This is a genomic window from Clostridium sp. (genome assembly GCF_050717545.1).
Taxonomy (GTDB): domain Bacteria; phylum Bacillota; class Clostridia; order Clostridiales; family Clostridiaceae; genus Clostridium_AD.
In genome coordinates this window covers 1-57,671 of record NZ_JBOITN010000033.1, presented here as the reverse complement: position 1 = coordinate 57,671, position 57,671 = coordinate 1, and the positions used below count along the sequence as shown (strand labels likewise).

The window sequence follows — 57,671 nt, the reverse complement described above, 5'->3', positions numbered from 1 at the left end:
TTGAATAATAAATTTTTATAGACTAAAATCTTAAGTATAATTTATGATAAACATTACATAGATAAACTTTAATTTTAAGTTTTATGATTTTTAAATTTAACTCTTTAATATAGAAAGGAAGGTAGTGACTTTATGAGCACTTTCATGTTTAAGAATGAAAATTATAAATATACTCCTGTGAGTAATATTTTTATAGATAAGTTTATGCCTAACGCTAGAGGAGAATTTGTGAAAGTTTATCTTCTTGGGCTAAAATATTGTGCATCTGGAGAAATAGGTGCTACCTCACAAATTATAGCAACAACTCTAGGACTTCTAGAAACCGATGTTGTTAACGCCTGGAATTATTGGAATGATGAGAGCATAATTAAAATGACTCCAATTGATAACATGGGTAACTATAACATTGAATTTTTGGATTTATTAGATGTTCCCACTGATAATCTTCAAAATATAAATTTACTCGAAGAATTAGCTAATTCTTCGATAAAAGGTATGCTTCAAGATATTGAGAAGCTACTTGCAAAACCTTTATCACCAAAAGAGATGACTATGTACCTAGGATGGCAAAAGGATTTTAATTTTTCCCCTGAGCTAATCCTACTTCTAATCCAATATTGTGTATCAAAAGGTAAAGTTGACTATAGATACATTGAGACCATTGCAATTGCGTGGCATGATTCTAATATTAAAAACATTGAGGATGCCCAATCATATATAAAGAAACATGAGGATAAATGGATAAATATTAGGAAAATATTAAATTACCTAGGAATAAAAGCACCAGAAATAATGAAGCCTCAAGAGCAGATATTAGATAAGTGGATAAATGTTTATAAATTTTCTTTAGAAGTTATATTTAAAGCTTGCGACATATGTTTTGACAGGCTTAACCGCGCAGATTTTAAATATATTGATGGAATACTAAATAGTTGGTTTAAAGATGGTATAAAATCTCTAGAGGATATAGAGAAAAAAGATAAAAAGCGATTACTTACTAATAAACCTAAGACCGCTGGTGGCAAACCTTCCAAGGGAAGTTTTACTGATTACGAACAAAGAGCTTATGACTTTGACGAGCTTGAGAAAAAATTACTAGGATGGGATAAAAATGATTAAAGGGTATCAAACCAAGATATTATCCGTTTATGCTGGAATAAGGCAAAAGGAAGAGGCAAACTTTAGAGATAGGAAGGCTCACATTGAGAGAACTCATCCTGAAATTATTGACCTAGATCATAAGATAGGTAAGTTATGCATTGAATTATCTATTAGTGCACTTAAAAGTATAAATAATAGAGATGAATATTTACGTGATTTAAAAGAAAAAATTATGGATCTAAGGGTGAAAAAATCAGAACTATTAGTTTCTAACGGTTTTGATATGGAGTACCTAAATTTACATTACAGATGTACAAAATGTCGCGACACAGGATTTATTGGAAATGTAAAATGCTCCTGCTTTAAACAAAAAGTCATAGATGTTTATTATACCGGATCCGAACTTAAAAGTAATCTAAAAACCCATAATTTTGATAATTTTAAAATGGATTTTTATCCTTCTAGAAAAAGTGAACTCCAATCAGAATCTCCAAAAAAGAATATAGAAAAGATTTTATCCAATTCCATGAGTTTTCTTAGAAATTTTGATACCTCTGATGAAAATCTATTATTTTATGGAAGTTCTGGCACAGGGAAAACATTTTTGTCCCATTGCATTACAAAAGAATTAATAGATAAAGGTTCTTTTGTAGTCTATAGGACCGCTGAAGAATTAATAAAGGCTTTAAAGGATATTAGATTTAATAATGATCATTCTTTAGAAGACTTACTTGTAAATTGTGATCTACTCATTATAGATGATTTGGGTACTGAGCAACTTTCAGATTTTACTAAAACAGAAATGTTTAATCTTATAAATACAAAGTTATTGAAACAAAAAAAAATGCTAGTATCTACTAATTTAACTCTTGAAAATTTACTTAAGACCTATTCTGAGAGATTAACTTCTAGATTACTTGGTAATTTCACTCTTTGTAAGTTCTTTGGAGACGACATACGAATAAAGAAAAATTTGAGTAGACCTAAATAAAATAACACTGTTGATAAATTTATTGATGCACAAAAATTTATCAACAGTGTTATTTTCATGTTAATTTTAATGTTATTTAATTTTCTTTTTTAGTTCTTTCTACAAATCTTCCAAGGAAAAAAAATAATTCCAACTCCAATACCTGTTTGTACACAAAAGAGTAAGCTCTCAACTTCGCCAGGTATTTCTCCACCAATTAAAGTTTCCATAACAGGTGTAGCCCAAGGTTTAAAATCGGTACCTGTGATCTCTGAAACTATTTCACTTCCTGTATCATCGGAGCCACACCACCGCTTGTAGACGGATATGCAAGTCCCTACCACATTTAAGTACGCCTTCGCCTTTTCCAAAAAAAAACAACTACAGGAATTCCATCTATAGCTTCACTAAGATACATTAGCCCCCCACATTCCGAGTAACAGCTCAGTCCATTTAAAAACTCAGTTTTAATACTTAAAAGCATAGATTTATTGAGACTGAGCTCTTTTATAAATACCTCAGGAAAACCTCCCCCAATATATAAAAAATTAATATCTTCTGGAAGTTTGCTATCATTTAAGGGACTAAAATAGATGATTTCTCCTAATTCCTCTAGTAACTCTAAATTTCCTTATAGCCTTTCACAGCATACCCTCTATTCATAAGAGCCTTCATAAATCCAAGGGTTATGGTGGTCTTTCCACCTCCGCTACTATTTGAAGATATAACTATTGTTTTCATTTATTCACCTCTATATTTTTTTAGTTAGCTTCATATTCTCCAAAGGAAGGTTACGACAATTAAAAATCTTCAAGGGATTTTATAAGTTTATAATCTTGTATATTTTTTTCATATCTATGTTATTTCTTACTATTAGAGCTAATTTATCAAGTTCCTTTTCTCTAAGACTTTCATAAGTTTTAGCTTCCTTTAAACACAATCCCTTTTCTTCACGAATTTTGTTTAGTATCATTTCCCTAAAAGGGATACCATCGAATATTCCGTGTATGTATGTTCCCATAATATTACCTTGTTTGTTTATAGCTCCATCAGGGTAGTCTACACTTTCTCCGTTTTTGGTGCACATAGTGAATAATGGCTCCGTATCTTTACCATAAGTTGAAACGCCCATATGTATTTCATAGCCATATATACTATTATTATTGAACTTAGCTTCAATTCTTGTGGTTACTTTTTCATCCTCGAACTGAGTAATAATATCTAATAGTTTCATACCTTCTATATACTTTAAGCTTGTCTCTACTTCATTAGGATCTAAAATAGCACTTCCAAGCATTTGATACCCACCACAAATACCTATTATGGTCTTTTTTTCACCAAAGCACTTTATCTCATCCAAAAGTCCACAATTCTTTAATGCAAGTAAATCTTCAATGGTATTTTTACTTCCAGGAATTATGAGTAAATCGGGGCATCCAAACTCCTCTTTACTAGTTATAAATCTTACAGAAACATCATCTTCAATTTTAAGAGCATCAAAATCTGTGAAATTAGATATATGAGGCAGTTTTATAACTGCAATATCAATATCCTTTGTAGCTTTTTTATTGAATTCTAATGCTCCATCTTCATCTTCTAGCTGTAGATTGAAGCTTGGAACCACTCCTAGACATGGCACATTTATCATATCTTCTATCATAGTAAGTCCAGGCTTTAGTATTTCTATGTCTCCCCTAAATTTATTTATAATTGTACCCTTAACCCTTTTCTTTTCGTTATCCTCTAATAAAAGCATTGTTCCTGCTAAGGCTGCAAAAACTCCTCCTTTATCTATATCACCTACCAAAATCACAGGTGCATCAATAAGTTCCGCAAGTCCCATATTTACAATATCTCTATCTCTTAAATTAATTTCCGCGGGACTGCCTGCTCCTTCTATTACAACAATTTCAAAATTCCTTTCAATTTTCTTGAAATCAAACTTTAACATCTCGCTAAACTCAAGCTTCATATTATGGTATTCCTGGGCTGAAGAATTACAATACACCTTACCCTTTACAATAACTTGGCACTTTTTATCTGAGCTTGGCTTTAATAAGATTGGATTCATGTAGGCCTCTGGTTCGAGTCCTGCTGCATATGCCTGAAGCACCTGCGCTCTTGCCATTTCTTTACCATCTAATGTAATATAAGAGTTTAGAGACATATTTTGAGATTTATAAGGGCATACTGTAAATCCATCTTGTTTAAATATTCTACATAATGCAGTAACTAATATACTCTTCCCAACAGAAGATGCAGTCCCTTGAACCATTATTTTAGCCATTTAAATCCCACCTTTTTTTGTTTTACCAAGTCCTTCGTATCTATTTTCTATAGCATCTCTAATATGGTCTAAATATATTTCTTGAAATTTAGATACTTCGCCTAAGCCATGCAAATATATGTTAACTTTGATTCCCTGATTCTGTATAACCAGCTTCCAGGAATCCTTTTCATCACTTGTCATGTCATTTTTAGCATGATCTCCTGCCACTAGCATTAAAGGAATTAAAGTAATTTCCTTTATCTTATCTTTGTTAAGTCTTCTAATAACGTTTTGCAGCGTTGGGTAGCCTTCCACTGTTCCTAAATGAACATTCCCATACCCATTGTCATTGAATACACTTTGAAGACATGAATAGCAAGCATTAGCATAATATATTGTTCCATGTCCCATGAGAACCACATCTTTATAGTATAAGGCTGGTCTACCTAGAGTTATACTCCTGTTTTGACTCAAAAAAAATAATACCCCTACCAAAAAAGATAGGGGTATAGTAATCCTTATTATCTATAACAAATGAAACCCTAACAAAAAAAAGGATACCGCCACTACCCTTCCCTCCGAAGGATTAGCCTAACTTATGGCAGGTCTCCTGACTTACGTGTCTCTCTCCTCCCACCTTCCCAGCTTTTTAGCCAGTGATTGGGATTTGTCTACGTATACAGTAGCGGGGGCTGTAGCATTATTGCTTTCCCTTTTAAACATTATAGCACCATAAATTCACTATTCAATTATAGATAGATTATAACTTAAATTAATTAAAAGTACAACCTGAGGTTGTTTACACATATCGTTGAAAAGTTAACCTTGTTTGTTGCTTAATAAATCCTATATCAGGCGTATACTTATATTTTTTTATTCACATAAAAATTTTAATAGAATATATTAACTATATAGAATATACATTAGCTATATTCTGTACAAGCTCATTAATTAACCTATTGTAAATTTATAAGAAGGGCATTTAAAAATACTGATCTGATTTAATGGAACATATTCTCAACGTATAACCCTTACGTTGAAAATATTTTTAATGGTATATGTAGTTATAAGAAATCTAAATAACCAAATCAGTATTAATAAGTATTGTCTAATTCTAAATTTAAAAAGAAATATAGGTGATAAAAATATGGACAAGTATTATAACAAAGGAGAAGTGCTATATAAATATATTATTGAGAAATTTTTAGGTGAAGGACGGTATGGTATTGCGTATTTAGGAGTAAATGATAAAGGTGAAAAATGTGTAATAAAACAATTGAAAGTAGAAGAACTTAAGAATACTAGAAAAAAATTGTTTTATGAGGAAAAAATATTGAGAAGTTTAGATAATTGCTCTGGTTTTCCTAAGTTTATTTCAAGATTTAAGGATGAGTATAGAGAAGGTTATATATTAGAGTATATGGAGGGAAATACTTTTCATCAAATATTATCTAAGACTCAATATGAATTTACCAAAGAGGACATTTACGAAATTGCAGATAAACTTTTAGATTTAATAGAAGAATTGCATAATAAAAATATTGTACACCGAGATATTAGAGCTTCTAATGTAATTGTCAATGAAAATAAAGAAATATTATTAATTGACTTTGGATTGGCAAGATTCATAAATAATAAAAGATATACAAAAGAAAAAGATTATTGGTTTTTCTCGGATTTTTTAATTCATTTATATTATTCATCTTATTTCGATGAATATTCAGAAGAAGAAAAGCCTTGGTATGAAGAACTTGATTTAATAGAGGAAGAAACACATTTTTTAAAGAGGCTTATGGGACTTGATGGTAAGTATAAAAATCTTGAAGAAATTAGAAAAGATCTAGCAGAATTAAAGAAGATTAATCAGATAAATAAATAAGGTTTTATTTATTGCATATAAAAAAGTTATTTCACTTCTAAATTAAGGAGGAATGTATAATGCCAAATTCGGTTGGCATATATAAAATGTATCCTAAAACCTTTAGGGCAAATGTCTACACTTTAGATCCTTTTAGGATGATAGGTTTAATAGATATAGATATAATGTTTAATGAAGACTTGGAAAGAGTAACCTTAGCCTTTTACAGGTCTTCTGGAACAAATAGCGGAAAAATAAAGGGGTTATGGTATCCAATAGCTGGTATAAAGACACACAAGGGAAGTTTTATAGAATTTACACCATATATAAATTCTGTTTTGACTAAAACTACAAGTGGCGGCAGAGCTGGTAAAGGATGGCTAGCTAAATCATTATTCTTTGGACATATAAATAATGACCCATCTAAAATAAGAGGATTTTCAAACGGAAAACACTATGAAAGCCTTTTATGGATAGGTGAGACTTTAAGGAATTTATATGGAGAAGATGAATATAAAAAAATGCCTACCCTAAGTTCTAGAAAGTATAACACTATACTAACCGCAACAGATATTTATGAGGGCAATAAATATTCACAAAGAGAAAACTTTGAGAAGTTTATAGAAGAAATATTTTTGGATCATCACTAATAATTATTAACAAAATAGGGAACTGAAGCATACTATATATTAAGTTAGATAGTTTAACTTAATATAAATTGAAGGGGGTGCCTTCATGGATTATTTAAAGAGTGAATCATGTAAAGGTCATAAAAACTATAGAATGAAAAATGAGTATAATAATGAATCTGATAGTAATTTGAGCAAATCATATAGCAATTTAAGTATATCAGATATAAGTCCAAGCAGTAGTTCTAGAAGTAGTTCTAGAAGTAAATCAAGAAGCAAGTCAAGAAGTGCTTCAAGAAGTAAATCAAGAAGTGCTTCAAGAAGTAGATCATACAGTAGATAATATATTTATCTCAATACCAAGGCCAACTATTAATAAGTTAATTAAATAAAAAACAGACAATAATGATCCACAAGAATATGAAGTACCCTTTGTAAATAATGGACAAGGGGTACTTTTTCGTATAGCTTATTATCTGGATTTATACATGTATCATATAACTATAGTTTTTTGATACACTCATTTTTATATAAACTTTGAGGCTAAATTTGTAGTTTAACTTAAATTAATTCTTGCTATAACTCTTAAAGTAGTAGAAAGAGATATTATAAATTTATAATACAATAATTTACAGTCATCATTGTAATAAAAAAAAAGTACTAAACAAATGTTTAGTACTTTTTTGGAGCTGGCAATAGGAATTGAACCTACAACCTGCTGATTACAAGTCAGCTGCTCTACCGTTGAGCCATGCCAGCGTAAATATGGCGACCCAGAAGGGACTCGGACCCTCGACCTCTGCCGTGACAGGGCAGCACTCTAACCAACTGAGCTACTGGGCCATATATGGTGGGAACAACAGGGCTCGAACCTGTGACCCTCTGCTTGTAAGGCAGATGCTCTCCCAGCTGAGCTATGCTCCCATATATGTTTTGGTGGTGACTCCTAGGGGAATTGAACCCCTGTTACCACCGTGAAAGGGTGGTGTCTTAACCGCTTGACCAAGGAGCCTTATTAAATTTTAAATTAATCTCACAATAATAAACTTTACAACTTACTAATTAAAGTACATTTGCTTTTTAAAATTATTGCAGCATAAAAATGGCGACCCAGAAGGGACTCGGACCCTCGACCTCTGCCGTGACAGGGCAGCACTCTAACCAACTGAGCTACTGGGCCATATATGGTGGGAACAACAGGGCTCGAACCTGTGACCCTCTGCTTGTAAGGCAGATGCTCTCCCAGCTGAGCTATGCTCCCATATATGTTTTGTGTGGTGACTCCTAGGGGAATTGAACCCCTGTTACCACCGTGAAAGGGTGGTGTCTTAACCGCTTGACCAAGGAGCCATAATCGTTGTCACTTTATTAATTATGTACTTGGGTCTCGCAACCCGACATAGACTATAATACCTAACTTTTGTTAAAGTGTCAACACGTTTTGTTGTTTTTTTTATTTTTATTTTTTAATGACTAACTCAACCCTAGCAAATTCAACGGTTTATCATACTAATAAAAATTATAGTTTATTAAAAAGATTTACCTACTTGCTAATAAATTTTAAATATTTTTTATAATTTTTTATAAAATAGAATAAAAAACCATGTTCATCCTAGGTATTTTAGGGTAAAATTATAATCAAAACAATTTATACTAGAAACATAATTTTTTTCTTGAAGGGAGAGATTTTTTTGAAACATTCTCTTATAATAATTGGCGGAGGTGCCTCCGGACTAATGGCTGCTCTTGTGGCAAAAAATTCTGGAATTGATGTAGCAATTATAGAAGGAAGCGACAGAGTAGGCAAAAAAATATTAACTACCGGTAATGGTAGGTGTAACATTAGCAATGCAAATATAAATAACGATAGATACCACAGTGATAATCTACATTTTTTTGATCTCGCGTTAGCTTCTTTTACCACAAAGGATACTATAGACTTTTTTGCGTCTTTAGGTTTACCTTTAGTGACAGTTGATGGAGATAAAATGTTTCCTATGTCCATGCAAGCATCATCAGTCCTTGATATTCTGAGATTTGCTATGGAAGAAAAAAATATTCCTATTTATACAAATACAAAAGCTAAGGATATTACTAAACTCAAAAATGGATTTAAGTTACGTTGCTCGGATGACAATATATATGAATGTGACCGGTTAATTATAGCAACCGGTGGCAAATGTGCCCCTAAAACAGGTTCTGACGGCTCCGGATATACATTAGCTATGCAATTAGGTCACAGTATAATACCTCAAGTTCCAGCCCTAGTACAGCTTAAATTAAACTATAGTAAACTAAAAGCTTTGTCTGGAGTGAAATTTGATGCTGCCTCCGAGATATTTATAAATGGTTTATGTCTTCAAACGGAATTCGGAGAAACACTTTTTACGGACTACGGTATTTCAGGACCTCCAATTCTTCAACTTAGTAGAACTGCAGCCTACGGTCTTTCTAAAAATAACAAAGTTTCTTTAAAAATCGATATGTTACCAACTATTACTAGCGAGGATCTAAAAGAATTTTTAAACAAACATTGGTCCTTATTTGGAAATCGCACCGTTTTTGATTCATTTATAGGAATAATTAATAAGAAAATGATTCCTATAATTTTAAAAGAAGCTAAAATAGAAAACATTCATAAACTTTGCCGCGATTTAGACTTAAAAGAGAAAAGCGATATATATGGTTTACTTAAACATTGGGAATTTCAAGTAACAGGCACTAATTCTTTTGCAAATGCTCAAGTAACTGCAGGCGGAATTAACACAAAAGAAGTTAATCCTAAAACTCTAGAATCAAATATCACGAAAAACTTGTATTTTGCTGGAGAAGTATTAGATGTAGACGGTGATTGTGGTGGTTTTAACCTACAATGGGCATGGAGTTCTGGTGCTGTTGCAGCCCTTAATGCTTCCAAATAGATAATATTGTATACGTGATTAGAATTTTTTCTTTGATTATGCTAACAAAAGTATAAATTTTAGAATTACTTGGTGAAGTGAATGCATATCAATCAATATATACTTTTCGTTATAGCATAATCTATGAAAAAAACATTCTAAACTACTATATCCATGTGCTTTCTAAGAGAGTAAGCTCAATCCCCTCCTCATTTACGATTTTATGTCTACATATTATCTTGTTTTCTTTTCTTATAACCTGAGTGCTAACTGTTATAGTTTCTCCGTATGTTGTTTCCTTGATGTAGGTTACCTTAATGTTTTTTAATTCACAATTCAAAACTATATCTTTTGGGATTGTTTCTAGGGCCCACGCCGCGTATTTAACATTGTTTACGTGTTTATTAGTATCAATGTCACTGTATCTAACTTGAAAACTTTTCTCACTATTTACCTGGTTTATTGACAATATATTCTCAATATCTATAGGCTCATTTTTATTATCAACTATGCCATAAACATCGAACATATCTTTAGTAACTCTTATCGGTCTTCTTCTGTCAGTATTTATTAAAATCCATACGGAATCAGCACGTCCTATTTTATTACCTTTATCGTCAAAAATTTCATATTTTCTATATGCATAAAATTTATTAAAAGAATGTGCGTATGTCTCAATCTTTATACTCTCGTTAAGCAACGGATATGAATCCATTGTTATATCCCATTTATATAAGACCCAGGCCATTTTATGCTCTTTAAGATATTCGATTCCAACTCCCAAATATTCACTTTGATACATTGCCATATCTCCAAGATAATTCATTATGCTTATAATCAATGCTTTTTTATGTATGTCTACCTCGTAATAATGAATGTTATACTCTCTGCCAGTAACTACTAAACTTTTACTCATGTTATCACTCCTATATTTTTTAAAGTATGTAATATCTACTGATTTTATGATTAATAAACTTCTTTATACTTGAAACTAAACTACTTAAATATAAGTTAATAAATTAATATTAACATAAACTTTGATAAATTTTTATTTATCTATTTATTTCTTATTAAATAAGTGCTAAACTATTGTTGTCGGTATTCATTATGAAACCGAACTACATTTTATTGATAAGGATTACAAATAGGTCGACTTATATCCTTATGGAATAAGAGCGGAGGGGACACATGATTAACAATTCTATGAAACTAAGACGAAGAATAAAAACAAGTGAACTTACAACCATCGGTATGCTATCAGCTATTTGCGTTGTACTTGGACTAACTGGCTATGGATTTATTCCACTTCCTGGTGCCAAAGCTACTATAATGCACATACCCGTTATTATAGGTTCAATAATAGGAGGTCCACTGGTAGGAATGACTATTGGCTTCATATTTGGTATTTTTAGTATCATTCAAAATATAACAACTCCCAATATACTATCTTTTGCTTTTATAAATCCTTTAGTGTCTGTATTACCAAGAGTTCTTATTGGTTTTACTTCATACTATGTTTATAAACTAAGCTACATAAAAAAAGATAGTGTAAGAATTGGTCTGGCAACTGTTGTTGGTTCTCTAACTAACACTTTTGGGGTACTTACCATGGTATACATTTTATATGCAGCTAAATTCGCCGTTAGTAAAGGCATAGATCCATCTATTGCTGCAAAGACCATTTATGGCATTGCTATAATAAACGGTGTTCCAGAAGCTATCATAGCTAGTGTAATCACCATACCTGTTGTACTGTCCATTAAGAAAATTAAAAAAAGATAAACAGAATATTAAAAAATTAAGACACCTAGCATTTGCTAGGTGTCTTAATTTTTTATGCGTTTATTGCAGTCATTAATTCTTCTAAATTAAGACCATGAACCATTGCTGCTTCTTCTAATGTTTCAGCCTGAGCTGAAGGACATCCTACGCATCCCATTCCAAAGTTCATTAATATCTGAACTGATTCAGGTTTTGTTCTTACAACTTCTCCTATTGTCATATCCTTAGTTATTTTCATATCATATACCTCACTTTATTTTAATTTTAAACCATTATACCAGAATCAAACAAATAAATAAACAAAACATTTATTTAACTTTAATTCTTATTCTCATTATAATCTATATACTTGTATTTTACCAGTACGCACTTTTTTAATCTTTAGTATATATTTGTATACCTTTAATAAACCTACCTCAATACTTATAATCCCCTATTATATTAAAACCATACATTTTAAAATATATTTTAAAGATATGAATTTTGCAAATATGTGCTATATTTGGGTTAATACCATTGTTTGATCTCTTTTAGGTCCTACTGAAACTATGGAAACTTTAACTCCAGTAAACTCTTCAATTCTATTCATATATATTTTTGCATTTTCAGGAAGTTCATCATAACTTCTTGCATCAGCTATGTTTTCATCCCAACCATCAAATTCTTCATATACTGGCACGCACGCTGCTAAATCCTCAAGACTTGCTGGGAAATAATCAATAACGCTTCCTTCAAACTCATATCCAACACAGATTTTAATTTTTTCAAGTCCTGCTAATGTATCTATTTTAGTTACAGCAAAACTTGTAATTCCTGAAACTCTTGCTGCAGATTTTAATATAACAAGATCAAGCCATCCACATCTTCTTGCTCTACCTGTAGTTACGCCAAATTCAAAACCTTTTTCACGGATCCATTCTCCTGTTTCATCTTCAAGTTCTGTTGGAAATGGTCCTTTTCCTACTCTTGTAGTATAAGCTTTTGCTACTCCTACAACACTTGTTATCATAGTAGGTCCTATTCCTGCTCCAACACAAACTCCACCTGCAATAGTGTTTGACGAAGTTACAAAAGGATATGAACCATAATCTATATCGAGTAAAGTTCCTTGTGCTCCTTCAAATAAAACATTTTTACCAGCTTTTATTGAATCGTAAACTTTAACCGATATGTCCTTTACAAAAGGTCTCATTCTTTCTGCATAATCTATGTAATCATTATATATTTTATCAAAATCTAAAGCAACTCCGCCAAGAACTTTTGTTATTATATCATTCTTAATCGCAAGACTAGTTTTAAGTCTTTCTTTAAAAATATCTTTTTTCATAAGGTCACAAACTCTGATTCCACTTCTTTCAAACTTATCACTATAACAAGGGCCTATACCTTTTTTTGTAGTTCCGATATCATTTTTACCTCTAGCTATTTCATATAAATTATCTAATTCTTTATGGTAAGGCATTATAACTTGAGATCTATCACTAATCATAAGTCTGCCTGGAGTTATATTTTCACCTAGTGCTTCTAAGTAATCCATTTCTTTAAATAGTGCTTCTGGATCTACAACAACGCCATTGCCTATTATATTCAATTTATCTTTATATAATATTCCTGACGGTATTAAGTGGAGTTTATATTCCTTTTCTCCAACTACTACAGTATGACCTGCATTGTTTCCGCCTTGGAAACGGACTACTAGGTCTGCTCCCTGCGCAAGATAATCTGTCATTTTACCTTTACCTTCATCTCCCCATTGGGCTCCTAAAACAATAAATGCTGACATATAAATTCCTCGCTTTCTTTCATTTAACAATGAAATTTCTTAGATACCACGGAATGCAAATTCCATCGTTTTATAATATTTAGTTTATCTCTTAATGTTTAGTTTACATATGAAGTATACACTTTTAATAGTCATATAACCAATTATTTATCTTAAATACTCTTATTTTTCCTTAGTTATTATGTCTCTTGCTACTACTACTCCCGTTACTGATGCTTGCATTAACCCTCTAGTTATTCCTGCTCCATCGCCAATGGTATATAAATTGTTAATAGATGTTTCAAATTTATCATTTGTAGTAAACTTACTAGAATAGAATTTTACTTCTACTCCATATAGTAATGTGTTTTTGCTGTATAAGCCTGGCGCTATTTTATCAAAAGCTTTTAAAGCTTCTACAATAGATGTTAAGTGTCTTTGTGGCAACACAAAACTTAAATTGCCTGGCACTGCTGATTTAAGAGTAGGCTCAGTAGTTGATTTGCTTAGTCTCTTTACATCTGTTCTTCTTCCTTTTAACAAATCTCCAAGCCTTTGAACCATTATTCCTCCACCAGTTAACATATTACCTAGCTGAGCTATGTATTTACCATAACCAATAGGTTGATTAAATGGCTCTGTAAAACTAGTAGATACAAGCATTGCAAAGTTCGTATTAGTTGTTCTAAGCTTTTGATCTGAGTAACTATGTCCGTTTACAACTGCAATGGTATTATCATCATAATATTCTGCTGACACTACTCCGCCTGGATTCATGCAAAAAGTTCTAACTTTATTTCCAAAGGTATCGGCATAATATACAAGTTTTGCTTCATAAAGGTCCTTTGTTAGATGATCCATAACAGAATTAGGCACCTCAACTCTTACTCCAATATCTACTGCATTATTAGTAACCTCGATATTATGCTTTTTAGCTTCATTTGAAATCCATTCCGCCCCACCTCTACCTGGTGCTGCTACAACATACTTTGCATTAACCTTAGTTCTGCCTTCTTTATTAGTTAATATTACTCCAGTGGCCTTATTATCTTCTATTAGTATTTCTTCAACTTCACTAAGTTCAATAAATTCTGTATTTGTATTATCCATTAAATGATGGTACATAGATTTTAAAACTTCATAGGCAAGTTCTGTACCTAGATGTCTTACTGGGCATTCAACAAGACGAATATTATGTTTGCTTGATTCATATTTAACTTCTTCAACTTTATCATTATTAAGCCCATATACCTTTTCATTCGCTCCAAATTTTATATATATGTCATCACAATATTTTATTAATTGTTTTGATTCATCTTCTGAGAAGTATTCAAGAAGTCTTCCACCTACTTCAGGGCTTAATGAAAGCTTACCATCTGAGAAAGCACCAGCACCTGCCCATCCGTATGTTATACCACAAGGATTACATTTAACGCATTTACCATTAATCCGTGCAGGACATTTTCTTTTCTCTATATTTCTTCCCTTATCAATTATAAGTACACTAAGTTTAGGTTTTTTACTTGCAATTTCTAGTGCTGTAAATATACCTGCTGGTCCAGCTCCTACAATAACCACATCATAAAAATCTTTCATTTGATATACCCTCCTGTGTGCGTCTGGGGTAAATAACAATTATTAATTGTTATCCCTCCTGTGTACGTATGGGGCAAATAACATTTATCAAATGTTATCCCTCCTGTGTGCGTCTTTAAAAAAACAAACTCTACTAACTAGTGTCGCACTAATTAATAATATCAGAGCAACATAACCGAGTCAATACAATATACGAATATTAATATTTTATTTATAATAATAGTTCGTATATTTATATCATTTATACAGTTAAAATAAAAAGATACACTTTTTTACATTTACTGTACAAGTGTATCTTCATATTAGTTGTTTTTTATATGTTCTTCATAGTTTAATTATTTTATTCATTCCATAAATCCGCTGTGAGTTTTTCTATTTTTTCCTTTCTTTTCTTAGTTTCATCTATATCGATAGTAATACTCTTATCTAATTGTAACACCATACCTTCTTTGGCACCTTTCGGTAGTAGTATTTTATCAATATTAATCATCTTTGAGCCATCATCTATCTCAACTACCGCATAACCGCCTTCAAATCTATCAATTATACCCTTCATTTTATCACCTTTATTATAATATTTTTTTATTTCTTAATGTCACTTTTATAAACATTTATATTATCAAGAGACCTTATTCTTTCTGAGAATTTACCTTCCTTTGTATTGCCTTCAGCCTTATTCATATCATACATTCTTGCATCCATTATGTCTAAATGATGTAACATTTCAGCTTCCGGTATCATTGGTTTTTTAGGGCTTCCATATTCCGCCTCATAATGATGAGAAAGCACCATATGTTGTAGTAACATAGAAACTTCGTTTTTCGCTTTAACCTCAATGCTTGCTGTTTCTATCATTTTTATCCCTTGAATTATGTGACCTAGAAGTTGACCCTCTACCGAATACTCACTGACAATTCCAAGTTCGCTAGCATTCATTTCATATATTTTACCTATATCATGAAGTATTATACCCGCATATAGTAAATCCGTATTTAGAAACGTATAAATTTCACTTAATTTCTCTCCAGCCTTAAGCATAGTAGTTGTATGGTATAAAAGTCCTGATCTTATAGAATGATGATTGGACTTAGCTGCAGGGTAATGCATTAGCTTTTCCTCATTATTACTTAATATGTTTGTGACTATATTTTGAATATCTTCATTTTCAATTTTGGATAAATAATTTAATACATCATCATACATTTTTTCCGCTGTATATGGTGCTACTGCAACATAATCACCTATTTTGACTTCATCATTTTCCTCAGTTAGTCTTATCCTTTCAATCTTTAATTGGAGTACACCTCTCCACTCATTTACAGTTCCTTTAATCTTTACTAAAATACTTTGTTTAAATGTCCTTTCTAACTCATCATTACATTCCCAAAGTTTTGCATTTATATCTCCAGTTGCATCTCCCAAATTAAAATCTAAATATCTATTTGAATTACTATTATTAGAGACCTTGCTGTCCACTGATTTTATAACATAAAATCCTTCAACCCTGTCACCCTTTTTTAATTCGTTTATCTTCTTCATTTCCATATTTATCTCCTTATGTTGTATCAACTTATTTTGCATAACGCATTACTTTGATACAATTACTTGATATTTCTAATTATATTATTTAACTCGTAAGCTTTAATATATCTTTAATTATACATCATTATTAATTATATAATTAAAAAATTACAAACTCGGAAAGATTTTTTCTATTTGTTTCATAATATTATACTAATTTTTGAATCTTTACAAGTTATTTATAGGTTTTAATTTTACCCACTCATCAACATATTAAATTATCTCCTGCGGAGCTGAAATGTCGTTAAATCATGTTACGAGTTACATTTATTGATCATAAAAAAAATAGTAAAACAAGCTTATCGCTTATTTTACTATTCTTTTTCCTACTATAAAATTATCTTCATAATATCCAGTAAGTTCGGATATTTTTATATTATAACCAGTCTTAGGTGATTGTATGAATCTATTATTACCAATATATATCCCCACATGTGATGCTTGGTAAGGGTCTGATGGGTTTGTAGAGAAAAACAACAAATCTCCTTTTTGAAGATTATTTTTTCTAATTGAGACGCCCATATTTATCTGATCCATAGTTACTCTAGGTAAATTTATACCTATATTTTTATAGATATATTGAACTAGACCTGAACAATCAAAACCACCACTCACATATTTTCCAGCATTGTTAAACTTCGCAGGTGTTGTACCACCCCATAAGTATGGTGTTCCTAAAAATGAATTGGCTTGAGCTATTAAACTATCTATACTTTTTGTTGCATTATATTGCTTACCATTTATAGTATATTCTGTTTTACTTGTAGGAAGATTACCTCTACTTAACGCAGGACTACCTAAAACTACAACATTGCTTCCTACAGTTACATATGATGAAGATATATATGCCCACTGTCCATTAAACTTAATTTTATAAAAACCATTTTGTGACCCATATAAGTCAATCTTTTGGTTTGTTTTTAAAGCACCCATAATATTACTACCCAGAGAAGCATTTTTTCTCACATTTAAACTCGATGCTGTAATATTACCAATTCCCGTAGATTTTTCTGTAGATGTGGCCACCGAGGTTGTAGTAGCTGAGATCGCCTTTACAACTACATTTGTAGAATTTTGTCCTGTAACTTTCACATATAGTTCACTTATATAACCTGTTTTACCAGAATAATTTATCTTGTAAAACCCATTCGCCTTTTCATACATCGTCACTTTAGTTCCCATTGTAATAACACTAGTAACAGGATAACTTATTCCTGATCCAGACCTTACGTTTAGATATTGCGCTGTTATTGTTCCGCTTTTCCCTACACTTGCTGCAACTGTAGGGCTTGTACTAGTTTTAGTTATTGTAACATATGAGCTGTATACGTATCCAGTTTTACCTTTGTAATTTATTTTATAAAAGTTATTTTCTTTTCCAAGCGTATCTATCTTCGTATTTCTGGGAAGTGAAGATATAATTGAAGCTGAAAGTTGCGGACTTTGCCTAACCCTCAGTGCACTTGCATTTATTACTCCACTATCAGCAAGTGCAACATGTGAACTTGCAACACTTATTAACATGACTATGAACGCTATTCTCTTTCTCATTTTATTTCCCCCTAGATTTTTAATAGTTATTATATTAAAATTTCTTTAAGTCTTGTCTACAAATCTATGTAAAATGTTTATTTGTTTTCATATATGTCCCTATACCAATAATATATCAAACAATATTTTATAAAAATATCCTAACGAATGTTTTAGATATCTGCTTGTCCACTTATTATATATACTCCATGCATATTTACATCAACCACACCCTTCTAATTTACTAGTAACTTTTATAATAAAAGGCTAATAAAAATAACGCAAATTATTCCTATTTTTATATAATATAATTGTAACAGAAAATATTGGATTTTTAAATACTTAGGGTTTATAAAAAACAATTAATTCCATGATTTTTATCTGTATTTCACTTATTGCGTCAAATAATTTTGAATGATTCCAGCAATTATTTTATTCTGTTTAAATATTTGTTAGTTATTCGCTTAAATACCTAAGATTTATGATTGTTTGTAAATATATTAAACTAAAATATCTAAGCAAGTAATTTTACTTTATTTTATTTAAGACATTCTGAGGTTATAATAACGCATAAAAAAAGCAGTCAAGATATTACTCTCAATTACTTTTTCTAGTTAATATATTTATTTTTTTTACTTACATCTTAAAAGTTTTTCCCACAAGCAACCAATCTCTTGTTTCCCTTTATTAGTTTACTTTTATCTATTCCAACTTTAACTTTTATTACTTTTTTCATCTACATTAACCTCACCTTATATATACTTTTCTATCTGTTAATATAGTTGCCCAAATTTCATAATATTAATCAGTGCTTGTACTTTATTTTTAATTTTAAAAAAGCATTTAACGTTTTTATATTTTATATATATGACTTTAGTTTAGTTTTGAACTTGATGATAAATCCACTGTAAAGAACTCACCTTTTTTCATTAAAATATGACCTGAATAATAGGGATTACCTTCTATAGTGATATAAACTTTTTTAACATTATAATATCTTCCAAGAGTATTAGTAATACATTGCAAAACCTGTACTTCATATCCAGCCCCTGCATCCATTTCGCTAACAATCTCCTTTGTAAAGTCTACATAGACAATACCATCCTTATTTAAATATAGACTCTTAATTTTTGCATTTATTCTGTTAAATAATCTACTAAAACATAGTAAGAGGCATATTCATTTTCTTCACCCGAATATTCCATCAACAGGTCCAGGTTTATAGCCAAGTTTAGTAATTGACTCTTGAAGTTACCTTACAGCCTGACCTATGCTTCCAATTCTTATTATAGAATTTGTTATTTTAGTCTCCTCCAATTTAATGAATGTTTTATACACCCTTGTTAATTTATATCACAACTATTTTAATTCTGAGTGCCTCAATTTGTAGTGATTTACCTTGAGTTCCAGCCAATTGACCGCTTTCTTTAAAAGCTTGCCATCCAATAGTTTGTACATAAACTTGGTATTGTAGCTTATACCCACTAGGAATGCTCTTGGCAAATATAGTTATAGCTTCAATTCTCTTAGATTGATCCATTGTACCCTCAAATTGTCCCTCTATTTTACCAATAATATCACCTATATCTTGAATATAAACATTATATTTTAGGTCTATATTATCTATAGTAATTGCTATAGCTTCAATTCGTTTAGATTGACCAACCGTTCCTATAGTACAATCATTGATACCACTTTTATTTATCGTCCCAACAGTTTGAATATTTGCAAACATATTTATATTAAATTTTAATAAATTTGGATTATCTAGAGCAGCCCAGGTATTACTACCAACAATTCCATCCACAATTAATCCTTTATTCTTTTGAAATGATTTAACCGCTGATTGTGTTGCAGAACCAAATATACCATCTACTGGTCCTGGATTATATCCAAGGTTAGTTAGGGATTGTTGAAGATAGGTTACAGCTTCACCAGTGCTTCCGATTTTTAGTATAGGTTTGGTTGGAGTTGGAGTTGGATTTGGATTTGGAGGCTTTTGTAGTGCTTTATTAATTACATCCCAGGTAGCATTTCCAACGATCCCATCCACTATTAATCCTTTATTCTTTTGAAATAATTTTACCGCTGATTGTGTTGCAGAACCAAATATACCATCTATCTGTCCTGAATTATACCCAAGTTTAATCAGTGATTGCTGAAGAGACCTTACAGCTGCACCGGTGCTTCCTATTTTTAGTATAGGTTTAGTTGGAGTTGGTATTGGATTTGGAGTTGGAGGATTTTGTAGTGCTTTATTAATTGCATCCCAGGTAATATTTCCAACGATTCCATCCACAATTAATCCTTTAGTCTTTTGAAATAATTTAACTGATAATTGTGTCGCTGAACCAAATATACCATCTATCGGTCCTGGATTATACCCAAGTTTAATCAGTGATTGCTGAAGATAACTTATAGATATTGAGTATTCCATCCATTTTTTATACCCCTATTTTTAAAGCCGAGTTTGTTTAAATTAATAAGGATTCTATTTGCTATAGGCACACTAATAGTAGAAGTAGGTTTTAACCATATCTCGCTGCCAATTACTCCAGTAAATGCTCTAGTAACATTATTAAAGTGGATTGAAGCAAATAAATCTACTTTGGCATTATTGGCAGTATTTACACCATAATTCAAGTCTACACTTGACGTACTGTTACCAGGTGTTACATCAATTACTTCATTATTATCTAACCTTAAATATTTAATTACTGCATCTTTTACTTTTCTATCTTCAATTAACTCATTAATGATGCCATTTGCACCAGTCGCTTGAGAATTATGACCACCTCTTATGGCTATCTTCATATCATTTACCTCCCTATATTTATTGCTCTTAACATCTTTATTTTAGTTCGATACTATTTGAAAAATCTACAATAAACGCTTCATCCCTTTCAAAGGAAACATGGCCTGAAGCATAGGGAATACCTTCTACAGTAAAAGATATTTTATTTACACTATAATATCTTCCAACAGTATTAGTAATGCATTGCAAAACCTGAACTTCATATCCCGCACCTGTATTCATCTCAGTAATAATCTCCTTTGAAAAATCCACGTAAGCCATGGTATCCTTATTTATATACAGACTTTTTATTTTTGCGTTAGGACCAAGAGCCCTAAATATATTACCAATAGGTACATCTTTATATCCCGTTTCAATTTTTGTTCTTGTTATATCATTAGTTCTAAAGGTAAGCTGCTTAAATACATAATTAAGAGTAGTCTCGTCTACATTAGGATAATAGAATTCTACAAATTGTGAGAATAAAGCATTATTCTCTATTTTGCTAAGCGATGATGAAATCTCACTACCGTTTGATATAGAAACCGTTTTAACTAACCCAATATTTGGTACATAATAATCTAAATTCTTAGTGCTTGTCCCCTCTGTAGTAACCTCAAGGGCTTTATATTTACCCAAAGGAGTTGTTACGTTAGCTTCAACATTTGAGATATATCGTTTTCGATTATCGGAAATGGTCCAAGTGGTGCCTTTTATTAGGGGCTCTTGTAACAAAACTTCTGATTTACTAATAGGATTGTTAGTAAAATTCTCTCTATAATCTGATTCCATGGATAGAAGCATTGTAAGCTTGCCATCTTTATTTTCTAGCACTCGAATAATGTCCATACCTCCATCAGCATGTCTTAGTTGAACAAGATTTCCAGCTAAATAATCTACAAAAACACTGTAAGATGCATAATCACTTCCTATGCCCTCATACACATATTTCGTATTTTCTTTATTTACAAAATAATCCTTAATAGTAAATAGTGTTGCAAGTGCTTTGTCAATGGCAGCCCAAGTGATATCACCCACGATTCCATCCACTGCTAATGCATTATCTTTTTGAAATAATTTAACTGCCGTTTCTGTTTTAGATCCAAATACTCCATCTACTTGTCCTAAGTTATAGCCAAGTTTAGCTAGAGATTGTTGAAGATAGTTTACAGCCTCACCGGTGCTCCCAATGCTGATAATAAGTTGTATCATTTTATTCTCCTCCAAATTTAAAATTATTTGTAAAATTCAATATAAATACATAGCCAATTTATATGAAAAACTATAAACTAGCTACGAAAAAAATTTAAAGCAGTTTTTAAATCTATCTGGTTTATTTTTATTCTAGTTTAGTTTTATACGATTTTTCAAATCAACAATAAAAGGTTCACCTTTTTTCAATAGCAACCCAGGTTTTAGACCCGAATATTCCATCTATTGGTCCCGGGTTATATCCCAGTGTAGTCAGTGATTACTGAAGGTACTTTACAGCTGCACTTTTGCTTCCAAATCTTACAAGTAATTGTGCCATTAAATCCTCCCCTAATTTATAATCAATTGATTTTATATCAAAGTTAAAATCAATGAAAGAAAAAAGATAGTGAATATTCACATAATATATTATGATTTTTAAAATAAATAGTTACAAACTTTTTTCACTACTTTTGTGATAAATAGAATTTTGATAACAATAGGATTACTTTTATAAAAGTTTTTATTTATCCTAAATTAAAAAGCAAAGTCGAAGTATCTCTACTTCGACTTTGCTTTTATATTTATCATTTGGAGCTGAAAAAGGGGATCGAACCCTCGACCTACGCGTTACGAGTGCGTTACTCTACCAACTGAGCTATTTCAGCATAACTTAAAATTTATATTTCATATTCATTTAATAAGTATATAAATTTTTATTTAATTTTAATCCATTTACATCTTCAAATGAATTACAAGCAATCATAATGATATCAATTAATACCCATATTCCAAAACCGCCACCAGTTAGAATCATTAAAATTCCCGTACCTGTTTTTCCTACATAAAACCTATGAATACCAACTACGCCCAAACACACACATAGTAATAAAGCTACTAACCAATTTTTATCACTAATAGTTCGTACCTCGTTAGAGTTTTGATTAATTAATAAATTAATACCACAGGTTTTACAAAAATTAGATCCATCATCATTTTGAGATCCACACTTAGGACAGAACATAAAATCACCCTTCACACATTATTTAGAATGTTTCATTTACATTTTATCATATGTGAGAACTTTTTACTATATGTATATGATAAGTGTTTTATTATAATTATCGGTTACTAAAAGTTATAAGGAGTGGCATGCACGCCACTCCTATCTATAATGACATATCTTTAATGTTATTAAGCTTTTTCATATATTCACTTTCAATAGAATCTATATCATTTTCAATTTGCTTATTATTTACTTTTGACTCATTGGTAGCATCACTTACTTCCTTGTTTGTGTTTGCATTTGGCATAGCACTTTTAAAAAGCTCCCCCACCATATTACCTATATAATCTTTAACTCTTGGATTATCTAAGATATTTACAATATCTACTGTATCCAATTGCTTAACCTTATTACCGTAGTCCCTATAAAATCTTAAAGCCTGTTTTATAAGTTTAGAATTATTAATGCCTTTTTTCTCCATACTGCTAACATAGCTAACTAAATCCTTATCTGTTTCCTCTCCTAAATTTGAAGATACAGTTTTGCGGAGTGATCCCATACTTAGTCCCTTGTTACTGTTGTTGCAGCAACTTCTTTATTTCCATCCAAATATTCAAGTACTAAAATTTCCTTATATCTTTCAGCAAATAGTATAGCATTAGCACATTGAGGATTTTTATTCTCTATTAATTTAGGCTCCGTTTTCGTAAACTCACATTGTAAGTATTCTAGTAATAACTCTGCAGGGCCTCCTATTATTCTTATATCTTTGCAAGTATTTGGTTTAAAAGAACTATTAATTGAACTTATTGCTTTTTCTACATAAGGTCTCAAAACTAGGTCTTTAATTCCTTGTAAAATATTCCCCTCTCCAAATGGTAGTTCATCGTCTTCTAAATATTCTATAGCATCTGATATATCATAATTACCGTCTGAACCTTCTGCAGAGTTAAACTTAGTAAGAAGTGATTCAATTGTTGGTTCAAAGCCATGTTGAGCAAAACTACTAGCCTTAGTCATGCCAAGCACCTTATTACCAAATTCATCTTTTTCATATTTCCAATGAGAAACATCTAAAGTACCACCACCAAAGTCAAGTAATAACATTGGATACGTAAATGTTTCCATAGTTTCAGCGCTTAATGTACCACCTTGTTTAAATACTTGTACGTCTAAAATTTCTATATCATAAGTTATATTATTTATTGTAATAGACTGCTTTTCCATCTTTTTAATTTCATTTTTTAGTGGAATACTGTGATCTATATAATATTCCGCAGGAAGCCCTACAGCAAGTCTTACCTTTATCTTAGTCTCCCCTTTAAAACCTAATGCAATAGCATTAAGTAAGTTCAGCTTATAATGATCTGACATGTATTTGTTTGGTTCCATATTAAGTTTGCCGTCTTTATTGCCTACAGTGTATAACTTTCCATTCCAGTTTATGTTACTAATACCAGTAGCCCTTGATCCATGCTTGCTTACAGCAGAAACTCTGCTAGCAAAAACTACATTGGTACTTGTTTTTGTAAATGTATTTCCTATATCTACGGTTAATACTGATGATAACACTTTGTTTAATGCAGGATACTTTTTTGATATCTCCGTTAAGTTCATTTTTCCTTCCTCCTAATAATTTCTAATTTTACTTCTTCTTTCTATATTCTATATTTTGTATTAATATCCTTCTTTTGTAATCAAATATTTATTTATATTTATTTGTATTTATAAACCTACACATATAGATATATATACATACTTGTAAATGTAGATATATATATCTATAAATGTATATATATATCTACATTTATTCTCAAAGTTCATCTTTATCCTATCCCTTTGTTATCAACCCTTCCTCTCCATTTATATATAAATAAAAATCGGATAACAAAATTTATAAATTTTGTTATCCGATCATATTATAAGTATTTTATTTACTATTTTTAATAAATTAATTAATTTTCTAGATTGATTAATTTTAGTATAATAAGCTGCCTTGGTAGCTTTATCTTCCACGGTAACTTTAATCTCTATTAATTACATCAAGTCTTGCGAATTTACTGAATTGGCCTATCCATGCAAGTTTTACTGTCCCTACAGGACCATTCCTTTGTTTTGCTATTATAAGCTCTGCTACATTTTTATCTTCTGTTTCCTCATTATAATACTCGTCTCTATACAAGAACATAACAAGGTCAGCATCCTGCTCAATAGACCCTGATTCTCTAAGATCAGATAACATTGGTCTATGGTCAGTTCTTTGCTCAGGCGCACGTGAGAGCTGTGAAAGTGCTATAACCGGGCACTGCATCTCCTTTGCTAAGGCTTTAATAGATCTTGATATTTCTGATACTTCCTGCTGCCTACTTTCTGTATTACTACCAGTCATAAGTTGAAGATAATCTATAACTATCATATCTATTCCATGTTCCATTTTTAATTTTCTACATTTTGAACGCATATCCATAACCGAAGTTCCTGCAGTATCATCAATAAATATTTTAGCTGCAGCTAATGGCCCAGATGCTTTGGCTATATTTTCCCAGTCCCTATCTTCTAAATCACCATGTCTAAGCTTTGACATATCAACATTTGCTTCTGAGCAAAGTAGTTTATATGAAAGTTGCTCCTTAGACATTTCCAGAGAGAATACAGCTACGCTTTTCCCTTGCCTTAACGCTGCATACTCAGCTAAATTCAATGCAAACGTAGTTTTACCCATAGAAGGTCTTGCTGCAATAAGAATCATATCACCTTTTTGAAATCCAGCAGTTTTATCATCAAGTTCTGGAAATCCGCTGGATATTCCCGTTGTTTCCCCTTTATTATTAAAGATCCTCTCTATTTCTAGAAAACCTCGCTCTAGAACCGTGTTCATTGGTTCAAAGTCTCCTGCATTTTTTTTCTGTGATATATTAAATACCTTCTGCTCTGCAAGATCCATTACAGCTTCTACATCATCTTGCTTACTATAACAATCTTCAATAATTTCAGTAGAAGATCTAATAAGTTTTCTTAAAGTAGATTTATCTTCTACTATTTTTATATATGAACTTAGATTAGCTGTGGATGGTATTGAATTACTTATCTCCGAAATGTAAGTAATTCCTCCTGACGATTCTAGTTTTTCAGAAGAACGTAAATGTTCAAGCAATGTAATCATGTCAATAGGTGTATCTTTTTGGTATAAATCAAATATGGCATTAAATATAACTTTATGAGAATCTCTGTAAAAATCATCACCTTTTAAAACTTCAACTACACTGGATATGGCAGTTTTATCTATAAGCATTGATCCAATTACTGATTGCTCAGCTTCTAAGTTATACGGTAAACTTCTAAGAGGTGTATCCATTGTTTATCTCTCCTAAATTAATCTTTTATGCCCTGTTAAAACTACATCACAAAAGGTGATAATTTAACAGGGCATATTTATAACTAATTTTATTTTGTCTCGAAGACTAATTTCATTAATTCTTCAATATTTGTTGCAGTTTTTATTTCAATATCTTTAAGACCCATTGGGACTTCTTTTTCATTGTCATTAGGAATTATAACAAGCTTAATTCCTTTTCTTCTCGCACCATAAATTTTTTCAAATATGCCACCTACTGGTTTTATAATTCCTCTTAATGATATTTCACCAGTCACTGCTATATCCTGCCTTAAAGGCTTATCTAAAAGCGAACTAATTATACATACAGTTATTGCAGCTCCCGCAGATGGTCCATCAATCTTACCACCCCCAACTATATTTACATGTATATCGTAATCTTTAATATCTTTATTGGTTGTTTTTCTAATTACAGATGCAGCATTGAATACTGAATCCTTAGCCATACTTCCAGCCGTATCATTAAACCTTACTTGTCCTTTACCTTTTTCCTTAGACTCAAATACTGCTGTTTCTATCTCTATAGTTGACCCTATATAACCCGATACTCCAAGTCCATATATATGACCAACTTCAAATTTAACAGCTTTATCTATTTCCTCATAGGGAAATAATCTACTTATAGATATAACATCTAACAAATCCTTCATCTCAATTTTAATTTGAGATTCATCTACCGCTTCTCTACTGTGCAATACATATCCATATGCATCTGATAAAATATTTATAGCTTTTCTTCCTTCAATGGTGTATCTACCAATAGTTGCAGCTACTTCCTCTCCTATTTCAACCTTTAGCTTAATCGCAGCATTAACTACAATATCTTCTATGCCTTTTGCAGTTAATGGTTCAAAATATACTTCAGTACATCTTGATCTTAATGCTGGGTTTATTTCTGATGGTTCTTTAGTGGTAGCTCCTATTAAAACAAAGTCTGCAGGAGCACCTTTATCAAACAAATACTTTATATACTTAGGTGTGTTTTCATCTTCAGGGTCATAATAAGACGATGAAAATTCAACTCTTTTATCTTCAAGAACCTTAAGGAGTTTATTTTGAAGTATACTATCAAGTTCTCCTATTTCATCAATAAATAATACTCCTCCATGAGCCTCGGTCACAAGACCTGGTTTTGGCTCTGGAATGCCACCTTCTGCAAGGTCTCTTTTGCTTCCTTGGTATATAGGATCATGAACAGAACCTAAAAGTGGATTTGTTATTTCTCTTGGATCCCATCTAACCGTCGTACCATCTACTTCTACAAATTTAGCATCTTTATCGTAAATAGTATAACTTAGTTTTTTAGCTTCCTCAAGAGCAAGCCTTGCTGCCGTAGTTTTTCCCACTCCTGGCGGCCCATAAAGGATAATATGTTGAGGATATGGTGATGCCATTTTAGATAATAGGGATTTTATAGCTCTTTCTTGCCCAACTATTTCACTAAAACTCTCTGGTCTTAACATAGCCTGTATATTCTTAGTTAGTTTTCTACTGTCAAGCGCCTGGAGATCAGCATATTTTTTAAGTGTTTTAGTATTTTCCGGACCATTTTGTTTCTTAATTATACCAAGCTTTATCTCATCAATATACTTTTCTTGTTTTTCAAGTAGATTTTGTTCTACTTCAGCTTCAATTTTATTTTGAATATACCTTTTAGCTATTTCATCAGTTAACCACTCATTAGTGCTATCTAGTACATCCTGTATGTTTTTTTCATCAGGAATTATTTCTATTCCTTTACCATTACTAACGATTTTGTTTAAAGCGTATAATCTTTTATACATGCTTTCGCTTTTAATATGTTTTTGAAGTTTAAATTTTATAGTTTTAGCTTTTATGCTTCCCTCATCGAATACATTCCTCATTATTTCATATAAAACGTCTATTTGTGTATCTAATGGTAATGTATCTTTTGTAGCTTGTTCTCCAATTTGATTTAAGAATAATGTCTTCAAACTTAATCCGCTTAAATAAATAAGATTATCGCTTATTTACTAGAGCGTTTCCTCCCTTCGTTTTATGATTACTGCTCACAAACAAGAACTTTTATATTAGTAGATATTTCTGGGTATATTTTAACTTCTACTTCGTAAGTTCCTAATAATTTTATTGTGTCTGTTACTATTTTCTTTTTATCGATATCCAAATTACATTGTTTATTTAATTCTGCAGCAATATCTTTAGTTGTAATCGCACCAAAAAGTTTTCCATTTTCTCCTGCTTTACCTATTATCCTTATAACTTTATCTTTAAGCTCGTTAGCTATTTTTTGTGCCTCTTCTATTTCATCTGTTTTCTTTTTTCTTTCAATATCATTCTTTTTATTTAATATGTGCATATTTGAGTCACTGGCCTGCTCAACTAAAAGCCTAGGAATTAAATAATTTCTCGCATATCCATCTGCGGCATTTACCACGTCACCCTTTTTACCCATACTTTTAACATCTTTTAATAATATAACTTTCATTATTTTTCATCCTCCTTTAAATATTCATCAATAGCTTCATTTAATTTTTCCACTACTTCTTCAATTTTCATCGAAGTGAATTTTGTCCCCGCCATAGTCATATGTCCGCCTCCGCCTAATGTCTCAAGTATTAACTGTACGTTTATTTTCCCAAGAGACCTTCCACTAATAAATACTTCATCCCCTATTTTAACAATAACAAATGATGCCTGAATACCAGTAATATTTAGAAGTTCATCTGCAGCTTGAGCAGCTATTACAGAATCTTCTATTTTTAGCGGACAAATAGCTATGGCAATTTCATTTTTAATTTTAACGGATCTTATAATATCAGCCCTTTGTAAGTACACATCTAAATTATCTGAAAACATTTTTTTAACATCCACGGTATCAGCGCCATGACGCCTTAAAAAGGCAGCAGCTTCAAAGGTCCTTACGCCTGTTTTAAACGAAAAATTCTTTGTATCCACACATATTCCAGCTAAAAGGCTTACTGCTTCCACATGCTTAAGCTTAGGCTTATCTACCATATATTGAATCATCTCAGTAACTAATTCAGCGGTAGACGATGCATAAGTTTCCATGTAACTAAGTACTGCCCCTTGTATAAAATCCTGGGATTTTCTATGATGATCAATTATAACTACTTTTTCTACTTCTTTAACTATATCTAAATTTAGTACATGACTTTCATTGTGAACATCTACTAATATAAGTAAACTATTTGAATTTTTAACACCTTTAAATTTATCACTTGATATAAATGTGTTTTTATAGTCCTCATCACCCATTATTATATCCATCATACTTTTTATTCCGCTGCCTACAGAATCAAGAATAATATAACATTCTTTGTCCAATTTTTTAATAATACTATATAGACCAATGGCTGCACCTAAACAATCAGGATCAGCATTCTTATGTCCCATTATAAAAATTGCATTACTCTCATTTACTAAATCCATTAATGCATGAGCTATAATACGTGCACGTACCTTTGTCCTCTTCTCAACCTCTTTTGTTTTGCCTCCAAAGAAAGATAATTTATCACCTTTTTTTACTACTACCTGATCACCACCACGACCTAAGGCAAGTTCTTTTGCCGAAGTTGCAAATTCATAGTTTTTAAGTGGTGTATCTTCTCCTCTGCCTACGCCTATACTTAAGGTTACTGCAAGTTTATTACCATTACTTATTTCCCTTACGCTGTCTAGTATATCAAACTTCTTTTCTATTTCTTTTTCAATATACTTGTCTTGTACTATAATAACATATTTATTTGATGAATACTTTTTTACCACAGCATTTACACTCTGCCCATAACTATTTATTGTTCTTTCAATATCGGCTAAAAGTAATGGTGCCTTATCCTCTTCTGCAGTTTTAACAACATCATCAAGATTATCAACTTCTACGAGCATAACACTTTCCCGATTCCCATTAATACCTTTTATTAGATTGTTTTTTTCAGTTGTATCATAAAAATATAAAAGCATAATTTTATCTTTAGCATTTTTATTTTCATTAGTATCTACAATATTTGTGTATATTTCATAAATGCTATTTTTTATCTTAATGTTTGAAAATATATTCTTTTTGCCTTCTAAAACCTGTTTTAAATTAAGTTCCTTAATTATATCTCTAATATTTTTATTTAAAAGGTCTTCCCCTTCGAGCATTGTAGTTACACTTTGATTGTACCATAAAATGTTTCCTAGATACCCTATTATTATTAATGGGAAAGGAAGTTTTACTAAAGTACTTGTGGTTGCTATGTCAAGTTTAGATGAAAAGTTTTCAATAAACTTTTTCCATTCGCTTTTTTTAATTTTAGAGTTGTAAATATTATACACTACTAGTAGTGCGTATAACCCCAGTGCCACCATTCCTACTTGAAAATGTCCATAATAAAATATTACATATATGAGTAGGGCCATAGTCACCATATATATTTTGTTATTAACATTAAAATAATTATATTTATTATCCATTAATCAGCCCCCCATTATTTTCTTTTAATTCTATATGGGTCAAGTTTTCTAAAATCAAAAGCCATTTCCACTATCCCTATTGAAAAGTAAATATTATTTAGAGGAGAAATTGCTGTTAAAACTAAAATTACTACGGTTAGTGGTTTAGTTAATTTTCTCTTAACTCTTAAATAATATGTACTTGCCGCCAGTCCATTTATCATAAAGACTATTAGTATAAGGTATTGAGACGAACTTTGTATAAATGCACCTCCAGGTATGTCTTTTGATGAAAGTATTATCCCTATACACACTGTACCTATTAATACGGCACCTATTATATTAGTAACATAAACTCTACTAAAAGGTAATAATTTTCCCATTTTGTAACCTAATTTTGCAAGTATTGCTTTAGAAACTTTATAATTTAAATAAGCTGATACAAAAGCACTCACTAAAATAACTGCAGGTATTAATACCAAAATCATCTTAACATCCATATTTTTTATAGTCTCTAAACTGTCATCTAAAAGCTTAGCCTGGTCTGGTGTCATTCCTGATTGTATATAATTTCTTTTTACTGACTCTATTGATACTTTCATACTTTGTTTCATAAACTCTAAATTTTTAGAAATAAAATTCACAAAACTAACTTTCTCGATAAATAACATAGAAAAAGCTATAGTTAGTACATTGGATATTGCGCAACCAGCAGCTAAAAATAATAAAGTTATAGATGATTTTTTATTTTTCTTAACGCAGTAACCAAGCGCTATACCAACAATGCTATAAGTAATAGCTGAATATATCGCCATTACTGGATTGTAGACTAATGACGTTAGAATAATACTGACCACTATAGCCGTAATTGTTATTTTATTATTATGTCTTATATAGAGTATTGCCACAGGAATTGGTAATATTAACGTTCCTATAAATGATACAATTGGCAAGTATCCAGTTATAATCATTATTACTGAAATTATAACAGATATAAGTGAAGCCTCTACAATTGCCTTTGTACTATAATTACTTTTTTTCATTTTTTCCTCCATTACTATCTTTCCTTTATATGCGCATATAACTTGCTTAAATCCTTTCCTTCCTTTTCTATATTGTCGCCTTCAATTATTCCAACTTTTAATTTTTTTTTCATACTTTCATCCACTGCTACATTGGAATATCCTAACCTTTCACCTAATATATATAAAAGTATTATTGCTCCCGAAATACAATCTAGTATAGCGTCTTGAGCAACATTGCTTCCCCTACTTAATAATTTGAAGAAATCACCTATTATACATAATAGCTCAGCCTTCAAACTTTCAATCAACTTAACATTAGACATTATATTAAAATCGTCCCTTTTCATATTATATCATCTCCCCTTGTAGGCTTATGCTTATAACTCTATTTTAGTTAGTTTTCTAAATTTATGCAACTAAAGTTTATTTATATAAATGCATTTTATAATTTAACATCTATTATTTTTAAAATTACATTTTTAGATTGTATTTTTTGTTTACATTTTATGGGTTACAATTATAAGTATACTACAAATAACACTTTAGGATATATACTTTTGTATTTATTTTTGTATTATTTACTAAAATATTAATTTTTATTTTCAAAAAAATAAAAGCAGCTACCTTAAGGCGCTGCTTTTAGTCATTTACTATGTATTAGTAAGCTCTTACTACTTAGTAGTAAGCTCTTACTATTCAGTAGTAAATGGTAATAATGCTATGTTTCTTGCTCTTTTTATAGATACAGTAAGCATTCTTTGATGTTTTGCACAGTTTCCAGAAATTCTTCTAGGAAGAATCTTTCCTCTTTCTGTAACATATTTTCTTAATTTGTTTATGTCTTTATAGTCGATTGCAGTTGCTTTGTCCATACAGAAAGCACAAACTTTTCTTTTCATTCTCTTTCTGTTGCCACCAGCACCACCGCCGGCACTTCTTTTATGATCATTCATTGCCATTATTTTTTCCCTCCTTACCTAATTATTAGAATGGAATGTCTCCATCATCAATTGGTGTTATATCGCTATCACTGCCGAAATCATGAGATTCAGCTTTTGATTCGCTATTATTTCCACCTTGATTGGTATTCGTACCCGATGTTTTACTGCCTCCCCATTCAAGGAAGTCAACTTCATCAGCAATTACTTCAGTAACATATCTCCTAGTACCATCTTTAGCCTCATAATTTCTAGTTTGAATGTTTCCAGATACGCTTAAAAGTTTGCCCTTACTCATGTAATTTGCAGTAGCTTCAGCTTGCTTTCCAAATACCACTATTGGTACAAAGTCTGCTTCTGGTTGACCTTCTCTTTTAAATCTTCTATTAACGGCTACAGTAAAAGTGGCTACAGCTGTTCCTGTTCCTTGAGCAAACTTTAACTCAGGATCTTTTGTTAATCTACCAACTAAAACAACTTTATTCATAAAAGCACCACCTATTTTTCTGGATTTATTATGATATGTCTTATAACACTGTCTGTAATTCTGAATACTCTATCTAATTCTTTCGGTAATTCAGGTGTTGAATTGAAATTGATTAATGTATAGTGACCTTCGCTTACTTTTTGTATTTCATAAGCTAATTTTCTTTTACCCCATGCATCAATATTTTCAATAACTCCACCATTGCTTTCAATTACACCTTTAAACTTTTCAACATTAGCTTTAACAGCTTCTTCATCTAATGAAGGATGTAATACGAATATAGTTTCATACTTTCTCATTAATTTCACCTCCTCCCCTCGGACTAACGGCCATGCATTGCACGGCAGGGATTACAAGAATAAATTATATCACTTAATTGCATATTAATCAAGTATTTATTCTTTTTTAGATATTTTCCTTGTTAACTAGATTTTCTTTTATAACTTTCTTCACCCCTGAATCAAATTTAATCCTTGGAAGCATTACTATACGAGCGCAACCTAAACATCTTATTTTTATATCCGCGCCCAACCTAATTATTTCCCAATTCTTGCTTCCGCAAGGATGAGTTTTTTTCATTTCAACAATATCTCCTAAATTAAATACTTTCACTATACATCCCTCTTTCTCTTTACCACTTATACTACTAAATTTACACAATGATTTTAACGATATCTCAACTCCACAGGAGATGATTTAACTATATGCTCATAACTCTCGTACTTGTGCCATTAATCACAAATATTTCTTTTACTTTTATATTCTCTGAATTAATTAGTTCAACTATGCTTTTAACACTCTCTTCATCTACTTTCAAACTAATACCGCAACTTTTAGTTATATATGTTGGGGTAGGAACAACCACTACCTTAATTTTATTTTTAAGAGCTTCTCTTTCAGACTTCATAGCTTCATGTGTATTTTGAAATGTTACTATATAATATTTATTCAAAGTGTTATTTGATCCTCCTTCTATGTTAAACATGTCCTCTTCATATACATTTCCAGAACTTTATATTATAATATTTTATTATATGGTAATTAAAAATATTTTATATTTTAGCTAGTTTTATTATAGACTATTAAGGTCTTAATTACACGAAAACATATTTAATAAATTTTCAGCTCTGCAGGAGATGATTTAACTTGTTATTCATGATATTACTAGGTATTAATTTTGTATTCAATATATTAATCCATTAATTTATATTATAAAATTGGAGGAACTCATGAAAGTATATTTAGATAACGCCGCAACTACATTTCCCAAACCCCCTAATGTTTATACCTCAATGATGAATTACATGATGAATATAGGTACAAATCCTGGAAGAGGTGTGTCTTCTGCATCCCTTACTGGAAATAGAGTTATTTTAAATTGTAGATATGCACTAATGGATTTCTTTCACTTTGACAAAGCCCAAAACGTAATCTTTACATCAAATGTTACTACATCATTAAATACACTTATAAAATCTTCTGTTCAAAAAGGATGGCACGTGATAACATCGTCAATGGATCATAATGCTACATTAAGGCCTCTAAACTCTCTTTATAAAAAAGGTATTATAGAATTAGATATTATCCCTTGCTTAAAAGACGGTTTAATTAGTATAGAAGATTTTAAAAACACACTCAAACCTAATACAAAATTAGTAGTTCTATCGCATGCATCCAATATCGTTGGTAGCATTCAGCCTCTGGAAGCTATTGGCAAGCTATGTAAGGCTAAGGGCATATATTTTGTTATAGACGTTGCGCAAACTGCTGGAGTATTGCCAATTGATTTTTATAAATTGAATTGCAGCGCCCTAGCTTTTACAGGTCATAAAAGTTTACTTGGGCCTCAAGGTACTGGTGGATTTTTAATTAGCGATGATTTTAACAAACAATGCACACCATTTATAGAAGGTGGAACTGGTAGTCTTTCTTCTAGTATATTTCAACCGGATTTTTTACCAGACAAATTTGAAAGTGGAACTCTAAATGCTCCAGGCATTGCTGGTCTTTTAGAAGGTATTAATTTTATTAATTCAAAGGGATTAAGCTCCATACACGAGCAAGAAGAATTTCTATGTAATAAATTTATTGAGGGACTTCTAAATATACCTTCAATTAATATTTATGGATCCTATGACAGTTCTAAGAGAACTGCTACCATATCTGTAAATTCAACAAAAATCGACAATTCAGAGTTAGGATTTATTTTAGATAGTGAATATGGAATTACAACAAGAACCGGACTTCACTGTGCCCCACTTGCCCATAAGACAATCGGGTCATATCCACTAGGTACTTTAAGATTTGGTATTGGTCCTTTTAATGATATTAAAGATATTAATTATACGCTTTGCTCCCTTAATACAATTATTAGAAAGGTGTGATTATGAATACATGGATAATATTTTAAAAAAAATTGATAAACTAACTATCTTCTTCGTTTTGTATACTCTTTGTTTTTTAGTCTTTTTCGGTACTATAGGTTATACTCTTCCTTTTGTATTTGCTCTCATTTTAGGTTCACTTCTCAAGATACCAACGAAATATTTAATGATAAAATTTAAAATTAAAAACACCGTAGCATCCCTGCTTACTACTAGTATATTATTTACTACTATTATTGTATTATTATCTTTAATTATAACTACTCTAACTTTAGAATCTATACAACTTGGCAAAAATGTTCAATCATATGTAACTTCAAACAAAGAAACTATAATTAATTTTTTTAATAATCTTCAAAATTATTATAAAAATTTAGACCCAAGTATAATAAGTAATATCGAGTCAAATATTGATGATTATATAACAAAAACTATTAATGTCAGTATGAACGCATCAACAAAAATATTTACGCAAACTTTAGGTTTTGTTTCTACTATACCTTATACTTTAATGGTTTTACTATTTACTTTACTTACTACATATTTTTTCACAAAAGATTTGTCATCATCAAACAAAAGTAACTTTAATATAATCCCTCTCAAAAATAAGGATAGAATTCATTCTATCTTTGATGAATCAAAAAAAATGCTTAAAAATTATTTACTTTCTTATTTACTAATAATAACTATAACATTTTTAGAAACAATAGTTGTCTTCTTAATTTTCAAAGTTAAATATGCTGTAACACTAAGTATTATATGTGGACTATTTGATTTGCTACCCATTTTTGGTATAGGAGCTATTTATTTACCTTTGATTATAATATTCTTTGTATCTAAAAACTATGTAGCAGCATTAGGTCTTCTAATATCTTATGTAATTATTACTATAGTAAGACAAATTATCGAACCTAAAATAGTATCATCCTCTCTAGGAATCCACCCTGTAGCTGTTCTAGCCTCTATATTTATAGGGCTCAGAGCAAACGGAATTCTTGGAATGTTGTTTTGCATGTTTTTGATAGTATTTTACAAAATACTTAGAAAAGTTGAAGTTTTATAGAATAAAAAACCTCCTAGGTGGCTAAAATCCAAATAGGAGGTTTTTTATGATAGATAAAGTTATTTTAGATTCACTGTCCAAAGAATGCACTTTTAAATTAAGAGATGTTATTAGTCAATATATTTATCCCATAGCTAACTCATCACGTCCTATAGTTGTTTTGTGTATTGGCACAGACAGATCTACTGGTGATAGTTTAGGTCCACTTGTTGGAAATAAGCTTAAATTTTTAATTAGAAACAAAGTTCATATCTACGGTAGTCTTGAATGTCCCATACATGCTAAAAATTTATGTGAAACAATTGATGAAATTAATTTTACATATACTAACCCTTATATTATTGCCATTGATGCGTGCCTAGGAAGCTTGCAAAATGTTGGAAAAATAATTATTGAAGAAAAACCACTCAGCCCTGGTGCTGCAATGAACAAAGATTTACCTAAAGTAGGAGACCTCAGTATAACCGGAGTTGTAAATATAGCTGGGGCCTTTGAATTTATGGTTCTTCAAAACACAAGATTATTTACAGTAATGGCGCTTGCCGATGCTATCTCAAAAGGTTTGTATCATTCAATACTCAAAACTTTAGGTGGAAATCAATTCGGTTCCATTTATGATAATTTCAACATAAAGGACGTTGAAGGGTAATTTATATTATCATATAAAAAATAGTTCAATATTTTTTAAAATATTGAACTATAAACTCTATTATCTAAAATATATTCTATTTCTTCAATGGTTTTGCTTCCAATATCAATAATTAATGTTCCTTCTCTTTTTATGTTGCTCTGCATATTCAAACTTTTAAGCCCACTATCTTTAAGGTTGCATATTATTGCATCACAACTAGTATTATAATCACTATTGTTTACAACTGTATAGCCCCTTTTATTTAATTGATCTTGCAAATATTCAAGTTCTTTCGAAATCCATATTACCATAAGAAACCTCTTTTACTTTTAGTATACCCAAAATTTATTTTTTATTACAATAAAATAAGGATTAAATTAATAATCATTAATTTAATCCTTATTTTTATTTTTTATTTTTATTTCTTCATTACTGCAGCTTGTTCTAACACTTTACTTTCTTCTTGTGACAATTCATACCTAGATATTCCTTTATTTATAGGTTTAGCATATATAGTACTCTCGTTGCGGCCATAGATACTAGTTAGCATGATTCCATTACCATTTCCATCAAGCAATGCTATTGAGAAACTTAGGTCGCTCCCAACATCATCAAAGGCTTTATATCTTACCATTGAAGCCTTTTGAACACATTTTTTCACAGCACCATTTACTTGTTCATATAAATGCTTCATAACATCACATTGATCTTTAACTTCACTCATTTCCTCTTTAACCTCATCAATTTTATCTAAATAAGAAACAACCATATCTTCTAAATTATTTTTATTTACGCCTCTCATCAATCGTCTATATCTTTTTTCTAATCTATTTAAAGATGAATATGTAATTACAACAATTGAAATTAATATAAGTACAATAATCATAAGTGCTATTATTATATATGCCTGAAAATTATTTATAAAGTTAATTATGTTCTGCATTTCGAATTACATCCTCTCCATAATGTTTCACGTGAAACATTATATGTTTAAAATTTCTAAAATTCTTTCAAATTCTTCTTCTGAATAATACTCAATTTCAATTTTACCTTTGTTTTTGCTTTTAGAGTTTATTAAGACCTTAGTGCCAAAACGGTTTTCTAGTTTATTCATTATATCCTTATAATATATATCATTTTGATTTTTTAATACTTTTTCTTTCTGCTCATTCCCAAAGTTTTTTACTATTTTTTCTGTTTCCCTGACATTAAGACTTTCATCTATAACCATTTGAGAAATTTCGTATTGAAATTGCTTATCCGATATTCCCAGTATTGCTCTACCATGTCCCTCTGAAATCACTCCATCTATTATATAATCTTGAACTCTTTCATCTAAATTTAATAATCTCATACAATTTGTTATGGTCGTTCTTGATCTAGAAACCTTCTTACTTATTTCTTCTTGAGTAAGATTAAACTCCGTTAATAGTTTTTTGTAAGCTATTGCTTCCTCAATAGGGTTTAAATCCTCCCTTTGAATGTTTTCTATTAACGATATTTCTAATACTTCTTTATTGTTTATATTCATAACAATTGCAGGTATGTCTACAAGCCCAATACTTTTAGCCGCTCTAAATCTTCTTTCCCCTGCAATAACTAGATATATATCATCTTCTTTATTCAAAATAATAGGTTGAATAACACCATGCTCTTTTATTGATTCTGCAAGTTCAGATATTTTTTCTGGATCAAAGCTTTTTCTAGGCTGTTCTTTATTAGCTTTAATTAAATTCATAGGTATTTTATAAATTGTTGAACCATCCTCTATGATCTCTTCTTCTGGTATTAACGCTCCTAAACCCTTACCTAATCCAAATTTTTTACCCAATTTTATCATCTCCTTTGTCTATCTAAAAACTCATCCGCTAATTTTTTGTAAGCATCCGCACCTTTGCAATTATCATCATATAACATTATCGGTAATCCGAAACTTGGAGCTTCAGCTAGCCGCACATTTCTAGGTATTGTTGTTATATATACTTTATCATTAAAGTACTTTTTCACTTCTGAAACAACCTCATTACATAACTTCGTCCGATTATCATACATACTTAGTATTACACCTTCTATCTCTAAGTTTTTATTTAGAGATTTTTTCACTAACTGAATTGTAGTTACTAATTGTCCAACACCTTCTAACGCATAATACTCACATTGGATAGGTGTAAGCACACTACTAGCAGCAGTAAGTGCATTTATAGTTAGTATTCCTAGAGAAGGTGGGCAATCTATAAAAATATAATCGTATTCTCCTTCAATTTCTTTAAGTTTATCTTTTAGTATATTTTCTCGATCACTCCTACCAATTAATTCTACTTCTGCACCCGCAAGCTCCATAGTAGATGGTACTAAATAAAGGTTGTTTACTAGCTCACACTCTTTTATAGTATCTCTAATGGAAATATCTGATGTTAGTAAATCATATATTGATAATTTTATTTTTTTCTTATCAAATCCTAACCCACTTGTAGTATTTCCTTGAGGATCAATATCTACTGTTAAAACCTTTTTCCCTTGCATAGCTAAATAAGAGCATAAGTTTATATTTGTAGTAGTTTTACCTACCCCTCCCTTTTGATTAAAAATACATATGGTTTTCATGACTACACCTATCCTTTATAATTATTTATATTTCTACATTTTAGTATATTTATAATTTTATTTTGCTACATAGTCCATTATATATTTTTATTAAATATATTAATAGTATTTTCTTAAAGAATTAACAAAAAAATAAAAAAAGTAGAATGTTTCACGTGAAACATTCTACTTTTTTTATTTATTTTTTTGGTATTCTTATAATTACTTCTATACTATCTTCTAATTCCTTAGATTTATATTCAGCATTTATACCATATTTATCGAACACCTGTTTTATAGTATTTATGTAAACTCTAGGCGCAAAAATGCCTTTTATTTTTTTCTTACCAACAGTAGCTACTTCATCTCTACATAACTTCAATAATTCCTTTTCGATAAGCTCTTCCGCCTTTTTAACATTAAGTGATTTATCAACAATTACTTTAAGTACTTTCTTTTGAATATTTATATCAGGCAATCTAAGTAATGCCCTAGCATGTCTTTCAGTAAGTTTATGTTCAACTAAAATATTCGTTATTTGCTTATCCAATTTTAATAATCTTAATTTATTAGCTATAGTCGATTGTTTTTTTCCTATCATTTGTGCTAAATGTTCTTGCGTATAAGAATGGTCTTGGATAAGATTATAATAAGCCATAGCTTCTTCTAGAAAATTTAAATCTTCCCTTTGTAGATTTTCTAATAGTGCAATTGCTGCAGAATCTTTATCAGTAATATCTATTATAATTACTGGAACCTCTTCCAGTCCTATTTTTTTTGCAGCTCTTAGTCTTCTTTCTCCTGCCACTAGCTCATATCTATTTTCACCACTTTTTCTAACTGTAAGTGGTTGTATTATTCCGTAAGCTTTTATTGACTGAGATAGTTCTTCAATAGTTTCTTCATTAAAATGTTTTCTAGGCTGATAAACATTTGGAGAAATTAATTCTATAGATACGTAATTAACATTATTTTGCATAATATACCATCCCTCAATTTTTCCTTTTTACTTTTTGCTTTTCAATTTTACTAGTTATATCTTTTGTTTTTTACCTTTTATTAACAATTCTCTACTTATACCCTATTTCCTTCTTTTATTCCTATTATTTCGTACGACAAATTATAACATAAATCATCAACATATGTTATATCCTTTAATTACATAACATATTAAATCATCTCCTGCGAAGCTTAAATGTAGTTAAACTAAAGGATTTTTAGCTACCAACCCTGCTTTTCTAGGATAGTTTTTATTAGTCATAGCTACCTTTTTTATTATTACTAAATTATGATTTAAATCACTGTCCTCAATTTGAACTTTCTCTATATGTTCAATTCTCCCACCTAGCATTCTTATCGCATTTTTTGATAATTTAATCTCCTCTTCAACTGCAGGACCTTTCATTGCAACAAAATACCCACCAACTTTTACATATGGTATGCAGTATTCACTCAAAACTGTTAAATTGGCAACCGCTCTTGATACTGCAACATCAAATCTTTCCCTATACTGTTTTTCTTGTGCAAAATCTTCTGCTCTACCATGAATTGCTTTAATATTTTTTAAATCAAGCTGTTTTATTACCTCGTTTAAAAAAATAATCCTCTTATTTAGTGAATCCAATAACACTATATTAACTTCCGGTTTTATTATTTTCATAGGAATCCCTGGGAACCCTCCCCCAGTACCTATATCTATGACATTTTTAGCATTTTTAAGCTCATCAAATTTAAAAACCTTCATGGAATCAATAAAATGTTTTTTTATTATTTCTTCATCTTCTTTTATAGCAGTCAAATTTATTTTCTGGTTCCATTCCTTTATAAGATCTTTATACAAAATAAATTGATCGTATTTATATTTATCAAATTTAAGTTCTATATTGTTACTAGCCTCATTTAATATATCAAAGTATTTCATATTTCACCTCCGCATTATTTAAAAAGTTAATAAGTTTTATTTTGAAGTTTTTTACTATTTTTAAATCTAACCATTAGCTTTTAAGTTACTAATCCTCTTTTGTTGCTCAAGATATATCATTAAAACTGACATATCTGCTGGCGATACCCCTGATATTCTAGAAGCTTGACCTATACTTTCCGGTTTAATTTTACCTAATTTTTGCATAGCTTCTATTCTTAACCCTTTTATGCTATCATAATTAATATTTTTTGATATAATCTTGTTTTCAAACTTTTTAAATTGTCTAATTTGCTCTAATTGTTTTTGAATATATCCTTCATATTTAGAGACAATATTAACTTGTTGCTCTACATATTTATTTAATATAGGCCTATCGACATCTAGTTTTTTAACTATATAATAATCAAGTTCAGGTCTTTTTATAAGTTCATATAAGCTAATAGGTTTCTTTAATGGCGTAGAATTACAAGAAATTAAGAATTCCTCTATTTCCTTCTTATTTGTTATTTGTAAATGTTTTATTCTTTCAATTTCTTTTTCTAGTTGTATCTTCTTTTCCTTAAATATTTCATATCTATCTTCCTTAACAAGACCCACGCTATGTCCTATTTCAGTTAATCTTAAATCAGCGTTGTCTTGTCTTAATAATAACCTATACTCCGCTCGTGATGTCATCATTCTATATGGTTCATTAGTACCTTTAGTAACCAAATCATCAATTAAAACACCTATATATCCATCAGATCTTTTTAGTATTAAGGGCTCTTTATTTTGAACGCTAAGCGCAGCGTTAATTCCTGCAATAATACCTTGAGCTGCAGCTTCCTCATATCCTGAACTTCCATTTATTTGGCCCGCTGAGAATAATCCAGTAATATTTTTAAATTCTAGCGAAAGTTTTAAATCAGTAGAATCTATGCAATCATATTCTATAGCATAAGCTGTTCTCATAATTTCTACATTCTCAAGTCCTGAAACTGTTTTTAACAGTTCTACCTGAATTTCCTCAGGGAGTGAACTAGACATACCTTGAACATACATCTCCTGCGTATTCTCTCCTTCAGGTTCTATAAATATTTGATGCCTTTCCTTATCTGTAAATCTCATTACTTTATCTTCAATAGATGGGCAATATCTAGGCCCAGTACTTTTAACCGATCCATTGTATAGAGGTGATCTATTAATGTTTTTCCTAATTACATTATGCGTATCCTCATTGGTATATGTTAAATAGCAAGATAACTGATTGCGACTTATATCTCCACTAATAAATGAAAATGGCACTACCTCATCATCGCCAAGTTGCTCCTCCATTTTAGAAAAATCTACTGATCGTTTGTTAATTCTAGCTGGAGTTCCTGTTTTAAATCTTCGAAGTGTTATTCCAATCTCAGCAAGCGAATTAGATAGTTCACTCGCCGGTTGTAGTCCACTTGGTCCTTCACTATAACTAAGATCCCCAATTATAATATTTGATTTTAAATACGTTCCTGATGCTATAACAATAGCCTTAACCCCAAAATATGCATCATTTTTAGTAAGTATACCCTTAACTTTTCCATTCTCAACGTCAATAGAAACTACTTCTAATTGCTTTAATTGTAAATTTTCTTGTTCCTCGATTACTTTTTTCATCCTTTGTCCATATGCTTTTTTATCTGCTTGAGCCCTTAATGAAAACACAGCTGGCCCTTTAGATTTATTTAACATTCTAGATTGTATATATGTATTATCAATATTTACTCCCATTTCACCACCAAGAGCATCAATTTCCCTTACTAAATGGCCCTTAGCAGTGCCCCCTATATTAGGGTTACATGGCATTAAAGCCACGCTATCTAAATTTATAGCACAAATTAAAGTCTTGCATCCTATTCTTGCAGATGCAAGTGCCGCCTCACACCCTGCATGACCAGCTCCAATAACTACAACATCAAAATTTCCTGCATTATATTTCATATTTATCCCTACTTTCCTAAACAAAATTCTGCAAATATTTTATGTATAATATCTTCTTCTAAAGCCTCCCCAGTAATTTCTCCTAAATTTATCCACGCACTTCTTATATCGATTGATGCAAGATCAATAGCTGATGTATATTTCAATGCATCTAAGGACGATTCCAAATTTTCATTTGCCTTTATTAAAGACTGCTTATGTCTATTGTTAGTAATAAACACACCTTCAGTTTTAATTTCACCATTAAAGAATAAATCTTTTATATATTCTTTAACATAATTTAACCCATTACCTGTTTTTACTGAGATATTAGTAATATATTTTGAATTTATATTTTTTAATTCTTCCATCTCTATTTTACCACCTAAATCACTTTTATTTAATAGTACAATACATTTTTTTTCTTTAATATATTCTATAATTTCTCTGTCCTCATTATTTAACTTATTACTTGAATCTAATAATAAAATAACTAGATCAGCCTCGTCTATCTTTTCTTTTGATTTTTCTACTCCTATTTTTTCAACTATATCTTCTGTTTCACGAATACCCGCAGTATCTACTATTTTAATTGGTATACCTTCAATACTAATATACTCTTCTATTGCATCACGTGTTGTTCCCGGAACATCTGTAACAATAGCTCTTTTTTCTTTAAGTAAAGCGTTAAGAAGTGATGATTTACCTACGTTAGGTTTACCCACTATTACAGTACTTAAACCTTCTCTTAAAATTTTACCCTCGTCTGCAGTACTCAGTAATGTACTAATTTCATTAACTATTTTAAAAACGTCAAGTCGAACTTCTCCCGCTGTTACTTCTTCGATGTCCTCTTCAGGGTAATCAACAGTAACCTCTATATGCGCAATTATATCAAGTAATTTATTTCTTATAATCTTTATTTCCTTGGAAATAGAACCTTCTGATTGCAAAAGAGCTGACTTCATACTAAGTTCTGTTTTTGCTCTTATTATATCTATAACTGCTTCCGCCTGACTTAAATCAATTCTACCATTCAAGAATGCTCTTTTAGTAAACTCGCCTGGTTGTGCCAAACGCGCTCCTGAGCGAATAATTTCTTGTAGTATCCTATTAGTTCCAACTACTCCACCATGACAGTTTATTTCAATTGTGTCTTCTGCTGTAAAACTTTTAGGCCCTTTCATATACGAAATAATAACCTCATCTAGCTTACTACCACTTTTATCAACTATATGACCATATCTCATGGTGTAAGATTTAAAATCATGAAGTTCCCTATTATTTTTACCTATAAATACACTTGAAACTATATCTATAGCTCTATCACCAGAAACTCTAATTATAGATATACCGCCTTCTCCTATACTAGTTGCTATCGCAGCTATAGTATCAAATTCTTTCATAAAATGTGACCTCCTATTTTTATAATTATCTATTATTATATCCTATCTAAATAATTTATACATATGTAAATCCATTAATTATTACTATCTTATTATTAGTATTTTAATTACATTCTTAAAATTCAAGACTCGTTACTTAACGCATATGCGTCACCTTTGAAACTTAAGAATATGATTAATATTATACTTACTTTTATAAATTTAAAAAGAAAGCCCTTAGGCTTTCTTTAAATCTACTACAACTCTTCTATAAGGTTCCTCACCTTCGCTAAAGGTATAAACATATGTATCATTTTGAAGAGATGAGTGTATTATTCTTCTCTCGTAAGGGTTCATAGGCTCAAGCTTTAATACTCTGCCACTAACCCGTACCTTATAGGCAATTTTAGATGCAAGTCTTTTTAAAGTTTCTTCTCTTTTTGCTCTATAATTTTCAGTATCGAGTATTACTCTCTTATATTCTTCATCATGATTTTTATTTACAACTAAACTTACAAGGTATTGAAGGGCATCTAAAGTTTCGCCTCTATATCCTATTAATAGTCCCATATTAGGTCCAATTAAATTAATTTTAATCTCGCTGCCTTCTTCTTTAAGATTTACTTCTGCGTTCATACTCATAGAAAGTAATATTTCCATTAAAAAACTTTCAGCTTCATTTAAACTATTCCTTTTAACCGTAACTCTAATTTTAGCAGGTTTTACCCCTATAATATTTAAGAAACCTTTACTACCTTCGTCTATAGTTTCTACTTTAACTTTATCTATAGTAACTTTTAATTCTTTTAATGCATTATTAATTGCATCGTCTACATTCTTCCCCATAACCTCTATAATATTAATATCCCAATACACCCGCCTTTCTAAATATCTAACTTAGGCACTTGTGTTTAAACTTTTTTTGGTTCTTGGGTAAGTTCCATTTTATTTATAACTAGAGACTGAACAACTTGTACTAAACTATTCATTACCCAATATAATACTAATGCACCTGGAAAATTAAGACTCATTACTCCCATAAAAATAGCCATTCCAGTTGTCATTGTTGAAGATTGTTTAGATTGAGCTCCACCACCAGGTGGTTGCATAAGTTTTGATGAAAAATATGTTGTAACTGTAGATAATATTGGTAATATATATATAGGATCAGGTTTTGTTAAATCTACCATCCATAAGAAACCAGCTCCTTGCATGTCTAAATTTCTAAACAAACTATATAAAGCAATTAAGATAGGCATTTGTATAAGCATTGGTAAACATCCACCCATTGGATTTACTCCATTTTCTTTATAAAGCTTCATTACTTCTTGCTGAGACTTTTGCGGATCTTTTTTATATTTTTCTTGAACTTTTTTCATCTCTGGTTGAATCGCACCCATTTTAGCTGTTGATTTTAGCTGTTTAACACTTAAAGGCAACAATATTAATCTTATTAGTATCGTAAATAAAATTATTGATAATCCAAATGATAAATCATTATTTGGTATAACTGCATGTACGCCACTATGCATAAAGTAAAAGAATTTTGAAAGCGGCTCAATTATAAAATTTAAATTCAAGTTCAAAACCTCCCAAATGTTTATTTAACTGGATCAAAGCCGCCCTTATTATACGGATGACATCTGAGTATTCTCTTTATTCCCATGACAGAGCCTTTCATTGCTCCATATTTTTCAATAGCTTCTAAAGCATATTGAGAACATGTAGGATAAAATATACAACAAGGCCTCTTAAAAGGTGATAAATACTTTCTATAAGACTTAATACCCATTATAAGTATTTTTTTCATTATTAATTAAACCGGCTTTCTTAATTAATTTTGTAAGTGCAGCCTCAATTTCTTTATAAGTCTTAGTATTAGAAGGATTTCTTGCAATAAACACCAAATCATGCCCTGTCTTTAATCCTTCATTATTAAGTCTATAGCTTTCACTTATAAGTCTTTTAACTCTTCCGCGGATTACACTGTTTCCTACCTTTTTACTCACAGATATTCCACATCTATTAATATCTTTACTATTTTTGTAAATATATAATACTAATAATATGTTAGAAAAAGATTTTCCTTTTCTATATACTGTTCTAAATTCAGTATTCTTTCTAATCCTGTATTTCTTGACATCAATTTTCATATTAGCCGCCCTCTTTTCCGCAAATTGCAGAAAAAGGCCACATTAGCGGCCCTTATGCTGTCAATCTTTTTCTACCTTTTTGTCTTCTTTTTTGAAGAATATTTCTTCCAGAAGCGGTTTTCATTCTTTTTCTAAATCCGTGTTCTTTTTTTCTTTGTCTTTTTTTAGGTTGGTAAGTCATGAACATATCTACTACACCCCCTTCTATTAACCACTGCACTATACAAATCATTACGCATTCGCATATTTATGGTTTTACTATTAGATTATATAGTCACATCATCCTAATGTCAAGGCAAGCATTTTTATTAATATTGTTGATATTTTTTATATTTATATGTTTTTTTGTGGATAACTTCTTGAACACCTTGTTATTTTTTGATATTATATAAGAATGTACTGTGAATAACCTAATAAATAATAAAGTTATTCACAACTTGTGGACAAAACTGTGAATAACTATTACAATATTGTACTAAACCTCTTTTAAATTATCTATTTGAGCTGTATTGGTTGCTTTATTCCTTTTTTAACCTGTTAATAATTTTTTTTTTTTATTGTTAACAATTTAAACTTTTCCAAAAGTATAAACATAGTTATTAACTTGTGGATATTTTTAATTCCATTTATCAACAACCTACAATATATTAATTTTACTGTTTATAACCTTGTTTATATATTGTTAGTTTTTACATAAAAATTTTTTTTGAATTGAACTGGAGGGTAGAAAATGAGCACCCAAATTAAAGATATCTGGGAAAAAACCTTGAATATAATAAAAGGTGAACTTACAGAAGTAAGTTTTAATACTTGGATTAAAAGTATAGAACCTATGACCTTAGATAATAATACTTTTAAGTTAGGTGTTCCTAATAATTTTACTAAAGACATTCTCGAAAATAGATATAAGGATTTAATAATGAACGCTGTTAAATTACTTACTTCTAAAACATATAAAATAGAATTCTTTATATTATCTGAAGAAGTAGCTGAAATTGAGTCGCCTAAAGTAAAACGAGAATCACAAAGACATAACTTAACAGTTAATGATGAGATGTCTGCAACACTTAACCCCAAGTATACCTTTGATTCTTATGTCATAGGTAATAGTAATAGATTTGCTCACGCTGCGTCTCTTGCTGTAGCTGAATCTCCTGCTAAAGCTTATAATCCATTATTTATTTATGGAGGGGTTGGTCTTGGAAAAACACATTTAATGCATGCTATTGGACATTACATATTAGCAAATAACCCAAAATCTAAAGTTGTTTATGTTTCTTCCGAAAAATTTACGAATGAACTTATTAATTCTATTAAGGATGATAAAAACGTAGAATTTAGAAATAAATATAGAAATGTAGATGTACTTCTAATTGATGATATACAATTTATTGCTGGCAAAGAACGTACCCAAGAAGAATTCTTTCACACATTCAATGATCTTCACGAAGCAAATAAGCAAATCATATTATCTAGTGATAGACCTCCAAAAGAGATACCAACTCTAGAAGATAGGTTAAGGTCAAGATTTGAATGGGGACTTATAGCCGATATACAACCACCAGATTTTGAAACTAGAATTGCTATCCTAAAAAAGAAAGCTGACATAGACAATCTAAGTATTCCCAATGAGGTACTAGTGTATATTGCAACAAAAATAAAATCAAATATACGAGAACTAGAAGGTGCTCTTATTAGAATAGTAGCATTTTCTTCACTAACTAATAAAGAAATTGGAATAGATTTAGCATCAGAAGCACTAAAAGATATTATTTCCAGTAGAAATTCAAAGCAAGTAACTATTGAACTAATTCAAGACATAGTTTCAAGTTACTTTAATTTAAAAATTGAAGATTTTAAATCTTCAAGGCGAACTAGGAATATAACATTTCCTAGACAAATCGCAATGTATTTATGTAGAAAGCTTACAGATATGTCACTACCTAAAATAGGCGAAGAATTTGGAGGCCGTGATCATACTACTGTAATCCATGCATGTGAAAAAATATCTAACGGTCTTAAAGTAGATGAAAATCTTCAAGACAACATAGCTGAACTAACTAAAAAGATAAGTCAGAAGTAGAATAATTGAATTACTAACAGGTGTTAATACTATTTATATATAAACCTGTGTATAAAATAATACATAAAAACTAGCTGTTGATATTGTGGATAACTGTGATATTTTTTTGCATACTTATCCACAAATAGTTTCACCAAGTATTGTTACGGCGTAAAGGCTGAGATAGGTTTCTAACATATCAACAGCCCCTACTACTATTACTACTATAAATTATTATTATCTTACCTATCTTTTATCAATTTTCCAATGTGGATAAGGAGGCCTATTTTACATGAAATTTATATGTGAAAAAAGTATATTACAAGAAGCAATTTCAAACGTTCAAAAAGCTATTACTGGAAAATCAACTATGCCTGTACTTCAAGGAATACTTATAATTGCAAAAAATAAAGAAGTAACACTTATAGGATCAGATATTGATTTAAGTATTGAAGCCAAGATTACAGCTAATATTATTGAAGATGGAACTGTAGTCCTAGACTCTAAACTTTTTGGTGAAATTATAAGAAAGTTACCTAATAGTTCAATCGAAATAAGTTCAGCAGAAAACAACTCTATTAAAATAGTTTGTCAAAAATCATATGCAACTATAGTACATATGGATGGTGATGATTATCCTAATTTACCTGATATAATAGAAAATATGATTTTTTCAGTTTCTCAAAGGGTACTGAAAAATATGATGAGAGGTACTATCTTTGCAGTTGCTCAAGATGAAACTAGACCAATTCTGCAAGGAGTTTTATTTGAAATAAAGGATAAAAAACTTAATCTTGTAGCATTAGACGGATATAGAGTTGCCTTTAGAAGCGAAATCGTAGATAATGATTCTAGTATAACTGCTGTAATTCCAGGTAAAACATTGAGTGAAGTATCAAAAATACTAGAAGAAACAGACGAGAACGTTAATATAACTTTTACACCAAATCATATTTTATTTAATATTGGCAAGACTAAAGTTATATCAAGATTACTTGAAGGTGAGTTTATTAAATATAGTTCAATAATACCAGAAGAGTATAATTTGAAAATAACAGCTAAAAGACACGAATTATTAAGCTGTATCGAAAGAGCTTCACTTATGGCAAAAGAGGGAAATACAAATTTAGTTAAATTTAATATAGAAGAAGATATCATGATTATCACCTCCAATTCTCAATTGGGAAAGGCTAGAGAAGAAATAAATATAATTTTGCAAGGAGAGCCTCTTCAAATTGCATTTAACTCAAAATACCTAATAGAGCTTTTAAAAATAATGGAAGAGGAAGAAATCATTATGGAATTTTCTAGTGGTGTTAATCCTTGCGTTGTAAGAAACAAAGAAAAAAATAACTGTACATATATGGTATTACCAGTAAGAATAAGAGCAACAAATAATTAATTAAAGTTTATAAAAAAAATATAAAATAAAGGCGGTTTTAAAATGAATGAAATACAAATTGAGACAGGAATAATTAAATTGGATAATTTTCTAAAATGGGCTGGAATTGCATCGCTGGGTTCAGAGGCGAAAATTTATATAAAAAACGAAGAAGTTAAAGTTAACGGAAAAATAGAAACTCAAAGAGGTAAAAAATTAGTTGTTGGTGATATAGTTGAATTTAATAATGAAAAATACAAAGTAATTTAAAATGATTTAAAGCAATTTAAAATATAAATGCACCGGAAAATTTAAGATATTCTCCGGTGCTAAATTTATGTCTATAACAAAACAATTTATTTACGCATATAAAATAATAAAATTATATATATATGTTATAATCATAATAGGTGATTGGATGTTTGTAAAATATTTGAAGCTTAAAAATTTTAGAAATTATGGTGAATTAGTTATAGAATTAAATAAAGGTACTAACATATTTGTAGGAGATAATGCTCAAGGTAAAACAAATATTTTAGAAGCAATTTATTATTGCAGTTTAGCTAAATCCCACAGAACAAATAAGGATAAAGAATTAATTAATTGGAATGCAACAGATGCAAACATAAAAATTTATGTTTGTAAAACTAGACTCGATAAAAAAATAGAAATAAAAATTTTTAAAGAAGGCAAAAAAGGAGTTAATATAAACTCTATAAAAGTTCAAAAATTGTCCGAACTAATAGGAAGTTTCAATGTGATTATGTTTTCCCCTGAAGATTTAAATATTGTTAAAGAATCTCCATCATATAGACGAAGATTTTTAGATATAGAGCTGTGTAAGCTAAATAAACGCTATTATTATAGTTTAACTCAATATAAAAAAATTTTAAATGAAAGAAATTTAGCTGTTAAGAAATGGAATACAGATATTGATATTATAGATGTATATGATAAACAACTTAGTCATTTTGGTGCTATTATAATAAAAGACAGAGTTAATTACATAGAAAAATTAAACAAATTAGGAAAAATAATACATAGCAAAATAACATCAAATAGTGAAGTAATCGAAATTAAATATCTAACACCTATTAAGGATTTAGATAATATCGAGGAGAGCTTTTATTTGCTTTTATGCAAGAATAGGAAAAGAGATATAGAGACTAAAACTACATCAACAGGACCACACAGAGATGATTTTTCAATAGAAATTAATGGAGTCGATGCTAGAATATTTGGATCTCAAGGGCAGCAGAGAACTTGCATTTTAACCATTAAATTTGGAGCACTAGAAATAATAAAAGAAGTAACTGGAGAATACCCAGTATTATTACTTGATGATGTTTTGTCTGAACTTGATACAAAAAGGCAAGAATATATATTAAATTCTATAAAAGAAGTTCAGACATTGATTACATGTACCGGAGTCAATGGTATAAGAAAATATTTAAATTCTGAAAGTAAGATATTTGAGGTTATGTTAGGTGAATTAAAAGAAATAACATGATTTTTAGTAAAGTAAAAAGGATTATTAAGGAGGATATAATATGTTTTTACATTTGGGAGAAAATGTAGTAGTTCCTATAAAAGACATTATAGGCATTTTTGATATGGAAACTACTATGTACAGCTCTGACACTAATCAATTTTTAAGAATGGCTGAAGAAGATGGTTTTGTAGAAAGAATAACAAAGAATATTGTTAAATCTTTCGTAATTGCTGAAGTAGATAAAAAAAGCAAAGTATATCTTTCACCAATATCATCGCAAACTTTATGCAAGAGAACTGAAACTGTATATTATACGCTTTAAAGTGAATTAGGAGGATATACATGGAAAAAAATAATATTTATGACGAGAGTCAAATACAAGTACTTGAAGGATTAGAAGCAGTAAGAAAAAGACCAGGTATGTATATAGGTAGCACTAGTATACGTGGACTTCATCATTTGGTTTATGAAATCGTGGATAATAGTATAGATGAGGCATTAGCAGGTTTTTGTAAAAACATAAATGTGATGATACATGCAGACAATTCTATAACTGTTATAGATGACGGTCGTGGTATGCCAGTAGGAATACACCATAAAATGAAAATACCTACTGTAGAAGTTATAATGACTGTACTTCATGCAGGTGGAAAATTTGGTGGTGGAGCATATAAGGTATCAGGAGGTCTTCATGGTGTTGGATCATCTGTAGTTAATGCACTGTCAGTAGTTTGTGAAGTAGAAGTTAAGATTGATGGAAATATATGGAAACAAACATTCTCAAAAGGAAAAACTACTAGCACACTTATAAATATAGGTAAAACACAGGATCATGGAACAAAAGTATTTTTCACTCCTGATCCAGAGATTTTTGAAGAGATTAATTTTGATTATGAAATTTTATGTCAAAGATTAAGAGAACTAGCATTTTTAAATAAAGGATTAAATATAACACTTACAGATGAACGCGTAGATAAACATCAAGAATTTATGTATGAGGGTGGAATAAAATCCTTTGTAGATTATTTAAATAGAAATAAAGGAACAATCCATGAGACTATTTATATGGAAGGAAGCAGGGATGAGTATGTTGTTGAGATAGCTCTTCAATACAACGACACATATACAGAAAATATATTTTCCTTTGCTAATAATATAGATACGGTAGAAGGTGGAACACATTTAGTTGGTTTTAAAACTGCTTTAACAAGAGTAGTAAATGATTATGCTAAAAAATTCGGTTTCTTAAAAGATAATGATAAAAACCTTTCAGGTGAGGATGTACGTGAAGGTCTTACAGCAGTAATATCTATAAAGCTTACTGATCCGCAATTTGAAGGTCAAACAAAAACAAAGCTTGGTAATAGTGAAGTACGAGGCATAGTTGATAGCATAGTTGGTGAGGCTATTAGTAATGTTTTAGAGGAAGATCCACAACTTGGAAAAAACATTATAGATAAAGGATTAAATGCAGCAAGGGCTAGAGAAGCTGCTAAAAAAGCAAGAGAACTAACAAGAAGAAAGTCAATACTTGAATCGACTACACTTCCAGGGAAATTATCAGATTGTGCATCAAAAGATCCTATGGAATGTGAAATATATTTAGTCGAAGGTGATTCAGCTGGTGGCTCTGCAAAGCAAGGTCGCGATAGAAAATTCCAAGCTATACTTCCGCTAAAAGGAAAAATCATGAACGTTGAAAAGCAAAGAATTGATAAAATGCTTGCTTCCCTTGAAATAAGGGCTATGATAACCGCTTTTGGTGCTGGTATAGGAAAAGATTTTGATGTTAAAAAAATAAGATATGATCGTGTTATTATTATGACGGATGCTGATGTAGATGGTGCACATATTAGGACTTTACTACTTACATTCTTTTATAGATACATGAAGGAATTAGTAGAAGGTGGGCATGTATATGTAGCCCAACCCCCACTATATAAGGTGTCTAAAGGTAAAAAAGAGCATTATGTATATACCGATAATGAGTTACAAAATATACTTACTGAATTTGGTGGAAAAGATAGTAATACTGACATACAAAGATATAAAGGTCTTGGAGAAATGGATGCACATCAACTCTGGGATACAACAATGAATCCAGAAGAAAGAATTCTACTTCAAGTTAATGTTGAAGATGCAATGGCTGCTGATGAAATATTTACTATTCTTATGGGTGATAAAGTAGAACCTCGTCGCGAATTTATAAAAGAAAATGCCAAAAGTGTAGTTAACATAGATATATAGCTTAATTATCTACCAAGGTAGAATTATATATTTATTTATATAATTCTATTAAAATAATTACAGTCATCCATGGATAGTACCTTAATTGTTTTTGGGTTGACATTAAAATATTTTGTTTAAAGAGGTGTAACATGATTAATAATCTTGGAAAAATTTTACCTGTTGATATAAGAAAAGAAATGAAAAAATCTTATATAGAGTACGCTATGAGTGTTATTGTAAGCCGTGCTCTTCCAGATGTACGTGATGGACTTAAACCTGTTCATAGAAGAATATTATTTTCTATGCATGAACTAGGATTAACACCAGAAAAAGGATTTAGAAAGTGCGCTAGGATTGTTGGAGATGTTTTGGGTAAGTACCATCCACATGGTGATACAGCAGTCTATGGAGCACTTGTTAGAATGGCTCAAGACTTCTCTCAAAGGTGTACTTTGGTTGAAGGGCATGGTAATTTCGGCTCTGTAGATGGAGATTCAGCAGCAGCGATGAGATATACAGAAGCTAAAATGAGTAAAATCACAACTCAGATGCTTCGTGATATTAATAAAGAGACAGTAGATTTTATTCCTAACTTTGATGGAGAAGAAAAAGAGCCATCAGTGCTTCCTTCAAGATTTCCTAATCTTTTGGTTAATGGGTCAACAGGAATTGCTGTAGGAATGGCAACAAATATACCTCCACATAATTTAATAGAAGTTATAGATGGTGTGCTTATGGTTATTGAAGATGCAGAAGTTACTATAAGTGATTTAATGACAAAAATAAAAGGACCAGATTTTCCTACAGGTGGAATTATTCTAGGAAGAGCGGGAATAAAAAGTGCTTATGAAACAGGAAGAGGAAGAATACTCGTAAGGGCTAAAACAGACATTGAAGAGAACAAAGGTAGAAATTCAATAATAGTAACAGAATTACCTTATCAAGTTAATAAAGCAAAACTTATAGAAGGAATTGCTGATTTAGTAAAAGATAAGAAAATAGATGGTATATCAGATTTAAGAGACGAATCAGATAGAGAAGGTATGAGAATAGTTATAGAACTAAAAAGAGATGCAAATCCTAACATTGTGTTGAATAGGTTATTTAAACATACTAGGATGCAGGATACTTTTGGAGTTATAATGATAGCACTTGTAAATAATGAACCTCAAACTTTAAATCTAAAACAAGTTTTAGTTTATTACCTAGAACATCAAAAAGATGTAGTAAGAAGAAGAACTCAATTTGATCTTGATAAAGCACTAGCAAGAGCTCATATTTTAGAGGGCTTAAAAATTGCATTGGATAATATTGATGAAGTAATTCGTTTGATAAGAGCATCAAAAAGCATTAGTGAAGCTAAAGAAAGTTTAAGTAACGCTTTTGAATTATCAGAAAAACAAGCCACAGCTATTGTTGAAATGAGACTTGGAAGACTTACAGGACTTGAAAGAGGCAAGATTGAAGATGAGTATAATGAGCTAATGAAAACTGTTAATTACTTAAAAGGAATCTTATCAGATGAATCAATATTATTAACTATAATTCAAGATGAGCTTATAGAAATTAGGAATAAATATGGTGATACTAGAAGATCATCAATAGAAAAAAATCCATATAGCTTAGATGAGGAAGATTTGATTCAAGAGGAAGACGTTGTAATAACTCTAACTCATGCGGGTTATATAAAGAGATTACCAGCGGATACTTATAGCTCTCAAAAAAGAGGGGGTAGAGGTATACAAGGTGTTACTACAAAAGAAGATGATTTTGTAGAACATATATTTATAACTACTACTCATAATAATATTCTATTCTTCACAAACAAAGGAAAATCATTTAAATTAAAAGCTTACGAGATTCCTGAGGGTGGAAGAACGGCTAAGGGAACAAACTTAATAAATATTATACCTTTAGCTAGTGAGGAAAAAATCCAAGCTGTTATTTCTCTTAAAGAGTTTGCCCAGGATAATTATCTTGTAATGGGAACAAAACAAGGGTTAATAAAGAAAACATCGCTTGATAAATATTCTTCTATAAGGAAGAATGGTTTAAATGCAATAAATTTAAGAGAAGATGACGAGTTAATTGGAGCTGCAATAACCAATGGAGATAGTGAAATGCTATTTGTTACAAGGAATGGTTATTCTATAAGGTTTAGTGAAAAAGATGTAAGAGGTATGGGAAGAACTGCAACTGGAGTTAAGTCATTAACTTTACGAGAAGAAGATATTGTGGTTTCTATGAACATAGTTACTCCAGAAGAAGAACTTTTAGTTATAAGTGAAAATGGTTTTGGAAAAAGGACGTTAGTTTCAGAATATTCACTTCAACGAAGAGGTGGTAAAGGAGTAATAACTTACAAGGTATCAGAAAAAACAGGTAAACTTGTAGGTGCTAGAATAGTAAAAGATGGAGATGAAATGATACTTATAAACAGTAATGGTATTGTTATAAGATTAAATGTAGCTGGAATATCAACTACAAGTAGGAATACTATGGGAGTTACTTTAATGAAAAATGGAGCAGGAGATAACATAGTTGCTATTGCTAAAATAAATAGTAGTGATGTGATTGATGTTGATGAAACTTGTGAAGAAGGTGAAACTAGTTCTGTGCAAGGAGAAGTTTCTTCCAATGAAAATATTAAAGAAATTTACGTTGATGAGAAGCGTGAATCAGAATCATCTGATGAATCAGAGAATAAAATAGAAGAATAAAAAATAAAAATACCCATTTGAATAAATTCAAATGGGTATTTTAATTATATTACAGTAATATACAATATAATTAACCTAGTGTATCATGGCGGTTAAATTAGAGAAAAATAAAGATATAAATAGGTAAACAAGTATAATCTATAGAGAAATAGGAATACTTTAAATATAAGATTAAATAAATTTGATACAATACTCCTTGTTGTTATCAATTAGTTATAACAGTAGTTTAATTTTAAAGGTTAAATAATTTTCTAAGATCAAAACAATATAAAGATAATAGAAAAATATGTTGACATTATTAAAATTAAAGGTTAAAATAATAAAGGTCGTCACTTGATGACAAAACAAGTTGGTCTTTGAAAATTAAACAGAGAAATAGGTAAACTTAGCAAAATAATATTTTGCTAAACCAGTCAATTACTATAGAAAAGTAATATTAGTCGTAAGACTAAAAAGTATGTAATGAGCTTGAGTAA

The 57,671-nt window shown here is 30.4% G+C and carries 59 protein-coding genes, 8 tRNA genes, 2 pseudogenes and 1 riboswitch; of the genes and pseudogenes, 17 read left to right on the top strand and 52 right to left on the bottom strand.

Annotated features, from left to right (window positions below; all coding sequences use genetic code 11):
- Nucleotides 1-132 precede the first annotated feature (132 nt).
- Entirely contained in the window at nt 133-1,119 is a 987-nt protein-coding gene (locus ACREVX_RS10370; protein WP_431544102.1) for a DnaD domain protein, read from the top strand.
- Complete coding sequence (locus ACREVX_RS10365; protein WP_431544101.1) at nt 1,112-2,092, top strand: ATP-binding protein; 981 nt, start codon at nt 1,112-1,114, stop codon at nt 2,090-2,092. The genes ACREVX_RS10370 and ACREVX_RS10365 overlap by 8 nt, the downstream gene beginning before the upstream one ends.
- 76 nt (nt 2,093-2,168) lie before the next feature.
- Here the strand turns inward: ACREVX_RS10365 and ACREVX_RS10360 are convergent.
- The 5 genes and pseudogenes from ACREVX_RS10360 to ACREVX_RS10340 form a co-directional block, all read right to left on the bottom strand.
- Nucleotides 2,169-2,376, bottom strand: a pseudogene (locus ACREVX_RS10360) (energy-coupling factor ABC transporter substrate-binding protein); the annotation flags it as partial.
- Nucleotides 2,377-2,441: 65 nt separating this feature from the next.
- A pseudogene (locus tag ACREVX_RS10355) lies at nt 2,442-2,699 on the bottom strand (cobyrinate a,c-diamide synthase); the annotation flags it as partial.
- Nucleotides 2,693-2,812: a nucleotide-binding protein gene (locus ACREVX_RS10350; protein WP_431544100.1), complete on the bottom strand. Its 120-nt coding sequence runs from the start codon at nt 2,810-2,812 to the stop codon at nt 2,693-2,695. The pseudogene ACREVX_RS10355 and the gene ACREVX_RS10350, both read right to left, overlap by 7 nt.
- Before the next feature lie 79 nt (nt 2,813-2,891).
- Nucleotides 2,892-4,358, bottom strand: coding sequence for a cobyric acid synthase (locus ACREVX_RS10345; RefSeq protein WP_431544099.1), 1,467 nt, complete (start codon nt 4,356-4,358; stop codon nt 2,892-2,894).
- Entirely contained in the window at nt 4,359-4,814 is a 456-nt protein-coding gene (locus ACREVX_RS10340; protein WP_431544098.1) for a sirohydrochlorin cobaltochelatase, read from the bottom strand.
- Between the two features lie 109 nt (nt 4,815-4,923).
- A riboswitch (cobalamin riboswitch) is annotated at nt 4,924-5,090 on the bottom strand.
- Between the two features lie 397 nt (nt 5,091-5,487).
- Between ACREVX_RS10340 and ACREVX_RS10335 the strand changes: the two genes are divergently transcribed.
- The 3 genes from ACREVX_RS10335 to ACREVX_RS10325 all read left to right on the top strand — a co-directional run bounded on the left by ACREVX_RS10335 (nt 5,488) and on the right by ACREVX_RS10325 (nt 7,170).
- Nucleotides 5,488-6,219 (top strand): protein kinase domain-containing protein, encoded by a 732-nt coding sequence (locus ACREVX_RS10335; protein WP_431544097.1) that lies wholly within the window; start codon nt 5,488-5,490, stop codon nt 6,217-6,219.
- 59 nt (nt 6,220-6,278) lie between these two features.
- On the top strand, nt 6,279-6,848 hold the full coding sequence (locus ACREVX_RS10330) for a hypothetical protein (RefSeq protein ID WP_431544096.1): 570 nt from the start codon (nt 6,279-6,281) through the stop codon (nt 6,846-6,848).
- An 85-nt stretch (nt 6,849-6,933) separates the two neighbouring features.
- A complete protein-coding gene (locus ACREVX_RS10325) occupies nt 6,934-7,170 on the top strand; it encodes a hypothetical protein (RefSeq protein ID WP_431544095.1) in 237 nt (78 codons plus the stop codon).
- Between the two features lie 341 nt (nt 7,171-7,511).
- On the opposite strand, the gene ACREVX_RS10320 is transcribed toward ACREVX_RS10325, so the two are convergent.
- From ACREVX_RS10320 to ACREVX_RS10290, 7 genes are all read right to left on the bottom strand, one after another.
- Nucleotides 7,512-7,586: transfer RNA gene (locus ACREVX_RS10320), tRNA-Thr, on the bottom strand.
- Nucleotides 7,587-7,593: 7 nt separating this feature from the next.
- A tRNA-Asp gene (locus ACREVX_RS10315) sits at nt 7,594-7,670 on the bottom strand.
- Between the two features lie 5 nt (nt 7,671-7,675).
- Nucleotides 7,676-7,751 (bottom strand) — tRNA-Val (locus tag ACREVX_RS10310).
- Between the two features lie 13 nt (nt 7,752-7,764).
- Nucleotides 7,765-7,839 (bottom strand) — tRNA-Glu (locus ACREVX_RS10305).
- Nucleotides 7,840-7,930: 91 nt separating this feature from the next.
- Nucleotides 7,931-8,007: transfer RNA gene (locus ACREVX_RS10300), tRNA-Asp, on the bottom strand.
- Nucleotides 8,008-8,012: 5 nt separating this feature from the next.
- A tRNA-Val gene (locus tag ACREVX_RS10295) sits at nt 8,013-8,088 on the bottom strand.
- A 14-nt stretch (nt 8,089-8,102) separates the two neighbouring features.
- A tRNA-Glu gene (locus tag ACREVX_RS10290) sits at nt 8,103-8,177 on the bottom strand.
- Between the two features lie 341 nt (nt 8,178-8,518).
- On the opposite strand from ACREVX_RS10290, the gene ACREVX_RS10285 reads away from it, so the two are divergent.
- The gene (locus ACREVX_RS10285) at nt 8,519-9,748 is read left to right on the top strand and encodes a BaiN/RdsA family NAD(P)/FAD-dependent oxidoreductase (RefSeq protein ID WP_431544094.1); all 1,230 of its coding nucleotides are present in this window, start codon (nt 8,519-8,521) and stop codon (nt 9,746-9,748) included.
- Between the two features lie 145 nt (nt 9,749-9,893).
- Here the strand turns inward: ACREVX_RS10285 and ACREVX_RS10280 are convergent, their stop codons facing one another.
- Nucleotides 9,894-10,643, bottom strand: coding sequence for an acyl-[acyl-carrier-protein] thioesterase (locus ACREVX_RS10280; RefSeq protein WP_431544093.1), 750 nt, complete (start codon nt 10,641-10,643; stop codon nt 9,894-9,896).
- A gap of 275 nt (nt 10,644-10,918) precedes the next feature.
- On the opposite strand from ACREVX_RS10280, the gene ACREVX_RS10275 reads away from it, so the two are divergent.
- Entirely contained in the window at nt 10,919-11,509 is a 591-nt protein-coding gene (locus ACREVX_RS10275) for an ECF transporter S component (protein WP_431544191.1), read from the top strand.
- Between the two features lie 52 nt (nt 11,510-11,561).
- Here the strand turns inward: ACREVX_RS10275 and ACREVX_RS10270 are convergent, their stop codons facing one another.
- The 26 genes from ACREVX_RS10270 to ACREVX_RS10145 all read right to left on the bottom strand — a co-directional run bounded on the left by ACREVX_RS10270 (nt 11,562) and on the right by ACREVX_RS10145 (nt 34,202).
- Complete coding sequence (locus tag ACREVX_RS10270) at nt 11,562-11,747, bottom strand: DUF1858 domain-containing protein (RefSeq protein ID WP_431544092.1); 186 nt, start codon at nt 11,745-11,747, stop codon at nt 11,562-11,564.
- Between the two features lie 258 nt (nt 11,748-12,005).
- Nucleotides 12,006-13,292: an adenylosuccinate synthase gene (locus ACREVX_RS10265; protein ID WP_431544091.1), complete on the bottom strand. Its 1,287-nt coding sequence runs from the start codon at nt 13,290-13,292 to the stop codon at nt 12,006-12,008.
- Nucleotides 13,293-13,454: 162 nt separating this feature from the next.
- Nucleotides 13,455-14,867 (bottom strand): NAD(P)/FAD-dependent oxidoreductase, encoded by a 1,413-nt coding sequence (locus ACREVX_RS10260; protein WP_431544090.1) that lies wholly within the window; start codon nt 14,865-14,867, stop codon nt 13,455-13,457.
- A gap of 340 nt (nt 14,868-15,207) precedes the next feature.
- Nucleotides 15,208-15,423, bottom strand: a complete 216-nt coding sequence (locus ACREVX_RS10255; protein ID WP_431544089.1) for a DUF3006 domain-containing protein — start codon at nt 15,421-15,423, stop codon at nt 15,208-15,210.
- 26 nt (nt 15,424-15,449) lie between these two features.
- Complete coding sequence (locus ACREVX_RS10250; RefSeq protein WP_431544088.1) at nt 15,450-16,412, bottom strand: 3'-5' exoribonuclease YhaM family protein; 963 nt, start codon at nt 16,410-16,412, stop codon at nt 15,450-15,452.
- A gap of 342 nt (nt 16,413-16,754) precedes the next feature.
- On the bottom strand, nt 16,755-17,999 hold the full coding sequence (locus ACREVX_RS10245; RefSeq protein ID WP_431544087.1) for a C40 family peptidase: 1,245 nt from the start codon (nt 17,997-17,999) through the stop codon (nt 16,755-16,757).
- Nucleotides 18,000-18,851: 852 nt separating this feature from the next.
- On the bottom strand, nt 18,852-19,106 hold the full coding sequence (locus ACREVX_RS10240) for a GerMN domain-containing protein (protein ID WP_431544190.1): 255 nt from the start codon (nt 19,104-19,106) through the stop codon (nt 18,852-18,854).
- A 220-nt stretch (nt 19,107-19,326) separates the two neighbouring features.
- On the bottom strand, nt 19,327-20,415 hold the full coding sequence (locus tag ACREVX_RS10235) for a peptidoglycan-binding protein (protein WP_431544086.1): 1,089 nt from the start codon (nt 20,413-20,415) through the stop codon (nt 19,327-19,329).
- Nucleotides 20,394-20,792 (bottom strand): N-acetylmuramoyl-L-alanine amidase, encoded by a 399-nt coding sequence (locus ACREVX_RS10230; protein WP_431544085.1) that lies wholly within the window; start codon nt 20,790-20,792, stop codon nt 20,394-20,396. Before ACREVX_RS10230 ends, ACREVX_RS10235 begins: the two co-directional genes overlap by 22 nt.
- Before the next feature lie 37 nt (nt 20,793-20,829).
- Nucleotides 20,830-21,984 (bottom strand): peptidoglycan-binding protein, encoded by a 1,155-nt coding sequence (locus tag ACREVX_RS10225; RefSeq protein WP_431544084.1) that lies wholly within the window; start codon nt 21,982-21,984, stop codon nt 20,830-20,832.
- Between the two features lie 175 nt (nt 21,985-22,159).
- Nucleotides 22,160-22,231, bottom strand: a complete 72-nt coding sequence (locus ACREVX_RS10220) for a peptidoglycan-binding domain-containing protein (RefSeq protein WP_431544189.1) — start codon at nt 22,229-22,231, stop codon at nt 22,160-22,162.
- A gap of 324 nt (nt 22,232-22,555) precedes the next feature.
- Nucleotides 22,556-22,631 (bottom strand) — tRNA-Thr (locus ACREVX_RS10215).
- Nucleotides 22,632-22,660: 29 nt separating this feature from the next.
- Nucleotides 22,661-23,002: a TM2 domain-containing protein gene (locus ACREVX_RS10210; RefSeq protein ID WP_431544083.1), complete on the bottom strand. Its 342-nt coding sequence runs from the start codon at nt 23,000-23,002 to the stop codon at nt 22,661-22,663.
- 130 nt (nt 23,003-23,132) lie between these two features.
- Nucleotides 23,133-23,528, bottom strand: coding sequence for a hypothetical protein (locus tag ACREVX_RS10205; protein ID WP_431544082.1), 396 nt, complete (start codon nt 23,526-23,528; stop codon nt 23,133-23,135).
- Nucleotides 23,529-23,530: 2 nt separating this feature from the next.
- On the bottom strand, nt 23,531-24,586 hold the full coding sequence (locus ACREVX_RS10200; RefSeq protein WP_431544081.1) for a ParM/StbA family protein: 1,056 nt from the start codon (nt 24,584-24,586) through the stop codon (nt 23,531-23,533).
- Nucleotides 24,587-24,992: 406 nt separating this feature from the next.
- Nucleotides 24,993-26,324: a replicative DNA helicase gene (locus tag ACREVX_RS10195; RefSeq protein ID WP_431544080.1), complete on the bottom strand. Its 1,332-nt coding sequence runs from the start codon at nt 26,322-26,324 to the stop codon at nt 24,993-24,995.
- 89 nt (nt 26,325-26,413) lie between these two features.
- On the bottom strand, nt 26,414-28,318 hold the full coding sequence (gene lonC / locus ACREVX_RS10190) for a Lon family ATP-dependent protease (protein ID WP_431544079.1): 1,905 nt from the start codon (nt 28,316-28,318) through the stop codon (nt 26,414-26,416).
- A gap of 68 nt (nt 28,319-28,386) precedes the next feature.
- Nucleotides 28,387-28,830, bottom strand: coding sequence for a 50S ribosomal protein L9 (rplI, locus tag ACREVX_RS10185; protein ID WP_431544078.1), 444 nt, complete (start codon nt 28,828-28,830; stop codon nt 28,387-28,389).
- Complete coding sequence (locus ACREVX_RS10180; RefSeq protein WP_431544077.1) at nt 28,830-30,821, bottom strand: DHH family phosphoesterase; 1,992 nt, start codon at nt 30,819-30,821, stop codon at nt 28,830-28,832. Before ACREVX_RS10180 ends, rplI begins: the two co-directional genes overlap by 1 nt.
- A 14-nt stretch (nt 30,822-30,835) precedes the next feature.
- Entirely contained in the window at nt 30,836-31,843 is a 1,008-nt protein-coding gene (locus ACREVX_RS10175) for a YybS family protein (RefSeq protein ID WP_431544076.1), read from the bottom strand.
- Nucleotides 31,844-31,857: 14 nt separating this feature from the next.
- Nucleotides 31,858-32,172: a MazG-like family protein gene (locus tag ACREVX_RS10170; RefSeq protein ID WP_431544075.1), complete on the bottom strand. Its 315-nt coding sequence runs from the start codon at nt 32,170-32,172 to the stop codon at nt 31,858-31,860.
- Nucleotides 32,173-32,517: 345 nt separating this feature from the next.
- Nucleotides 32,518-32,778, bottom strand: coding sequence for a 30S ribosomal protein S18 (gene rpsR / locus ACREVX_RS10165; RefSeq protein ID WP_431544188.1), 261 nt, complete (start codon nt 32,776-32,778; stop codon nt 32,518-32,520).
- 31 nt (nt 32,779-32,809) lie between these two features.
- Nucleotides 32,810-33,250 (bottom strand): single-stranded DNA-binding protein, encoded by a 441-nt coding sequence (locus tag ACREVX_RS10160; RefSeq protein ID WP_431544074.1) that lies wholly within the window; start codon nt 33,248-33,250, stop codon nt 32,810-32,812.
- A gap of 11 nt (nt 33,251-33,261) precedes the next feature.
- A complete protein-coding gene (rpsF, locus tag ACREVX_RS10155; RefSeq protein WP_431544073.1) occupies nt 33,262-33,549 on the bottom strand; it encodes a 30S ribosomal protein S6 in 288 nt (95 codons plus the stop codon).
- A gap of 106 nt (nt 33,550-33,655) precedes the next feature.
- A complete protein-coding gene (locus ACREVX_RS10150; RefSeq protein ID WP_431544187.1) occupies nt 33,656-33,865 on the bottom strand; it encodes a DUF951 domain-containing protein in 210 nt (69 codons plus the stop codon).
- Nucleotides 33,866-33,950: 85 nt separating this feature from the next.
- Nucleotides 33,951-34,202, bottom strand: coding sequence for a putative Se/S carrier protein (locus ACREVX_RS10145; RefSeq protein WP_431544072.1), 252 nt, complete (start codon nt 34,200-34,202; stop codon nt 33,951-33,953).
- A 277-nt stretch (nt 34,203-34,479) separates the two neighbouring features.
- Between ACREVX_RS10145 and ACREVX_RS10140 the strand changes: the two genes are divergently transcribed.
- From ACREVX_RS10140 to yyaC, 3 genes are read left to right on the top strand one after another with little or no spacing between them, the layout of a single operon-like run.
- Entirely contained in the window at nt 34,480-35,634 is a 1,155-nt protein-coding gene (locus tag ACREVX_RS10140) for an aminotransferase class V-fold PLP-dependent enzyme (RefSeq protein ID WP_431544071.1), read from the top strand.
- Nucleotides 35,635-35,644: 10 nt separating this feature from the next.
- Nucleotides 35,645-36,697, top strand: a complete 1,053-nt coding sequence (gene ytvI / locus ACREVX_RS10135; RefSeq protein WP_431544070.1) for a sporulation integral membrane protein YtvI — start codon at nt 35,645-35,647, stop codon at nt 36,695-36,697.
- 46 nt (nt 36,698-36,743) lie between these two features.
- On the top strand, nt 36,744-37,346 hold the full coding sequence (gene yyaC / locus ACREVX_RS10130) for a spore protease YyaC (protein WP_431544069.1): 603 nt from the start codon (nt 36,744-36,746) through the stop codon (nt 37,344-37,346).
- 35 nt (nt 37,347-37,381) lie between these two features.
- Here yyaC and ACREVX_RS10125 read toward each other — a convergent pair whose 3' ends face one another.
- From ACREVX_RS10125 to rpmH, 13 genes are all read right to left on the bottom strand, one after another.
- The gene (locus ACREVX_RS10125; RefSeq protein WP_431544068.1) at nt 37,382-37,639 is read right to left on the bottom strand and encodes a YkuS family protein; all 258 of its coding nucleotides are present in this window, start codon (nt 37,637-37,639) and stop codon (nt 37,382-37,384) included.
- 107 nt (nt 37,640-37,746) lie between these two features.
- A complete protein-coding gene (locus ACREVX_RS10120; protein WP_431544067.1) occupies nt 37,747-38,271 on the bottom strand; it encodes a DUF4446 family protein in 525 nt (174 codons plus the stop codon).
- A 39-nt stretch (nt 38,272-38,310) separates the two neighbouring features.
- Complete coding sequence (locus tag ACREVX_RS10115; protein ID WP_431544066.1) at nt 38,311-39,159, bottom strand: ParB/RepB/Spo0J family partition protein; 849 nt, start codon at nt 39,157-39,159, stop codon at nt 38,311-38,313.
- 5 nt (nt 39,160-39,164) lie between these two features.
- Nucleotides 39,165-39,932, bottom strand: coding sequence for a ParA family protein (locus ACREVX_RS10110; protein ID WP_431544065.1), 768 nt, complete (start codon nt 39,930-39,932; stop codon nt 39,165-39,167).
- A gap of 178 nt (nt 39,933-40,110) precedes the next feature.
- On the bottom strand, nt 40,111-40,890 hold the full coding sequence (gene noc, locus ACREVX_RS10105) for a nucleoid occlusion protein (protein ID WP_431544064.1): 780 nt from the start codon (nt 40,888-40,890) through the stop codon (nt 40,111-40,113).
- Nucleotides 40,891-41,112: 222 nt separating this feature from the next.
- Nucleotides 41,113-41,832: a 16S rRNA (guanine(527)-N(7))-methyltransferase RsmG gene (gene rsmG, locus ACREVX_RS10100; RefSeq protein WP_431544063.1), complete on the bottom strand. Its 720-nt coding sequence runs from the start codon at nt 41,830-41,832 to the stop codon at nt 41,113-41,115.
- A 66-nt stretch (nt 41,833-41,898) separates the two neighbouring features.
- Nucleotides 41,899-43,794 (bottom strand): tRNA uridine-5-carboxymethylaminomethyl(34) synthesis enzyme MnmG, encoded by a 1,896-nt coding sequence (gene mnmG / locus ACREVX_RS10095; RefSeq protein WP_431544062.1) that lies wholly within the window; start codon nt 43,792-43,794, stop codon nt 41,899-41,901.
- Between the two features lie 8 nt (nt 43,795-43,802).
- Nucleotides 43,803-45,179 carry a tRNA uridine-5-carboxymethylaminomethyl(34) synthesis GTPase MnmE gene (gene mnmE, locus ACREVX_RS10090; RefSeq protein ID WP_431544061.1) on the bottom strand — a complete coding sequence of 459 codons (1,377 nt, stop codon included), beginning with the start codon at nt 45,177-45,179 and terminating at the stop codon, nt 43,803-43,805.
- Nucleotides 45,180-45,395: 216 nt separating this feature from the next.
- Nucleotides 45,396-46,022 (bottom strand): RNA-binding cell elongation regulator Jag/EloR, encoded by a 627-nt coding sequence (gene jag / locus ACREVX_RS10085; protein WP_431544186.1) that lies wholly within the window; start codon nt 46,020-46,022, stop codon nt 45,396-45,398.
- Between the two features lie 47 nt (nt 46,023-46,069).
- The gene (gene yidC / locus ACREVX_RS10080) at nt 46,070-46,690 is read right to left on the bottom strand and encodes a membrane protein insertase YidC (RefSeq protein WP_431544185.1); all 621 of its coding nucleotides are present in this window, start codon (nt 46,688-46,690) and stop codon (nt 46,070-46,072) included.
- Between the two features lie 68 nt (nt 46,691-46,758).
- Nucleotides 46,759-46,968 carry a membrane protein insertion efficiency factor YidD gene (gene yidD, locus ACREVX_RS10075; protein ID WP_431544060.1) on the bottom strand — a complete coding sequence of 70 codons (210 nt, stop codon included), beginning with the start codon at nt 46,966-46,968 and terminating at the stop codon, nt 46,759-46,761.
- Complete coding sequence (gene rnpA / locus ACREVX_RS10070; RefSeq protein WP_431544059.1) at nt 46,940-47,311, bottom strand: ribonuclease P protein component; 372 nt, start codon at nt 47,309-47,311, stop codon at nt 46,940-46,942. Before rnpA ends, yidD begins: the two co-directional genes overlap by 29 nt.
- Before the next feature lie 52 nt (nt 47,312-47,363).
- On the bottom strand, nt 47,364-47,498 hold the full coding sequence (rpmH, locus tag ACREVX_RS10065) for a 50S ribosomal protein L34 (RefSeq protein WP_071614800.1): 135 nt from the start codon (nt 47,496-47,498) through the stop codon (nt 47,364-47,366).
- A 543-nt stretch (nt 47,499-48,041) separates the two neighbouring features.
- On the opposite strand from rpmH, the gene dnaA reads away from it, so the two are divergent.
- From dnaA to gyrA, 7 genes are all read left to right on the top strand, one after another.
- The gene (dnaA, locus tag ACREVX_RS10060) at nt 48,042-49,394 is read left to right on the top strand and encodes a chromosomal replication initiator protein DnaA (RefSeq protein ID WP_431544058.1); all 1,353 of its coding nucleotides are present in this window, start codon (nt 48,042-48,044) and stop codon (nt 49,392-49,394) included.
- A 271-nt stretch (nt 49,395-49,665) separates the two neighbouring features.
- Entirely contained in the window at nt 49,666-50,775 is a 1,110-nt protein-coding gene (dnaN, locus tag ACREVX_RS10055; RefSeq protein ID WP_431544057.1) for a DNA polymerase III subunit beta, read from the top strand.
- 42 nt (nt 50,776-50,817) lie between these two features.
- On the top strand, nt 50,818-51,024 hold the full coding sequence (locus ACREVX_RS10050; protein WP_216305208.1) for an RNA-binding S4 domain-containing protein: 207 nt from the start codon (nt 50,818-50,820) through the stop codon (nt 51,022-51,024).
- 148 nt (nt 51,025-51,172) lie between these two features.
- Nucleotides 51,173-52,264 (top strand): DNA replication/repair protein RecF, encoded by a 1,092-nt coding sequence (gene recF, locus ACREVX_RS10045; RefSeq protein WP_431544184.1) that lies wholly within the window; start codon nt 51,173-51,175, stop codon nt 52,262-52,264.
- Between the two features lie 40 nt (nt 52,265-52,304).
- The gene (gene remB, locus ACREVX_RS10040; protein ID WP_216305206.1) at nt 52,305-52,568 is read left to right on the top strand and encodes an extracellular matrix regulator RemB; all 264 of its coding nucleotides are present in this window, start codon (nt 52,305-52,307) and stop codon (nt 52,566-52,568) included.
- A 20-nt stretch (nt 52,569-52,588) separates the two neighbouring features.
- A complete protein-coding gene (gene gyrB, locus ACREVX_RS10035; protein ID WP_431544056.1) occupies nt 52,589-54,493 on the top strand; it encodes a DNA topoisomerase (ATP-hydrolyzing) subunit B in 1,905 nt (634 codons plus the stop codon).
- A gap of 134 nt (nt 54,494-54,627) precedes the next feature.
- Entirely contained in the window at nt 54,628-57,195 is a 2,568-nt protein-coding gene (gene gyrA / locus ACREVX_RS10030) for a DNA gyrase subunit A (protein WP_431544183.1), read from the top strand.
- Nucleotides 57,196-57,671 lie beyond the last annotated feature (476 nt).

Bases quoted from the DNA above. Each gene is read 5' to 3' on its own strand.
- rpsR (WP_431544188.1), bottom strand. From the start codon at position 32,778: ATGAATGATCATAAAAGAAGTGCCGGCGGTGGTGCTGGTGGCAACAGA.
- remB (WP_216305206.1), top strand. From the start codon at position 52,305: ATGTTTTTACATTTGGGAGAAAATGTAGTAGTTCCTATAAAAGACATT.
- ACREVX_RS10225 (WP_431544084.1), bottom strand. From the start codon at position 21,984: ATGATACAACTTATTATCAGCATTGGGAGCACCGGTGAGGCTGTAAAC.
- ACREVX_RS10260 (WP_431544090.1), bottom strand. From the start codon at position 14,867: ATGAAAGATTTTTATGATGTGGTTATTGTAGGAGCTGGACCAGCAGGT.
- yidC (WP_431544185.1), bottom strand. From the start codon at position 46,690: ATGCATAGTGGCGTACATGCAGTTATACCAAATAATGATTTATCATTT.
- dnaA (WP_431544058.1), top strand. From the start codon at position 48,042: ATGAGCACCCAAATTAAAGATATCTGGGAAAAAACCTTGAATATAATA.
- mnmE (WP_431544061.1), bottom strand. From the start codon at position 45,179: ATGAAAGAATTTGATACTATAGCTGCGATAGCAACTAGTATAGGAGAA.
- noc (WP_431544064.1), bottom strand. From the start codon at position 40,890: ATGCAAAATAATGTTAATTACGTATCTATAGAATTAATTTCTCCAAAT.
- ACREVX_RS10330 (WP_431544096.1), top strand. From the start codon at position 6,279: ATGCCAAATTCGGTTGGCATATATAAAATGTATCCTAAAACCTTTAGG.
- yidD (WP_431544060.1), bottom strand. From the start codon at position 46,968: ATGAAAAAAATACTTATAATGGGTATTAAGTCTTATAGAAAGTATTTA.
- rsmG (WP_431544063.1), bottom strand. From the start codon at position 41,832: ATGAAATACTTTGATATATTAAATGAGGCTAGTAACAATATAGAACTT.
- ACREVX_RS10345 (WP_431544099.1), bottom strand. From the start codon at position 4,358: ATGGCTAAAATAATGGTTCAAGGGACTGCATCTTCTGTTGGGAAGAGT.
- ACREVX_RS10255 (WP_431544089.1), bottom strand. From the start codon at position 15,423: ATGAAGGGTATAATTGATAGATTTGAAGGCGGTTATGCGGTAGTTGAG.
- rnpA (WP_431544059.1), bottom strand. From the start codon at position 47,311: ATGAAAATTGATGTCAAGAAATACAGGATTAGAAAGAATACTGAATTT.
- dnaN (WP_431544057.1), top strand. From the start codon at position 49,666: ATGAAATTTATATGTGAAAAAAGTATATTACAAGAAGCAATTTCAAAC.
- ACREVX_RS10205 (WP_431544082.1), bottom strand. From the start codon at position 23,528: ATGGGATCACTCCGCAAAACTGTATCTTCAAATTTAGGAGAGGAAACA.
- rpmH (WP_071614800.1), bottom strand. From the start codon at position 47,498: ATGTTCATGACTTACCAACCTAAAAAAAGACAAAGAAAAAAAGAACAC.
- ACREVX_RS10235 (WP_431544086.1), bottom strand. From the start codon at position 20,415: ATGGAATACTCAATATCTATAAGTTATCTTCAGCAATCACTGATTAAA.
- ACREVX_RS10125 (WP_431544068.1), bottom strand. From the start codon at position 37,639: ATGGTAATATGGATTTCGAAAGAACTTGAATATTTGCAAGATCAATTA.
- rpsF (WP_431544073.1), bottom strand. From the start codon at position 33,549: ATGAGAAAGTATGAAACTATATTCGTATTACATCCTTCATTAGATGAA.
- ACREVX_RS10325 (WP_431544095.1), top strand. From the start codon at position 6,934: ATGGATTATTTAAAGAGTGAATCATGTAAAGGTCATAAAAACTATAGA.
- ACREVX_RS10335 (WP_431544097.1), top strand. From the start codon at position 5,488: ATGGACAAGTATTATAACAAAGGAGAAGTGCTATATAAATATATTATT.
- mnmG (WP_431544062.1), bottom strand. From the start codon at position 43,794: ATGAAATATAATGCAGGAAATTTTGATGTTGTAGTTATTGGAGCTGGT.
- ACREVX_RS10265 (WP_431544091.1), bottom strand. From the start codon at position 13,292: ATGTCAGCATTTATTGTTTTAGGAGCCCAATGGGGAGATGAAGGTAAA.
- rplI (WP_431544078.1), bottom strand. From the start codon at position 28,830: ATGAAAGTTATATTATTAAAAGATGTTAAAAGTATGGGTAAAAAGGGT.
- ACREVX_RS10280 (WP_431544093.1), bottom strand. From the start codon at position 10,643: ATGAGTAAAAGTTTAGTAGTTACTGGCAGAGAGTATAACATTCATTAT.
- ACREVX_RS10110 (WP_431544065.1), bottom strand. From the start codon at position 39,932: ATGAAAACCATATGTATTTTTAATCAAAAGGGAGGGGTAGGTAAAACT.
- ACREVX_RS10195 (WP_431544080.1), bottom strand. From the start codon at position 26,324: ATGGATACACCTCTTAGAAGTTTACCGTATAACTTAGAAGCTGAGCAA.
- ACREVX_RS10365 (WP_431544101.1), top strand. From the start codon at position 1,112: ATGATTAAAGGGTATCAAACCAAGATATTATCCGTTTATGCTGGAATA.
- ACREVX_RS10370 (WP_431544102.1), top strand. From the start codon at position 133: ATGAGCACTTTCATGTTTAAGAATGAAAATTATAAATATACTCCTGTG.
- ACREVX_RS10175 (WP_431544076.1), bottom strand. From the start codon at position 31,843: ATGAAAAAAAGTAATTATAGTACAAAGGCAATTGTAGAGGCTTCACTT.
- ACREVX_RS10230 (WP_431544085.1), bottom strand. From the start codon at position 20,792: ATGAAGATAGCCATAAGAGGTGGTCATAATTCTCAAGCGACTGGTGCA.
- ACREVX_RS10180 (WP_431544077.1), bottom strand. From the start codon at position 30,821: ATGGATAATAAATATAATTATTTTAATGTTAATAACAAAATATATATG.
- ACREVX_RS10200 (WP_431544081.1), bottom strand. From the start codon at position 24,586: ATGAACTTAACGGAGATATCAAAAAAGTATCCTGCATTAAACAAAGTG.
- recF (WP_431544184.1), top strand. From the start codon at position 51,173: ATGTTTGTAAAATATTTGAAGCTTAAAAATTTTAGAAATTATGGTGAA.
- gyrB (WP_431544056.1), top strand. From the start codon at position 52,589: ATGGAAAAAAATAATATTTATGACGAGAGTCAAATACAAGTACTTGAA.
- ACREVX_RS10270 (WP_431544092.1), bottom strand. From the start codon at position 11,747: ATGAAAATAACTAAGGATATGACAATAGGAGAAGTTGTAAGAACAAAA.
- ACREVX_RS10140 (WP_431544071.1), top strand. From the start codon at position 34,480: ATGAAAGTATATTTAGATAACGCCGCAACTACATTTCCCAAACCCCCT.
- ACREVX_RS10050 (WP_216305208.1), top strand. From the start codon at position 50,818: ATGAATGAAATACAAATTGAGACAGGAATAATTAAATTGGATAATTTT.
- ACREVX_RS10170 (WP_431544075.1), bottom strand. From the start codon at position 32,172: ATGAAAAGGGACGATTTTAATATAATGTCTAATGTTAAGTTGATTGAA.
- ACREVX_RS10350 (WP_431544100.1), bottom strand. From the start codon at position 2,812: ATGAAAACAATAGTTATATCTTCAAATAGTAGCGGAGGTGGAAAGACC.
- ACREVX_RS10160 (WP_431544074.1), bottom strand. From the start codon at position 33,250: ATGAATAAAGTTGTTTTAGTTGGTAGATTAACAAAAGATCCTGAGTTA.
- yyaC (WP_431544069.1), top strand. From the start codon at position 36,744: ATGATAGATAAAGTTATTTTAGATTCACTGTCCAAAGAATGCACTTTT.
- ytvI (WP_431544070.1), top strand. From the start codon at position 35,645: ATGGATAATATTTTAAAAAAAATTGATAAACTAACTATCTTCTTCGTT.
- ACREVX_RS10250 (WP_431544088.1), bottom strand. From the start codon at position 16,412: ATGGAAATGAAGAAGATAAACGAATTAAAAAAGGGTGACAGGGTTGAA.
- ACREVX_RS10120 (WP_431544067.1), bottom strand. From the start codon at position 38,271: ATGCAGAACATAATTAACTTTATAAATAATTTTCAGGCATATATAATA.
- ACREVX_RS10245 (WP_431544087.1), bottom strand. From the start codon at position 17,999: ATGAGAAAGAGAATAGCGTTCATAGTCATGTTAATAAGTGTTGCAAGT.